Genomic DNA, 56,717 nt, shown 5'->3' on the forward strand with positions numbered 1-56,717 from the left:
GATCCAGATCGTGCGGTATTGGCGCCGCTCGACGATCGGTTCGGGAACCGCCGGGCGCGAGTGGATGAAGTCGGTGATATCGGTGATGTCGGCACCACCGATGCCAGATGGCAGAAACGTCGTGACGGCGTTCATGGCCTTACCCCGCAAATCTATCCCTTGGCGATGATCTAGCCGACTATTGTGACAGCGTAGTCGCAGTCTGGTGACGGTTCGAAGTCGATGCCCCCGGTGTACGCGAACGCGTTGACGAATCGCGGGGAAGCTGTCCCTATGCGGTGGTTTTACTGGGAGACAATATCGTGAAATTTGGTTTCAAGCGTGTTTCGGTGGCTGTTGCGGGCGCAGCGATGATGGTTGCGCCGACGATGGCTTCGGCGGCAAATCCGGCAGCGTCGTTGTCGCCCGCGCGGGCGGGCACCGCGACGTCGGGCAAGGGCAAGCTCGCCGAGGGTCCGACCGCGACTTACGTCAGCATCGGCATCCTGGCGGCGTTGGTGGTTGGCGTGCTGCTGGCGACCAGCGGTGGGGATGATGATTCGGACAGTAACTGAGGCTAGCTGTCGCATTTAGATAGAAAGCATGTTTCCCCGCGAAGGCGGGGGTCCAGACTGGGCTCCCGCCTTCGCGGGAGAACAATCTGAGGTTCGAGCATTCCTGTAAAGGTATCCCACCCCGGCGGAGGCCGGGGCCCAAGCGGCAGGGTCGCGGTAACGATGCACGTCGCGTCCTTACTCAGCGCTCCCAATTGGGCCCCGGCCTTCGCCGGGGTGGTGTTGAGCTTGGTAAGCGTTGCGTCAAAAACGGGGATACCCCAGCTTTCGCTGGGGTGACGGCGGACCGGCGGACGGGCCGAGGAAAATTCGTCTCCCCGCTCACTCCATCGTCAGCACGATCTTTCCGACGTGATCGCCCGCTTCCATCCGGGTATGAGCAGCCGGGGCATCCGCGAAGGCGAAGGTGCGGTCGATGACTGGTTTCAGCTTGCCGGCCTCGACGTGCGGCCAAACCGTCCTAGCCAACTCGTCGGCGACCAGCGACTTGAACGCGGTGTCCCGCGGGCGGAGAGTCGAGCCGGTCAGCGTCAGGCGGCGGCGCATGATTTCGAACAGGGGGACGGTCGCCGTCATGCCGCCCATGACCGCGATCGACACGTGGCGGCCGTCGTCCGCGAGGCATTGCAGGTTGCGGGGCACGTAGTCGCCGCCGACCATGTCGAGCACCGCGGCGACGCCCTTGCCGCCGGTGATCTGCTTCACGCGCTCGACGAAATCCTCGGACTTGTAGTCGATCGCGTGCGTGGCACCGAGGCTCAAGGCCGCTTCGCACTTCGCCTTGGAGCCGGCGGTGACGATGATGTCGATCCCGAAGACGTTGCACAGGCCGATCGCCATCGTGCCGATGCCGCTGGTGCCGCCGTGGACGAGGACGGTATCGCCTTCCATCGCGTAGGCGCGCTCGAAGAGGTTGGTCCAGACGGTGAACAGCGTCTCGGGCATCGCCGCCGCCTCGATCATCGTCAGCGCCTCGGGGACGGGCAGGCACTGGCCGAACGGCGCGACCGCGTATTCGGCGTACGCGCCACCCGAGATCAGCGCGCAGACGAGTTGCCCGACCTGCTCGTCGCCGACGCCTTCGCCGACCGCGACGATCGTGCCGGAAATTTCCATGCCGAGGATCGACGGCGCACCCGGCGGGGGCGGATATTTGCCCTGGCGCTGCATGACTTCGGGGCGATTGACGCCAGCCGCGGCTACTCTGACTAGCACCTCGCCCGGCCCCGGCTGCGGCACCGGACGGTCGACGAGCACCAGGACTTCGGGACCGCCGGGCTGTTCAGGATCGATCGCCTTCATGACGTCAGGTACACTTAAGTTATTCGATTTGTTTTCGGGTATCGCGGTCATCTGCTCGTCACGTCCCTTTTGAACTCCGCGCCTTATTGACATCACTCGGGTGCGGGTCAACGTTACAGACACGATGGACCTGGAAGACGCCCCCTCCCGTCCCGACGATCTGCTTGACGCACTGGTGCGGCAGGACCTCGATCCGTTGTCGGTCGCCGAGCTCGATGCACGCATCACGGTGCTGCAGGGCGAGATCGCGCGCTGCCAGGTCAAGAAGGACCGTGCCGTCAGTCACCGCGCCATCGCCGACGACCTGTTCAGGCGGTGAATGCCCTCCCCGCCACCACGAGCGCCGCATTTAAGCAGCGCAGGAACGGACGGGGCCGGGTTCAAGTGCTTGATGCGACCGATATCAGTTCCGACATAGTGGCAAAGGGCTCGCGTTCTCGCGGCCCGACAGGAGTATTGTAAATGCCATCATTTGCACCCGCCCTCGAGACCACGCTGCACAAGGCGCTCGAGGCGGCATCGTCCCGGCGCCACGAATATGCGACGCTGGAGCATCTGCTGCTCGCGCTGATCGACGACGAACATGCGTCGAAGGTCATGACCGCGTGCAACGTCGAGATCGGCGATCTGAAGAACACCGTCTCGCACTACCTCGATAGCGAACTCGATGCGCTGAAGGTCGATGCGGCTACCGATCCCTCCCCCACCAGCGGGTTCCAGCGCGTCGTCCAGCGCGCTATCCTCCACGTCCAGTCCTCGGGCCGCGACGAAGTGACCGGCGCCAACGTGCTCGTCGCCTTGTTCAGTGAGCGCGAGAGCTATGCCGTCTATTTCCTGCAGCAGCAGGACATGAGCCGCCTCGATGCAGTGAGCTTCATCAGCCACGGCGTCGGCAAGGGCGGGCAGCAGGCGACCGAAGCATCCACACCAAAGGGTGCGGACGACGAGAAGCCGGCCAAGGGACAGGAGAAGGGCAAGACGGAAAGCGCGCTCAAGCAATTCACGGTCGACCTCAACGAGAAGGCCAAGAACGGCAAGGTCGATCCCCTGATCGGGCGCGGGCCGGAGGTGGATCGCACGATTCAGATCCTGTGCCGCCGGTCGAAGAACAACCCACTCTATGTCGGTGATCCCGGCGTCGGCAAGACCGCGATCGCAGAGGGTCTCGCGCGTAAGATCGTCGAGGGCGACGTGCCCGACGTGCTGTTGCCAGCGGTGATCTACTCGCTCGACATGGGCGCGTTGCTGGCGGGGACGCGGTATCGTGGCGACTTTGAGGAGCGCTTGAAGGCGGTCGTCAACGAGCTCGAGAAGCTGCCTGATGCCGTGCTGTTCATCGACGAGATCCACACCGTCATCGGCGCTGGTGCGACGAGTGGTGGGGCGATGGATGCCTCGAACCTGCTCAAGCCTGCGCTTAGCGGCGGGACGATCCGTTGCATCGGCTCGACGACGTACAAGGAGTTCCGCAATCACTTTGAGAAGGACCGCGCGTTGCTGCGGCGCTTCCAGAAGATCGACGTGAACGAGCCGACGATCGAGGATACCATCAAAATCCTCGCCGGCCTGCGCTCGGCGTTCGAGGATCATCACAACGTCAAGTACACCCCCGATGCGATCAAGTCGGCGGTCGAGCTGTCGGCGCGGTACATCAATGACCGCAAGCTGCCGGACAAGGCGATCGACGTGATCGACGAGGTTGGCGCGATGCAGATGCTGGTGCCGCCGAACAAGCGCAAGAAGACGATTACGCCCAAGGAGATCGAACAGGTCATTGCGACGATGGCACGCATCCCGCCGAAGTCGGTCTCGACCGATGACAAGCTGGCGCTTGCCACGCTCGAGACGGATCTGAAGCGCGTGGTGTTCGGGCAGAATGCGGCGATCGAGAAGCTGTCGTCGGCGATCAAGCTGGCGCGTGCGGGTCTGCGCGAGCCGGAGAAGCCGATCGGCAACTATCTGTTCACCGGGCCTACCGGCGTCGGCAAGACCGAGGTCGCCAAGCAGCTGTCGACGATCCTCGGCATCCCGCTCCAGCGGTTCGACATGTCCGAATATATGGAGCGGCATTCGGTCAGTCGTCTGATCGGTGCGCCTCCGGGCTATGTTGGGTTCGACCAGGGTGGTTTGCTGACCGATGCGATCGATCAGAATCCGCACTGCGTGCTTCTGCTCGACGAGATCGAGAAGGCGCATCCGGACCTGTTCAACATCCTGTTGCAGGTGATGGATAACGGGCGGCTGACCGACCAGCATGGCAAGTCGGTCGATTTCCGCAACGTCATCCTTATCATGACGACCAATGCGGGTGCCAGCGACATGGCGCGCGAGACGGTCGGCTTCGGCAATTTGTCGCGCGAGGGCGAGGACGAGGTGGCGGTGACGAAGATGTTCACGCCGGAATTCCGCAACCGTCTCGATGCGGTGGTACCGTTCGGGTATCTGCCGACCGAAGTGGTGGCGCGGGTGGTGGACAAGTTCATCCTCCAGCTTGAACTCCAGCTGGCGGACCGCGGCGTGCATATCATGCTCGACGACGAGTCGAAGGCGTGGCTCACGACCAAGGGCTATGACAAGCTGTACGGCGCACGGCCGATGGGTCGCCTGATCCAGGAGAAGATCAAGCAGCCGCTTGCTGAGGAACTGCTGTTCGGCAAGCTGGTCCACGGTGGCGAGGTGACGGTGAAGATGAAGGACGGCGCGTTGTCGTTCGCGATCGAGCCGGCGGCACCGAAGAAGCCCAAGAAGAAGGGCAAGGTGGAGACCGTCGACGCGAAGTAATCGCGGGTTGCGGTTTGAGGTGAAGGGCCTGCCGTCGGAGCGATCCGGCGGCGGGCTTTTTTGTGGACGCGTTGTGGGTGGATCGGGTCGAACGTCGGGATTTTGGTTCGGAACGCTGACAACGAGAAAAGCTTGTTTCCCCGCGAGGGCGGGGACCCAGACTGGGCTCCCGCCTTCGCGGGAGAACACAGAGGCGCGGGCTGGGTCTACGTTGGCAGGCGTGCCCGGGCAATCACTCCTCCAACGTTCACCACCACCCCGGCGAAGGCCGGGGCCCAATTGGTGAGGTTGCAGTGACGACGCGCATCTCTCAGCTGGCTACGCTCCCCAGTTGGGCCCCGGCCTTCGCCGGGGTGGTGCATGGAGTCGGACGGGATTGGCTACGACTAATGCCGGGGGACAGGGAAGCAGCGTAACGGGAGGACTGCTGAGTTGGCGGTTCTGGACAGAAAGCCAGCGCGCTCAATCCTCCCCCGCAAGGGGGGGGGTGGCGCCGGAGGCGGCGGAGGGGGAGGACTTCGCAACGGACGTCGCCCTTTCCTCCCCCTCCGTCTGGCATGCGCCAGCCACCTCCCCCTGGCGGGGGAGGATCGCAGCGCCGTGATCGGCAAATCTGCGTCCGTTTACCTATAATTGGGGAAGCGTTGCTAGCGTCGTGGCATGGAACGTTTGGCATGGCTGCGATGGATGATCGGTGCGCTCGCGCTGGGCTTCGGTCTTGCCCTTGCCGCGCCTGCCATCGCGGTCACGGGGACGCCGCTGTCGGTCTGCGTGCGCCCCGCGCTGCCAAAGCAGACGGCGGCCACGCTGTTCGCCGCGCCGGGCGGTTTCGACTGCGCCACCTCGCAGACGCGGTTCGGCGGCGGTGACTTCTGGATCCTGTCGCAGCGCCTGCCCGCGATCGGTGCGGACGGCCATACCGTGCGGATCGGCAGCACCTGGGTGAACCGGGTGACGCTGTTCGTCCTCTATGCCGACGGTTCGATCCGCCAGACCGGTTTCACGTCGCGCACCGCGGGGCGGTTGATCGGGCTCGGCGCGGTAATCGTCCAGCCGATCCCGCGGCACGATGCGGCGCCGGTCCGGCTGCTCTGGCATGTCGAGGGCGCAGCGAACCTGCGCGGCCTGATCCTCGGCCCAGCCCTGGCGGATCACGACCAGCGCGACACCACCGAGATATTGCTGGCCGCCCTGTACGGCGGGTTCGGTGGCATGGCGATCGCGCTGATCGTCTACAATCTCGCTTTGTGGGGCGCGCTGCGGCAGGCGTTCCAGCCGGCCTATTGCCTGCTCGTGCTGTGCCTGCTCGCCTATGCGCTGACCTCGTCGGGGGCGCTCGGCCAGATGCTTCCGGGCCTGGACAACAATGATCGCCAGCGGCTGAACGCGCTGTTCCTCGCTGGATCCGCTGCCGCCGCGCTGCTGTTCGCGCGCACCTTTTTCGAGCGCGCGGTCTTCGCCGGGTGGCTGCGTCCGGCAAGTACGATCGTCATGGCAGGGTTGCTGGTCACCGGGCTGATGTGGGCGGCTTTCGCCCCGTGGCAGTTCCACATGCTCGATACGCTGCTGGCCAGTGCGTATCTCGCGCTGCTCGTGCTGATCCCGGTCGTCCTGTACCGGGCCTGGCGCGTGCGGAGCAATTTCCTGTGGCTGTTCGCGCTGGCGTGGAGCGTGCCGATCGCGGTGGCCGCGCTACGCGTCGCCAATGCCTTCGAACTGCTCGCGTGGAGCCGGTGGCTCGACAATTCGACGATCCTGTCGATGGCGCTCGAATCGATGCTGTCGAGCCTGGCGATCGCGTACCGGATCCGGCTGCTGAGCGTCGAACGCGATACCGCGCGCGAACAGGAGATCGCCGCGCGACTGCTGGCGGATACCGAGCCGCTAACCGGGCTGCTCAATCGTCGCGCATTCCTGCACCGCGCGATCGGCCGGCCGGGCGACCAGATGCTGCTGCTTGCCGACGTCGATCACTTCAAGCGCGTCAACGAGAAGATCGGCCATGACGGCGGCGACGAGGTGCTGCGCGTGGTGGCGCGAGCGCTGCGCAACGCGGTGCCGCCCGATGCGCTGGTGGCGCGGATCGGCGGCGAGGAGTTCGCGATCCTGCTGGACGCAGCCAACGCGATCGCGCCAGACGCGGTACTCGATCGCCTGCGCAGCCAGCGGATGCCGTTCGATATCACGGTGACCGCGAGCATCGGCGCGTGCACCGGGCCGTTGCTGCACGAGAAGGACTGGAAGCTGCTCTACAATTGCGCCGACCGCGCGCTGTTCGCAGCGAAGGCGGCGGGGCGCGACCGCGCGCGGGAAGCGCCGCCGGTGTGCATCGCCGCCTGACCGCCGTCTGACAGCCGCCTGCCCGCCGGGCGACTTGTCGGCGAAGGCGAATTGCGACATGATCGCGCGCATTGCCGGGGGGACAGGATGCGGAATCGTAAGGGAATGCTGGTGGTCGCGGGAGTGATCGCGTTGACCGCCATCGCCGTGCGCCACCCGACCGTCGACCTGCAGCTGGTCACGCATGATTCGCGCGATCCTTCGCTGCACCGGATGCAGGCGGCGGTCGACTTCGGCTTGGTCGGCGTCTCCGTGCTGTATACCTGGACGGTGAACCGGTTGCGCTGAACACGGGCGCCACGTCCTTGACCCTCGTCCGGTGCCTGCGCCATAGCGGCCGGCATGGACACGCCGATCGAAGACCTCGCGTTCGAGGATGCACTGAAGGAACTCGAGCTCATCGTCGGGAAGCTGGAAAGTGGCGATACGCCGCTGCAGCAGGCGATCGAGCTGTACGAGCGCGGCAACAAGCTGCGCCAGCGTTGTGCCGACCGGCTCGATGCGGCGCAGGCGCGGATCGAGGCGATCCGGCTCGATGGCGACGGCAAGCCCGCGGGCGTCCGTCCGTTCGCGGCAGGCTGACGCGGTGAGCGACATGCCTCCCGCGCTGTCCGCGGCGCTTGCCGAGGTTTCGGCCGAGATCGACCGGCAGTTCGACGAATTGCTGGCGATTCCCGACGATCCGCGCGGCGACCTGTACCGCGCGATGCGGCATGCGGCGATCGGCGGCGGCAAGCGGCTGCGGCCGTTGCTCGTGTTCGCGACCGCCAATCTGTTCGACGTGGCGCGCGAATGCTCCGCACGGGCGGCGACTGCGATCGAGGCGATCCACGTCTATTCGCTGATCCACGACGACTTGCCGTCGATGGATAATGACGACATGCGGCGCGGCAAGCCGACGGTGCACAAGGTATTCGACGAGGCGACGGCAATCCTGGCGGGCGATTGCCTGCATGCGCTGGCGTTCGAGATCCTGGCCGATCCGGCGACGCATGCCGATCCGTTCGTAAGGATCGAGCTGGTCATGGACCTCGCACGCGCCGCCGGGCCGAGCGGCATGGCGGGCGGGCAGAAGATGGATATCGAGGCGGAGAATACGCGCTTCGACCTGAACACCGTCACGCGGTTGCAGCAGATGAAGACGGGGGCGCTGATCTCGGCGTCGGTCGAGGCTGGGGCGATCCTGGGGCGCTTGCCGCCTGAGGGACGCGTCGGTCTGCGCGGCTATGCGCATGACCTGGGGCTCGCATTCCAGATCGCCGACGACCTGCTCGATGCCGAGGGTGACGAGGCCGTCGTCGGCAAGTCGCTGCGCAAGGACGAGGTCGCGGGCAAGGAGACGTTCCTGTCGCTGCTCGGCGCCGAGCGCGCGCGGGAGCAGGCGCGGATGCTGGTGGACCAGGCCGTGGCGCACCTGCATAGCTACGGCAAGGAAGCCGACCTGTTGCGCGATATCGCGCGCTTCGTGCTCGAACGCGACCGCTGAGCGTATAACCGGGAGTTCAACATGACCGCACGCATTGGTGTCTATCCAGGCACGTTCGATCCGGTCACGTTGGGCCATATGGACATCATCCGGCGCGGCGCGAAGCTGGTCGACCGGCTGGTGATCGGGGTGACGACCAACCCGTCGAAGTCGCCGATGTTCACGATCGAGGAGCGGATGGCGACGGTGCGCCGCGAGGTGGCGGACGTCGATGGCGATATCGAAGTGGTGGCGTTCGATTCGCTGCTGATGGACTTCGCCGAGCGGCAGGGGGCGAAGGTGATCGTCCGTGGCCTGCGCGCGGTCGCCGATTTCGAATACGAGTATCAGATGGCGGGGATGAACCAGCAGATCAATCCGCGCGTCGAGACGGTATTCCTGATGGCCGACGTCGCGTTGCAGCCGATCGCGAGCCGGCTGGTGAAGGAAATCGCGCTGTACGGCGGGAATATCGCGAAGTTCGTGCCGGGTGCGGTATGTGCGGAAGTGGTGGCGCGGGTCGAGAAGATCGGGCGCAAGGGCAGCTGAGCCTCGTGCCCCTCCCCTGTCAGCGGAGGATGTGCTCGCACCCCCACGCACGTTCAGATTGGCGCAAGCGGGGATTTGCTCTAAGTGGCGGCAGCCTGGTTGCGCCGGGCCTCTTGCGAGTGGGAATTTGATGCGCTTTTTCGCCGGTATGTTCGCGTTGCTCGGGTGCCTCGTCACGGTGCCTGCGGGTGCAGCGCAGAAGAAGGATGTGACGCCCGCCGCGGTTCGCCTGACCCCGCCCCTGACGACGGACACGCAGAACCTGCTGCTGCTTGACCTGTCGACCGGCGGGCGCGTGACGATCTGGCTGCGGCCCGACGTCGCGCCGCTGATGGTCGAGCGGATCAAGACGCTCACGCGCCAGCATTTCTATGACGGCCTCGCGTTCCACCGTGTGATCGACGGCTTCATGGCGCAGGGCGGCGACCCCAAGGGCGACGGCACCGGCGGTTCGACGCTGCCCGACGTGAGGGCGGAGTTCAATTACCTGCCGCACGTTCGTGGTGCCGTCTCGGCGGCACGCTCGGACAAGGAGGACAGCGCGAACAGCCAGTTCTTCATCGTCTTCCAGCCGCGCCTGAGCCTCGACAAGAAATACACCGTGTTCGGGCGCGTGCTCGACGGGATGCAGTATGTCGACGCGATCGAGCGCGGCGAGCCGCCCGCGAACCCGTCGCGGATCGTCCATGCGTATATCGCGGCGGACAATCCTCCGGCGTATGTCGCTGGCCCGCCTGCCCCTGCGCTGGGTGCACCGGTGACGTTGCCGGGTACGGCGTCAGGTCCGGATGCGGCCAAGCCCAAGCTCGCGCCGGCTGCCCGCAAGGCGCCGGTGAAGAAGGCTCCTGCAAAGAAGTGATTTTGCGTTGAACGTCGACCTTTTCGACTTCGACCTGCCGACCGACAACATCGCGCTCCGCCCCGCGGCGCCGCGCGATGCTGCGCGAATGCTGGTGCTCGAAGATGACCGAACGCTGGATGCGGGCGTGTCCGACCTGCCGTCACTGCTGCGGCGCGGCGACATGCTCGTGTTCAACGATACGCGGGTGATCCCGGCGCAGTTGGACGGGCGTCGCGGCGATGCGAAGATCGGCGCGACGCTGCACAAGCGCGAAGGGCCGCGGCGATGGCGCGCGTTCATCCGCAACGCGCGGCGGCTGCGTGACGGCGACGTGATCGAGTTCGGCAACGGCGTCAGCGCGGCGGCGGTCGATCGCGAGGACGACGGGAGCTACGCGCTGGTGTTCGCGGGCGACGAACCGGTCGAATTGCTGCTGGAGCGTGCAGGCCACATGCCCCTGCCCCCGTATATTGCCGGCAAGCGCCCGACCGACGAACGCGATGCGGACGATTACCAGACGATGTTCGCGTCCGAGCCGGGGGCGGTCGCAGCCCCGACCGCGGCACTGCACTTCACGCCGAAGTTGATGGCGGCGGTCGAGGCAGCGGGGATCGAGCATGCGACGCTGACGCTGCATGTCGGTGCGGGGACGTTTCTTCCCGTGAAGGCGACGGACACGACCGAGCACAAGATGCACGCCGAATGGGGCAGGATCGATGTCGCGACCGCCGATCGGCTGAACGCGGTGCGTGCGGCGGGTGGCCGGGTGATTGCGGTCGGGACGACGTCGCTGCGGCTGATCGAGAGTGCGACCGGCGAGGACGACGTCATTCGTCCGTTCGACGGCGACACCGCGATCTTCATCACGCCGGGCTATCGGTTCCGTGGGATCGACGGGCTGATGACCAATTTCCACCTGCCGCGCTCGACTTTGTTCATGCTGGTGTCGGCGCTGATGGGGCGCGAGCGGATGCAGGCGGCGTATGCGCATGCGATCGCCGAGAAGTATCGCTTCTACAGCTATGGCGACGCCTCGCTTCTGCTGCCATGACGGGCGGCATGCTGCTCGCTCTCGCTCTGCTCCAGGCTATCACGGCCGCGCCACCGCCCGCTGGCACGCCGCAGCCGCCCGCGACGATCTTCGCCGAGCCAGCCGCGCTGTTCATCGCCGCGTGCGATGCGAACGGCGATGGGCGCGTGACGCAAGGAGAGCTGACCGCGGGCGTCGCGCGGAGCTATGCCACCGCCGAGGGCGCTGCGACCGGGTCGATCGGGTACATCGCTTATGCCGACTGGGCGCAGGCGTGGCTGGGCGATCGTAACGCGCTGCCTAGCCCGTTCGAGGTCGATCGCGACGGTGACAACCGGATCACGCTCGCCGAACTCCAGGCGCGGTTCGCGCAGTTCTTCACGCGGTTCGACCGCGACAAGGACGGCGTGCTGACCCGCGCTGAACTCATCATCATCCGCGGCGCGCCGGTCGGCGATCGCTACGGCATCCGCAAGAAAAACTGAGTCCATGACTACCCGTCCCCGCTTCGACTTCACCATATCCGCCACCGACGGCAAGGCACGCACCGGCGTCATCGCGATGCAGCGCGGCGACATCCGCACGCCTGCCTTCATGCCGGTCGGTACGGCGGCGACCGTCAAGGGGATGAAGCCCGCCGACGTGGTCGGGGCGGGCGCGGATATCATCCTGGGCAACACCTATCATCTGATGCTGCGACCAGGGGCCGAGCGGGTCGCGCGGCTCGGTGGGCTGCATGCGTTTTCGGGCTGGTCGAAACCGATCCTGACCGACTCCGGCGGCTATCAGGTGATGAGTCTCGCCGACCTGACCAAGCGCTCCGAGGAAGGCGTTTCGTTCAAGTCGCACCTCGACGGGACGCGGCATCTGCTGAGCCCGGAGCGGTCGATCGAGATCCAGCGGCTGCTCGGCTCGAATATCGTCATGGCGTTCGACGAACTCGTGCCGACGACGTCGACGCGCGAAGTGCAGGCAGCGGCGATGGAGCGATCGATGCGCTGGGCGAAGCGGTCGCGCGCGGCGTTCGATGCGGGCGAAGAGCATGCCGAGAACAATGCGATCTTCGGGATCCAGCAGGGCGCGCTGAACGAGGGCTTCCGGAAGTCTTCGGCGGATGCGCTGATCGATATCGGCTTCGACGGCTATGCGGTCGGCGGCTTGGCGGTCGGCGAGGGCCAGGAGGCGATGTTCGGGTGTCTCGACTTCGCGCCGGAGCAGTTGGCGGCCGAAAAGCCGCGCTACCTGATGGGGGTCGGCAAGCCCGACGACATCGTCGGTGCGGTCGAGCGCGGGATCGACATGTTCGACTGCGTGATGCCGACTAGGTCGGGGCGGACTGGCCAGGCGTTCACGCGGACCGGGCCGATCAACATCCGCAACGCGAAGTTCGCCGAGGATATGGGGCCGCTCGATCCCGCCTGCCCCTGCCCCGTCTGCGCAACCTGGGGCCGGGCGTATCTGCATCACCTCGTCCGGTCGGGTGAAATGCTTGGCGCAATGCTCATGACGGAGCATAACATCTGGTTCTACGAAACGCTGATGGCGGATCTGCGGGCGGCGATCGCCTCGGGCACGCTGACGCAGTTCGCGAATGATTTCCGTGGCGTGTATGCCCGGAAGAGTGAAGGAGAGCCCAAGTGACCATCAAGATCGACAGCGACACCCCGAACGAGATCCTCGCCGCCGCGAAGGAGGCAAAGCTGCAGGCCGAGGCCGCCGCGCACAACGCCGCCGAGAAGGCGAAGAGCTGGCCGCTCGCGAAGATCGGTCTGGGCGTCGGCATCGGCTCGGCGGCGATCGCGGGCGCCGTGTTGTTCGCCAACCGCAACAAGTAAGGACCTCCATGCGCCTCCTCCGCTCCGCGTTGCTGCTGACCGCAGCATGTCTTCCCGTAGCGGTGGTGGCGCAAACCGCACCTGCCCCGACGCAGGTTTCGGTCAAGCCGATCGCCTATACCGAGCGCACGCTGCCGAATGGCCTGCGCGTCTATGCGATCCGTGACACGGGCACGCCGAACGTGTCGGTCCAGGTGTGGTACGACGTCGGCTCGAAGGACGACCCGAAGGGCAAGTCCGGGTTCGCGCACATGTTCGAACATCTCATGTTCAAGTCTACGCGCAATCTCGTGTCCGAGCAGATGGACCGGCTGACCGAGGATGTCGGCGGCTACAACAACGCGTCGACCAACGACGACTATACCAACTACTACGAGGTGATCCCCGCCAACCACCTCCAGCGGCTGCTGTTCGCGGAGGCCGATCGGATGGCGAGCCTCGTCGTCGAGCCCAAGAGCTTCGGGTCGGAGCGCGACGTGGTGAAGGAGGAGCTGCGCCAGAGCACGCTCGCGCGGCCGTACGGCAAGCTGTTCTCGCTCTATTACCCGGCGCTCGCTTATACCGCGCATCCCTATGCGCGCGGGACGATCGGCAGCCTCGAGAATCTCGAGGCGGCCGGGATCGACGACGTTCGGGCGTTCCATACGACTTATTACCGACCGGACAATGCGATCCTGGTGGTGTCGGGGAATTTCGATCCCGCGCAGTTGAACGGCTGGGTCGACCAGTATTTTGCCGGCATCAAGAAGCCATCGGCGGCGATCCCGCGTGTGACGGTGGCGGAGCCTGCGCGGACCAAGGCGGTAACGCGGACCGTGTACGAGCCGAACACGCCGTTGCCTGCGGTGCTGGTCAGCTATCATGTCCCTGCCGACCGCGATGCGGATAGCGCGGCGCTGACCGTGTTGAACGCCGTGCTGGCGACGGGCGAGAGCTCGCGGCTGTACGAGAGCGTCGTGTACCGCGACCAGCTCGCGCAGTCGGCGGAGGCGTTCCTCGATACCAAGCAGGCGACCGGCAATCTGGTGGTCTACGCGATCATGGCGGGCGGCAAGACGGTCGAGGCGGGCGAGGCTGCACTGAAGCGCGAGATCGCGCGGTTCAGCGATGCGCCGGTGAGCGCGGCGGAACTGGCCGAGGCGAAGAACGAGATCCTGACCCAGTCGATCCAGTCGCGCGAGACCGCCGAGGGCAAGGCGAGCACGCTGGCCGCCGCCGTGATCGTCGACGGCGATCCGCAGGCGGCGGACAAGCAACTCGCGGCGATCTCGCGGGTGACGGCGGCGGATATCCAGCGGGTGGCGCGGAAATATCTGGGCGACGCCCAGTCGGCGACGATCCGGTACATGCCGATCGCCGACAAGCCTGCGGGCGGTGTGGCGGATACGATCGCAGTCGCGCCGACGGTGCAGGTCGCGGACCTGAAGGCACCTGCGAATGTCGAGATCGTGATGCCTGCGCCGGACGGCCAGCGCGTGCAGCCACCAGCGCCGAGCGCGCCGGTATCGCCAACGATCCCACAGCCGGTCGAGGTTCGTCTCGCCAACGGCATGCGGCTGGTGACGGTGGAGCGGCACGACCTGCCGATCGTCACCGCGTATCTGGTGACCGCCGGCGGTGCGGCGACCGATCCGGCGAACCGTGCGGGCGTGAGCAGCCTGGCCGCGGAATTGCTGACCAAGGGTACGAAGACACGGTCGGCGACCCAGATCGCGCGCGCGATCGAGGGGCTGGGCGGTTCGATCGGCAGCGATGCCGCGAGCGACGGTGCGTCGGTCGACGTGACGGTGAAGTCCGACCAGCTTGCGCCGGCGATGGCGATCCTGGCGGACGTGGCGGTCAACCCCGCCTTTGCGCCCGAGGAGATCGAGCGCGCGCGAACGCAGCAGGTCGATGCCGTCACGCTCGCGCTGAAAAATCCCGCACAGGTTGCCGGGCTCGTCGCGGACCGTGCGGTGCTCGGCGCCTCGCCTTACGGGGCACCGACCGGGGGGACGCCCTTGTCGCTGAAGGCCATCACGCGACCGGACATCGCCGCGGCCTATGCGCGCAGTTTCCAGCCGGGCCAGGCAACGCTGATCATGGTCGGCGACGTCACCGCGGCGCGGGCGAAGGCGCTTGCCGAGGCACAGTTCGGCGGTTGGAGATCGGGCACCGCCGTGGCGGCCGCTGCTCCTCAGGTCACCTATCCGAAGCCTCGCGTGATCGTCGTCGATATGCCCGAAGCCGGTCAGGCCGGCGTCGTCGTGGCGCGGCCCGCGATCGCCCGGGCCGATGCACGCTATTATCCGCTGGCGGTCGGCAACACCGTGCTTGGCGGCGGCTTCTCGTCGCGGCTGAACCAGGAAATCCGGATCAAGCGTGGGCTGGCCTATGGCGCGAGCAGCGGGCTCGACGCGGGCAAGACGCAAGGAACGGTCGCGGCCAGGACGCAGACCAAGAACCCCACCGCCGCCGAAGTCGTGACGCTGATCGCAGCAGAGATGGCGCGGCTGGGGTCGGCGCCGGTGCCTGCGGCCGAACTCGATACGCGCAAGGCCGTGCTGGTCGGCAATTTCGGGCGCGGGATCGAGACGACCTCGGGAGTTGCCAATATCCTCGGCGCGTATGTCCAGAACGGCGTGCCGCTGGGCGAATTGCAGCGCTTTACGGGTGCGGTCGGCGCGGTTGATCCGGCGGCGGTGCAGGCGGCAGCGGTCGCCTTGCTCGATCCGAAGGCCGCGAGCATCGTCGTGGTTGGTGATGCCAAGCAGTTCATCGAACCGCTGCGCAAGGCGTATCCAAACGTCGAGGTGATCCCCGAAAGCGCCTTGAAGCTCGACAGCGCAACCTTGCGGTAAGCAGTTCCTGCCAAGATGGTGCTTCGTCCCACTGTGGGACGGGCGGAATCCGGGGAAGATCGCGCGGTCATAATCGGCTATGCCCGCGCTTTAAGTCCGCCGCGTCAGGCTCGTCGGGCACAAGCGAGGTAAGCGGTTGCGCGTTCGGTTGCAGACCTTTCGGCTCATGCGCCGCATCTGGCTGGCGATGGTCGCGACGCTGCTGATCATCGGCGCCGGCATTTCCGCGCAGGCGGCGTTGCGCGCGCTGACCGGATCGAACGCCGTCATCGCCAAGCCGGCACCGGCGACCGTAGCGCCGGGCGTACCCGTGCCGCCGTCGACTTTGCCCCGGGATCAGGAAAGCGCCGCGCCTGCCGCGGGCGTGACCGGGACGATCGACCTGCCGGTCCTGCCGATCCCGGTGGGCGCTGCGGCAGATGCCGGGGTCGTGGCGGCACGGCCGTTCTCGATGGCAGGCGCATCGGCGATCGACCGTGATCGCGCGATCCAGTGCCTTACCGCCGCGATCTATTACGAGGCGGCGTCCGAGTCCGATGCGGGCCAGCAGGCGGTGGCGCAGGTGATCCTCAACCGGGCCCGGCACCCGGCGTTTCCCGGCACCGTCTGCGGCGTGGTGTATCAGGGCTCCGAGCATGCCGGCTGCCAGTTCAGCTTTGCCTGCGATGGTGCGTTGGCGCGAGTCCCTGCGCGGGCGGCCTGGGTGCGTGCGGCGCGCGCAGCGGGCATGGCGCTGGCCGGATACGTCTATGCGCCGGTCGGGCTGGCGACGCATTATCACACCTATGCGGTGACGCCCGCGTGGAACCGAAGCCTGGTGATGACCGATGTGGTCGGCGCGCATTTCTTCCATCGGTGGAAGGGCTATTGGGGCACGGCGGCGGCGTTCAACCAGCATTATGCCGGGGGCGAGCCGGTGCCGGGGCCGCATAGGTCGGTCGCGCCGATCGCGCCGCCGACGCCGCAGATGATCGCAGCGGCGGGCGTGGCGGCGGCCGGCGTGCCGTTGCCGAATGCGCCGGTCGTCGTGGCTGAGGCCAAGCCGGCTTATGCCAAGCCGGTTGCACCGGTGGTGACGGACATGCTGCCGCCGGAATCGCAGATTCTCGACCGGTGGAAGGATTCGGGGAAACCGTTGAAATAAAAGTTTTGCCTTCGCCCTGCCCGTTCTTGGCGGGAGAACGAGTGCCGCCTGCTCCGACGATCATATGCGGGGGTGCATGCCGAATTAGGTCAGGCGAAGAGTTTTGCGCGCAGAGGCGCAGAGGACGCGGAGGTGATGCGCTCGGGGTGGCCTTCGCGTATCGCCGTAGCGGACGACGTTGGGCTTTGCCGCTCGAACCAGCCTGCCTTTATGCCGCGCCGGGCCCTTCCACAACTATCTGAAGAGCCTCCGTCCGACACGGACAATAGTTACAGGCTTCGCCGGGTACTCCTCACCTAATGCGGACGTGGGTACGCAGCGTCGATTTATTGGACGGGTGAGGACAGGCCGCGTGGCAACGCGATACTGAAGCTTTCGGGACCGCGATTACCAATGCCGACCCCGTCAGCGTTAGAAGACCGGCAGTCCCGCTGGAGCCTCCGCGCTCTCTGCGCCCCTGCGCGAACCCCTGTTCTCTTCGACCAGCACACGAAGCCATCCGCACGATCGCACACAAAGAAAAACCCGAGCGCATCGCGCCCGGGTTTCGTTCACTTCGCTCTGCAACCCGTGGCGCGCCTATTCGGCGGCGACCATCGACGGGGTGCCGATCATCATGCGCTCGCCACCGGGAGGGGCGGCTTCGCGGGCGGCGCGGAGGATCTGGGTACGTTCTGCGCGGCTGGCCATGTCGTCCCAGGCCTTTTCGGCGCGGCGGCAGCGATCGCGGACATTGTCAAGCAGGGCGGCATCGCCGTTGCGGCGCTCTTCTTCAGCACGGGCCCGGTAAAATTCTGGATTATCGGCCATGCTGGTGCGCTCCTGCGGAAACTGGAAAGGGGTGATGCGGCGATCCGAAGACCGCCGCATCGCAACCGAGATCAGGTTGGCGGACCGTAATCCGCCAGCGAGATCAATCGGCTGGCTGGAGGTTCACGGCCGACTGCTTGCCACGCTTGTCGGGCTCGAGCTCGTAGGTGACGCGCTGGTTCTGGTTCAGCGTCGGCATGCCGGCGCGCTCAACCGCGGTGATGTGCACGAATGCATCGTTGCCGCCGCCATCCGGCGCGATGAAGCCATAGCCCTTGTCGGCGTTGAAAAACTTGACGGTTCCGGTGATAGCCATGAAGTGGCTCCTTCTTAGTATGGGGCAACCCGACGTTCGGGCGACCCTGTGCCGCGGAGCAGGGAAAGAAGGAGAAAGGTGCCGCAAAGCGCCAAGAACCGTCGATATGCGACTGTAGCTGAGCACTATATGGGCCAAGACCGCTCGAATTGCAAATCTTGCCGGTAAAATGGGTCAAGAACTGCGTCGATTACCGCAGACAAAATTTTCACGCTCGCCGCTATCAACGGCGATGATTTAGAACGACCGACGCCGATATTTCGGCGCCGGTCGAGCGATTTAGCGGCAGCGGGTGTCGTTGCTCGAGCGATCGACCGCACGGCCGGCAAGCGCACCACCGGCGGCGCCGAGCACCGTGCCCAGCAGGCCCGAGCCGCCCGGTGCGATGACGTTGCCGAGCACGCCGCCCGCGACTCCGCCGACGATCAGGCCGGTGGTGCCGTCGTTGCGGCGGCAGTAATAGCGGCCGTCGTTGCCGCGATACACACGCTCGTTGCGCGACAGGCGGCGCTCGCGGTAGCGGCGGTCGTCGCGGTAATAGCGGCCCGCGTCGTAGCTGCCATAGGCAGGATCGGGCCGGTCATAGTCGTAAGAGCGATAGCGCGGGTCGACGCCGTAGCGGCTGCCTCCGTCGCCGACGCAGCCGGCAACAAGGGTAGAGGCGGCCAGCAGGCCCAGCATCGCAACGCGCATTTCGTGTCCTTTCAGGGGGTTGATACTGAAAGGGTAATGATCGGCGCCGGGATTTGGTTGCCGGCGCCTATCCCATATCAGTCCTTGAGATTGGCGGGCACGGTGCCGCCGTTTTTTTCCAGCTCGCGCATCACGGCCTTTTGCAGCCAGATGTTCATCTCCGCGCTGCCGTCCTTGGCACCGGTATAGCCGAGTTCGGTGGCAAGCTCCTTGCGGTTGTCGAGGCTCGAATCGAGATCGAGCAGCTTCATCAGATCGACGATCGAGGTGCGCCAGTTGAGCGCCGATCCCTTGTTCGCAGCGATACCCGAGAGCACGGCTTCGACGTCGACCGACTGTGCGGGTGCGGCGGGAGCGGCCTGCGGAGTCGGTGCGACGGGCGTCGGCGCAGGCTGGGCGGCAGTGGTCTGCGGCGCGGGTGCGGGTGCAGCCTCGGGCTTGGGCGTGCCGAAATGGCCGCTGCCGAGCGGGCCCTTTTCACCGAAGATGGCGGACTTGATCTTGCTGAAGATGCTCATGGGTGTCTCCGTTCGTGTGATGTGACGCGGCGATAACGCCCGTGCGGACTTATGGGTGCAGCGCCGGTCGCGCCGGGCGACGAGTTGGACTTCGTGTGCGGCCTTGCCGGGAGCATGCCCCGCCCCTGCCCTGCCGCGCCTGTCCGAACGCGTCAGCCGAGCGTCGAACCGCGATCCGCGGCGAACGACGGTGCCGGGCCGGTGGCGGGGCGGAGCGACTCGCGCTCGGCCTTGGTGGGGACCGCGGTGGGATCGGGGCGGAAGGCGTCCGGCGCGCGATCGGTCGCACCCGGGCGAGGCTTGCCGAGCGCGAGATCGGGCGCGGCATGCTCGGCGGGGTTGGCCTTCGACCGCAGGAACACCGCCAGCAACGCACCCCCGAGACCGATCGCCGCGGCCCCGATCGACAGCGCGTTGATGCCGAACGTCTTGGGCTTGGGCTTCGGGCGAGGCTGGTGGGGGTGGCGATGGTCGAAATTGGGCATAGGGTTCGTCCGGTGCTGTTGTCTCGGGAGACTGAACGGGCCGGGGCGCTGGGGTGTTCCGGTGGTACGGGCTTTATGGATAACGCTGGCGGGCGTGGAGGATGGCGAGGATTTCGATCGCCGTCGTCACCCGGTAGACCAGAATGTAATTCGGATGGATCACCGCTTCTCGGGTTCCGGCGACGCGACCGGGGCGGTAGAGATAGGGGTGATGCGGCAGCGTCTCTGCCGCATGCCTGATCGCGGCGATCAGCCGTTGCGAGGCCGCGAAATTGCGCAGGGCGATATAGTCGGCGATCTCCAGCAGGTTACGGGTGGCATCGTCCGTCCAGACGAGCGCCAGCATCACTGCGGCCTGTGCGTCTCGATCACCTCTTGCACCATCGCCATCACCTGATCGTGCGGAATGCCGGGGGCGGTGGACGTCATCGCCTTCTCGACCTTCGCGCGGAACCACGCGTCATAGGCGTCCGCCTCTTCGGTGGTCGCGAACTCGGACTCGGTGGGCGAAAGCTTGGCCATGCGGCGAGTATAGCAGATGGCAACGGGGGCAAAAAGCCGCCACCCGTCGGTGGCCGGCCAAGTTAAGCAAGCACCGGCCAAGATTGAAGGGGCGGATTATGCGGCGTTGCGTTTGGACTTAGCGTTATAAAGCAATTCCATAAACAGTTGATCTGTGTCCCACTAGCAGAGCGTGCAACTCCTTGACGATGTTTGCCCAATCCCGTTATCTTCCACATCGCGCAAGCGGGGGGGGCAGCCCTCACATTGTGGTGGATGTGTAGCTCAGGGATCAGATATGTCACTTCGGTCCATCCACCTTCGTAAATTGCTGAAAATATTGTACTCCGACCAAGCGCGGCGCACGTCTGCGCTTCGAAGCGACATTCGGGAGGATATAGCAAGGGAACGCGGGGAGGTTGAGGGAGGGGGAGATTTTTACGGTCCTTTTTGGCGTGACGCGAAAGACCATGTTTTTGGCTTCTCTGATTTGACCGATGCGACGAGAACTCGAATAGAGAGCAATCCTCGAAGAACTAACCTATACCCCCGTCTCCACGACGGATTCTTGTTGTGGTGGAATGAACGCAGGCGATGGACAAATGAACCATTTTATCCAGCCGCAGCTTTAAAGGCTTATTATTCTATCGCGGATCTTAATTCTACGATTAAAGTCGACAACATACTTTCGGTTCGAGACAGCCGAGATGAAGATCATTTCATATATCCGTATTTTTCACCGGATCCGATCCTACAGGGTGAAGCCGCGCGTGTAGGTTTGTGGATTTTGCAGCAGGCATTCCCCAATATATCCCCTGCGAGCTTTCGAATATTGGATGTTATCCGCGGTAATACGTTCGGCGCCGACCGGACCCTATTAGAAGGCGATGAGTACGAAACGTTGGTACGTCGCTACTCTGCCGCTCTTACCGAATCGGATCGCCTAAGACTAGAATATAGCTAGTCAATTCCGCATTTAGCGCCCTCACGGAGAAGACGTGTGAAAGTTTTTGGAATTGGCTGCATATACTTCGGATATAAGTTCGATGGTGAGCAGATACCGCCCGAAATTGAGAATTTCAATGTTTTCTGTACCGACGTGAAAGATAGGCTTGAAACTGTAGAGAGTATTTCAGGAGTAACATTTAACGATATCGATACCGAGTACGGCAATGTTGCCGTTGTAGACGAGTTTGATTATCAAGTAGCAACGCCTATCCCGCACGGGGCTCGCGCCAGAATTTCATTCGACGTTTATATACCCTTCAGAGTGCAAGAGACGACGATCAGGTTGTGTGATGTGGAGCACCTTCATGTTGACATAGTCTACGGCTATGAACTTCCTGTCGCAATCGTATCGTATGACTGGCCAGATGAAGAAGGCGACGCCACCCCCTCAATGGCAGTCGCACTTGTTCGTAAATTTCTTGACAAGAGATTATCTGACGATTCGTTCAAATGCGATTGCATAGGACCGAGCCCATTCCACGCGAATTTCACCATCAGTGAGAGCAGTCTCGACGAGGGTTATTTTCTCCGAGATCGATCGGATTCAACACGGGGATATTCCGACATTGAACTGGTGTGCCCCTCCGGCTCGTCACTAATCGGAGCGTTTTATGCCGCGAATTTGGACGATGTATTTTCCAGTTTTTACCACTTAAGCGATTTAAGAGGGCGAACAATTCGGTCGCATACTGAAATCACTGCCGATGCCACAATGTTGCTCAGCGCAAAAAATGATGAAGGGCCGCTTTCACGCTTTCGTTCAATGCGGACACAACGAAAAACTATTGATTCGATCAATAGCGCTGTTTTTAAGGAAATGTTATTTCGAATGGACATAGAAAGTGCTTTGTCAGAAGCAGCTCGATCATCGAATTTAGCACAGAGCCCGCTCAACCCATTTTTTGATGAGTACCGAACCCTATTTGCTGAAAACCGATGGGGTAAGTTTTCTGAAGTCGCGAAATTCTTCGAAGAACGAAATCAAAAAGCGCTTAGCAATATTACGGCGGTTTTTGCTGGCGTCGTTGGCGGGGTACTCGGATCTGTAATTGGATCTCTAGCGACGTATATTTTGACAAAAGCTTGATAACGCTCGCATCACTTAACGCAACCAAGCGTACTTATCACATAACTCCGACCTTGCGCCCTCACCCTTCCCACGCCTTCGGCGCGGGCCCCTTCCCGCGCCCAAAGGGAGCGGGAGTTTGGGTTACTTCTCCGCCGACCTCTTCTCCAGCAACGGCGCCAAATACTTCCCAGTAAAGCTACCCTTGGCCTTCGCCACCTTCTCCGGCGTTCCCTCCGCGACGATCTCGCCGCCCTTGACGCCGCCTTCCGGCCCAAGATCCAACACCCAGTCGGCGGTCTTGATGACGTCGAGATTGTGTTCGATCACGACGACCGTGTTGCCTTGCTCCACTAGGGCGTGGAGGACTTCGAGCAACTTGCGCACGTCCTCGAAGTGGAGCCCGGTGGTGGGTTCGTCGAGGATGTACAGCGTGTTGCCGGTGGCGCGGCGCGAGAGTTCCTTGGCGAGCTTGACGCGTTGCGCTTCGCCGCCCGAGAGTGTCGTCGCCTGCTGGCCGACCTTGACGTAGCCGAGGCCGACCTCGACCAGCATCGCCATCTTGTCGCGGATCGGGGGGACCGCCTTGAAGAACTCGGCGGCGTCCTCGACCGTCATGTCGAGCACGTCGGCGATCGAATGGCCCTTGAACTTCACCTCGAGCGTCTCGCGGTTGTAGCGCGCGCCGTGGCAGACGTCGCAGGTGACGTAGACGTCGGGGAGGAAGTGCATCTCGATCTTGAGCACGCCGTCGCCCTGGCACGCCTCGCAGCGGCCGCCCTTGACGTTGAAGCTGAAGCGGCCGGGCTTGTAGCCGCGCGCCTGCGATTCCGGCAGGCCGGCGAACCAGTCGCGGATCTGCGTGAAGCTGCCGGTGTAGGTGGCGGGGTTGCTGCGCGGGGTGCGGCCGATCGGCGACTGGTCAATGTCAATGACCTTGTCGAGATACTGGAGGCCGGTGATCTTGTCGTGCTTGCCCTGGACGATGCGCGCGCCGTTCAGCTCGCGTGCGGCGGCGGCGTAGAGCGTGTCGATCGTGAAGCTCGACTTGCCCGAGCCGGAGACGCCGGTGATGCAGGTGAAGGTGCCGAGGGGGAGGCTGGCGGTGACGCCGCGCAGGTTGTTGGCGACGGCGTTGTGGACGGTGAGCTTCTTGCCGTTGCCCTTGCGCCGCGTCGCGGGCACGGGGACTTCGCGCGTGCCGTTGAGATAGTCGGCGGTAATGCTGCCCTTCGACTTGAGGATCTGCTTCAGCGTACCCTGCGCGACGACCTGGCCGCCGCGGACGCCGGCGCCCGGGCCCATGTCGATGATGTAGTCGGCGGTGCGGATCGCATCCTCGTCATGCTCGACGACGAGCACGGTGTTACCGAGATCGCGCAGACGGCGGAGCGTCTTGAGGAGCATGTCGTTGTCGCGCTGGTGCAGGCCGATCGAAGGCTCGTCGAGGACGTAGAGCACGCCGGACAGGCCGCTGCCGATCTGCGACGCGAGGCGGATGCGCTGGCTTTCGCCGCCGCTCAGCGTGCCGCTGGTGCGGTCGAGGTTGAGATAGTCGAGGCCGACGTTGTTGAGGAAGCCGAGGCGTTCGACGATCTCTTTCAGGATGCGTTCGGCGATCGCGTTCTGCTGGTCGCCGAGGTGCTGCGGCATGTCGGTAAAGAACTGGAGCGCGTCGACCACGGAGAGATGCGTGGCGTAGGAGATGTCCTTCATCGCGATCTTGACCGCGAGCGCTTCGGGTTTCAGGCGCGCGCCGCCGCAGACTTCGCAGGGGGCGGCGGACTGGTACTTGCTCAGTTCCTCGCGCATCCAGGCGGAGTCGGTCTGGAGCATGCGGCGGTTGAGGTTGCCGATGACGCCTTCGAATGGCTTGGAGACGTCGTACTTCTTCTTGCCGTCGATGAAGGTGAGCGTGACGGGCTTGCCCTTCGAGCCGTGCAGGATGGTGCTCTGGACCTCCGGCGGGAGGTCGGACCACGGCGTCTCGATGTCGAACTTGAATTCGCGTGCGAGGCTGCCGAGGACCTGCATGTAATACGGGCTCGGAGGGTTGGATTTCGCCCAGGGGACGACCGCGCCCTTCTTGATGCTGAGCATGTGGTTGGGGACGACGAGGTCTTCGTCGAACAGCAGTTTCTCGCCAAGGCCGTCGCAGGCCGGGCATGCGCCCTGGGGGGCGTTGAACGAGAACAGGCGTGGCTCGATCTCGGAGATGGTGAAGCCGCTGACCGGGCAGGCGAATTTTTCGCTGAACACGATGCGGCCGTCGGGGGCGTTGTTGCCGAGGATTTCCGATTTCGGCGTGTGCGGTTCGACCGGGTCGGCGGGGTCGACATAGGCGAGGCCGTCGGCGAGTTTCAGCGCGGTTTCGAAGCTTTCCGCGAGGCGCGTGGCGATCTCGCCGCCTACCACCAAGCGGTCGACGACGACTTCGATGTCGTGCTTGTACTTCTTGTCGAGCGCGGGGGCTTCGTCGATGTCGTGGATCTCGCCGTCGATGCGGACGCGCGCGAAGCCGGCCTTCTGCCACTCGGCGAGTTCCTTGCGGTACTCACCCTTGCGGCCGCGGACTACCGGGGCGAGCAGGTACAGGCGCGTGCCTTCGGGGAGCGCCATGACGCGGTCGACCATCTGGCTGACGGTCTGCGCCGCAATGGGTTCGCCGGTGGCGGGCGAGTACGGGATGCCGACGCGCGCCCAGAGGAGGCGCATGTAATCGTAGATCTCGGTGACGGTGGCGACGGTCGAGCGCGGGTTGCGGCTCGTGGTCTTCTGCTCGATCGAGATCGCGGGCGACAGGCCCTCGATATGGTCGACGTCGGGCTTCTGCATCAGTTCGAGGAACTGGCGGGCATAGGCGCTGAGCGACTCGACGTAGCGGCGCTGGCCCTCGGCGTAGATCGTGTCGAAGGCTAGGCTCGATTTGCCCGAGCCGGACAGCCCGGTGATCACCGTCAGCGTGTCGCGGGGGATGTCGATGTCGACGTCCTTGAGGTTGTGCTCGCGCGCGCCGCGTACGGAAATCTTGGTCAGCATGAGGCTGGTTCTACTTCTGTTCTGATCGGGAGACTAGTGGGAGAGATAGGAATGCATGAGGCCGGGTGCCAGTTCATCCGGTGCGATCAATCGCGCGAGATCGATCGCGTGCGATGGCGCAACGGACTGTAACACCGCTTGAAACGCCGAGACGGATTGGCGACAACCGGCGGGCTGACCTGAACGTCAGGGGAGCATGATGAGGGGATTCGACCGATGCCGCTGATGTTGGCGCTGACTGCCGCCGCCGCGATCGCCGAGCCTGCCTCGACCGCGCCGATGACGCCCTCGGGCCGGTGGAACGTCGATTACGGCGATACGGCCTGCACGCTCGGGCGGACATACGGCACCGGCAAGGCGGAGACGGTGCTGGCGCTTCGCCAGCTGCCGCTGGGGTCCACGCTCGAACTGATGGTTTACGTCAACGATCGAAACGCGACGATGCGGCTGGGACAGGCCCGGATCGCCGTCACGGGCGGCGCGACCGGAGAGCGATCCGACGAGAGCCGATACGAAAGTTATCCGACGCAGGCGACGGGCAAAAGGATGACGCGCATGCCCGTCGACATCGCGCTGTTCGAGACGTTACCAAGCGACCGGGGACCGAGCGAGACGGGGCCAGGGACGACGGGGCCAGCTGGAACGCGGCCAGCCGCTGCGGTGCTGCGGGTCTCGCCGGAGAAGATGCCCGGATGGGCATTCGTGATGCCCAATGCGAAGGCGGCGTTCGAGGCGTTGGCCAAATGCAACGATGCGACGGTCAAGCTATGGGGTATCGATCCGACCGAGCGTTCGCGGATCGCCCAGTCCGCCAAGGCGACAGGATCCCAGGGAAACTGGATTGCGACCGACGACTATCCGATGACCGTGGTCAGCAAGGGCGCGCAAGGGACGTCGACGATCCTCTGGACGATCGGCCTCGACGGGCGCGCCGCCGATTGCCGCACCGTGGTGACGAGCGGCGAGGTGGAACTCGACAAGGCGGCCTGCCGGGCGATCATCGCGCGCGCGCGATACACGCCGGCGCTTGGCTTCGACGGCAAGCCGATGATCAGCCACAGCACGCGCAAGGTCACGTGGCGGCTGCCGGGGACATGGTCCGGCGGCAAGTGATCATGGTCTAGCCCTGCCCCCCCACTAGCCGGGGTTGCGCTGCCGCTTTGGTGTATTATCTTTATCGTACACACCAGATGGATCAGCACGAGGGCGACATGGGCAAGAAGAAGGACAAGCGGGAGCGCAAGGCGCACGAGCAGGCTGCGGGTAAACATGGCGGCGAGCATGGTTGCGGACATGACGAAGGGCATGCCGGGGGCTCCAAACATGGTGGTACCGCTCCGCTAGCGGGCATTGCCGCGGCGATCGCGCGCCAGATGGGCACGCCGGTCGGTCGTCAGATGATCGCGGCGGGACTGATGGCGGCGGCCGGTGCGATCTCTAAGCATGACTCCAAGCCCACGGCGGCACGGCCTAACCCGACGCCCCCTGCCCCGCCTTCCGCCCCGCCGCCGCCGGCGGACTCAGTCGCTTCCCCGAAGTCCGACGCGGACGCGCAGCCGTCGCGCGGCTCGACGGGTCCGTTTGCCGGAGACAAGCCGGAACCACCCCGCAGCGATGCGCCTGCATTGCCCCCGGAAATGGCAAAGGTGCTGGATTCGGTAACCGTCGGGCTCGAACGGTTGTTCGCCGGGTTCGGTAAGCCGACCGGCGCTGCGCCCAAGAAGGATCCATCTGCGTCCTGACGCGCGAGGCGGCTCGGTAGACGCGGGGACCGTCAGGCTGCCTTGAACAAGGCCACTGGCGTGCGGCGACGGTCGCCTTTCGCAATATACATCGCGTGATCGGCGCGGGCGATGAGGTCGGTGATTCCGCCGGTATCGCCTGCGCCGCCGGCGATGTCGCCTTCGACGACGCCGATGCTGACGCCTGGTGCCGCGTCGGCGGTGGCCTGTGCTGCCATGGCGTCAGCGAACCGGCCGGCGATGTCGGTACCGATCATGCGCGCCCGATCGATGGCCAGGTCGGGCAGCAGGCAGACGAACTCGTCGCCGCCCCAGCGGACGAGGTGCCCCTGCTTGCCGATCGCGGCATGCGCGATGTCGGCGAGCGTACGCAGAGCGGCGTCTCCGGCGGCGTGACCGTGGGAATCGTTGAGTGCCTTGAAGCGGTCGACGTCGAGCATCATCACCGAGATGCGCCTCGCAGGCGTCCGGTGTGCGGCCGCCCGGTATGCGAGTGCGGCGGCGATACGGTCGAAACCGGCGCGGTTGAGGGCGCCGGTGAGCCAGTCGCGCTCCATCTGGTCGCGCAGTGCGTTCTGGCCACGCTCCGCCTGGAGGATCAGCAGCGAGAAGGCGCGGAAGATGATGAAGGCGATCTGGCCTGCCGCGAGCCACGCGCCGAGATTGTCCTGCATGCCGATGAGGCGGGAGCCGATACGATCGTCATAGGCGAGCCAGGCGCGGCCGAGAAACAGGGGAACGGTGATCGCAAACAACGTCGCGATGATCCAGCCGGTCTGTAACCCCTCGCGGCAGGCCAGGCGGACCGCGACGGTCACGACGGCGATGTCGAAGGCGGCACGGACGACGCTGAGATAGGTGACGCGGAGATGGAAATGCGCGGCGTCCCCGCAGACCATCAAGGGTGCCGCAACGACCGCGGCGATCGCCAGCAGCCGGGTCAACCGCGCGTCGGGGCGGTCGAACTTCATCACGGCGCCGGTGATCACCGCATAGCCCATCACCGCCAGCGGATTGCCGATATTGGGGGCCCAGCCAAAGCCGATGCGATCGTTCAGGACCGCAACGAGCGCGGTCAAGCCGACGATCAGGTGACCGCTGCCCCACCAGGTCGCCCAGCGTCCGAACCGGCCGGTCGCGACCGGGATGAGGTGCACCAGTCCGGCGACCAGCATGCCGAGGCCCGCGACGACGTAGAGGGTAGTAAGATCGAGCGCCACGGGGACCTTCTTGTTGGTTCGTTATGCGATCGAGTAGTCGAGCTTTGCTAAGGATTCGTTGTGGGTATCGCACTCCCGCGGTCATCCATCATATTCCCCCATCATCCATGCTCTTACCCGTCCCCTATTCCTCCCGTCATTCCGGCGGACGTCGGAACCCATGGTGGCGGGTGGGCCATGGGAGCACGGTATCGCCGGGTCCGCCGTAGCCATGGGCCCCGGCGTTCGCCGGAATGACGGATAGTAAGGCGGGCAAGACAAAGGGGGTTGAGCGCGGGTATGGGACTTGGTGCGAACCGCGGCTACAATCGCTTCCCGCGCCATGATCTGCTCCTTCGCGCTGCGACCGGCGAACGCGAACGGCGAACGGCGAACGCGAACGCGAACGGGAACGGGAACGGGAACGGGAAAAGGCGCCGGTGGAGTACCACCGACGCCCTTGCAAAATCACATTCGGTCTTGCTTGGCCGGACAGGGGCAAAGCCCCTGTCGTCGGTCGGCGCTGGAGCGCCGCCGGCCGGGCATGCCCTTTGGATCCAGATCTAGCACTTGCTAGATGTGGATGGGCTTGCCTTGCACTGCCATCGCGGCTTCCTTGATTGCCTCGGCATGCGTCGGATGCGCATGACACGTGTAGGCGATGTCCTCACTGGTCGCGCCGAATTCCATTGCGATGGCGGCTTCGGCGATCAGCGTTCCCGCCAGCGACGAGACGATCCAGACGCCGAGAACGCGGTCGGTCTTCGCGTCGGCGATGATCTTCACGAAGCCATCGGTGTCGCGGTTAGTCTTGGCGCGGCTGTTGGCGGCGAACGGGAACTTGCCGACCTTGATCTCGGTCTTTTCCTTTGCCGCTTCTTCCGTCAGGCCGACGCCGGCGATCTCGGGCATCGTGTAGACGACGCTCGGGATGACGTCCTCGTTGACGATGCCGGTCTGGCCGGCGATGTTTTCCGCGACCGCGACGCCCTCGTCTTCGGCCTTGTGCGCGAGCATCAGGCCGGGGATGCAGTCGCCAATCGCCCAGACGCCGTCGACCTTGGTGCGGAACGAGTGGTCGGTTTCGATCTGGCCGCGCTTGTTGAGCTCAAGGCCAATGGCTTCGAGGTTGAGGCCGTCGACGTTCGCTTTCCGCCCGATCGAGACGAGCACCGCGTCGGCGGTCAGCGTCTCGGACGCGCCACCCGCGGCGGGCTCGACGGTGACGGTCGCGACGCCGTCAGCGACCGTGACGCCGGTGACCTTGGTCGAGAGCTTCAGCTCCATGCCCTGCTTCTTGAAGAGCTTGGCGGTCTCACGGCGGACTTCGCCATCGAAGCCGGGGAGGATCTGGTCGACGAACTCGACGACCGTGACCTTGGCGCCGAGACGACGCCAGACCGACCCAAGTTCGAGGCCGATCACGCCGCCGCCGATGACGACCATGTGCTCGGGCACCTTCGGCAGTGCGAGCGCGCCGGTGCTGTCGACGACGGTCGTCTGGTCGACCTCGACGCCGGGGAGGGGCATGACGCTGGAGCCCGTTGCGATGACGATGTTCTTCGCGGTGACCTTCTGGCCAGCGATCTCCACCGTGTGAGCGTCCTGGAACGCGGCCTTGCCCTTGAGCCAGGTGACCTTGTTCTTCTTGAACAGGAACTCGACGCCGCCGGTCAACTCCTTGACGGCCTTGGCCTTCTCGGCGTGCATCTGGTCGAGGTTCAGGGTGACGCCGGTGAACTCGACGCCGAACTTCGTCATGTGGCCGCCCTTGGCCTCCTCGTAGATCTCGGAGGCGTGGAGCAGTGCCTTGGACGGGATGCAGCCGACGTTGAGGCAGGTGCCGCCGAGCGTCTCGCGCGATTCAGCGCAGGCGGTGCGCAGGCCGAGCTGCGCTGCACGGATCGCCGCGACGTAACCGCCGGGGCCCGCACCGATCACGAGGACGTCATAGTCGTAGTCAGCCATGCCTCAACTCACCTTTTAACTTATTGCGCTTCGCCGCAACGAGATCGCGCGTGAACCCGAGTGCAGCTTGCAACTGTGCCCGGGTGATATGGGAATAATCCGCGAGATAGCTATCGATCGAACCACCATACTCGATGAACTCAAGGAGGTGATCGACGTACATTCGGGTGCCGGCGATGCGAGCCTTGCCGAAGCAAACATCCGAGTCGGTCACGATGATACCGTCCCATGGCGTTCGATCTGGTGCTGTCATCTCGACCTCCGATTGCCTCACGATACTTTCCGTCATCCTGGGCTCGACCCAGGATCCAGAGCAACACGCGGTTCCGCCCGTTACTCTGGATCCTGACTTTCGTCAGGATGACGGTTTAAGTCATGCGATACCTTTGGTGTACCTTCTTTTCGTTCAGATCGTACCGTCGCTCATCGACCTCAGAGGTCGATCAGGATGCGGGTCGGGTCTTCGATCGCGTTTTTGAGCGCCACCAGGAACGTCACGGCTTCGCGGCCGTCGATCAGGCGGTGGTCGTAGCTGAGCGCGAGGTACATCATCGGGCGGATGACGATCTGGCCGTTGACGACGACCGGGCGCTCCTCGATGCGGTGGAGGCCGAGGACGGCCGATTGCGGCGGGTTGATGATCGGGGTCGACATCAGCGAGCCGAACACGCCGCCGTTCGAGATCGTGAAGGTACCGCCCTTCATCTCGTCCATCTTGAGCGCGCCTTCCTTGGCGCGCTTGCCGAAGTCGCCGATCGTCTTCTCGATCGTCGCGACCGACATCTGGTCGGCATCGCGGATCACGGGAACGACGAGGCCGCCGGGCGACGAGACCGCGACCGAGATGTCGGCGTAATCGTGATAGACGATGTCGTCGCCGTCGATCGACGCGTTGACCGAGGGGATATCGCGCAGCGCCATAGTGGCGGCCTTCACGAAGAAGCCCATGAAGCCGAGGCGGACGCCGTGCTTCTTCTCGAACAGGTCCTTATACTTGGCGCGGGCCTCGATCACCGCGGTCATGTCGACGTCATTAAACGTCGTCAGCATGGCCGCCGTGTTCTGCGCTTCCTTGAGGCGCTTGGCGATCGTCTGGCGAAGGCGCGTCATGCGGACGCGCTCTTCGCCGCGACCCGAGGCGGCGGCGGGGGCTGCGGACGGGGCGGGCGCTGCGGCCGGCGCAGGCGCGGGCTTGCTCGACGCGGCGGCGGTCACGTCTTCCTTGGTGATGCGACCGTCACGGCCGGTGCCCTTGACCGTGCCGGGATCGACGCCGTGCTCGAGCACCGCGCGACGGACCGATGGGGAGAGCGCAGCGGGGGAGTCGCTGGTGCCGGCGCCGGGCTGGTCGCCGTACCCTGCGCCAGACTCGTCCTTGGCGGGCGCGGCGGGCGTTGCCGTCGCAGCGGGTGCGGGCGCAGGAGCCGACGCAGCAGCGCCGTCACCGGAGTCGATCGTGGCGAGCATCGCGCCGACCTGCACGGTGTCGCCGACCGCGACCGCGTGCTGGCCCATGACGCCGGCGACTGGCGACGGGACCTCGACCGAGACCTTGTCGGTCTCGAGGCTGGCGATCGGCTCGTCGACCGCGACGGGATCGCCGGGCTGCTTCAGCCACTCGCCGAGGGTTGCTTCGGTGATCGATTCGCCCAGGACGGGGACGGTGACTTCGGTTGCCATGGTGTCTGCCTACTTCCTTGTGTCCCCGCGAAGGCGGGGACCCAGACTGGGCCCCCGCCTTCGCGGGGGAACAGAGTTGATTACGATGCGCGGGTGCGGCGGATTTCGTCGCGGACGTTGTGGCCGAGCGCGTCGGCGACGAGCGCGCCCTGTTCGGCCTGGTGACGCTTCATCAGGCCGGTCGCGGGCGAGGCCGAGGCGTTGCGCCCGGCGTAGCGCGCACGCTTCACGCGGGAGTCGACCGTTGCCAGCGCCTCCTCGATCAGCGGCTCGACGAAGAACCAATAGCCGTTGTTCTTCGGCTCTTCCTGCGCCCAGACGATCTCTTCCAGGTTCGGCATCCGTGCGACGCGCTCGGCGATCGGGTTGCCGGGGAAGGGATAGAGCTGTTCGACGCGGACGATCTGCGTGTCGGTGTCGCCCGCCGCGTCGCGTGCCTCGATCAGGTCGTACGCGACCTTGCCGGTGCACAGGACCAGACGCTTCGTATCGACGTCGGCGGCCGGATTGGTATCCGACAACAGACGGCGGAAGTGGCTGTCGCCCTGGAAATCCTCCGCGTTCGAGACGGCCAGCTTGTGCCGCAGCAACGACTTCGGCGTCATCACGATCAACGGCTTGCGGAAGTTGCGGTGCATCTGCCGGCGGAGCAGGTGGAAATAGTTCGCCGGGCTGGTGCAGTTCGCGACCTGGATATTGTCGTCGGCGCAGGACTGCAGGAAGCGCTCCGGACGTGCCGAGCTGTGCTCCGGTCCCTGCCCTTCATAGCCGTGCGGGAGCAGCATCACGAGGCCGTTCGCGCGAAGCCACTTGGACTCGCCGCTCGTGATGAACTGATCGATCATGATCTGCGCGCCGTTGACGAAATCGCCGAACTGCGCCTCCCAGAGGACCAAGGTCTTCGGGTCGGCGAGCGCGTAGCCGTACTCGAAGCCGAGCACGCCGTACTCGCTGAGCGGGCTGTCGAGCACTTCGAAACGACCGTGTTCGATCTCCTGCAACGGCACGTACTTGTGCTCGTCGGTCTGGTCGACCCACACCGCGTGGCGCTGCGAGAAGGTGCCACGGCCCGAATCCTGGCCGGACAGACGGACGCCATACCCTTCCGAGAGCAGTCCGCCGAACGCGAGTGCCTCGCCGGTCGCCCAGTCGAAGCCCTTGCCCGACTTGAACATCTCGCGCTTGGCATCGATCACGCGGTTGAGCGTCTTGTGGATCTTCACGCTGTCCGGGACGGTCGTCAGCGTGCGGCCGAGCGAATCGAACAGCTTCTGGCTGAGCCCGGTCTCGACGTTGCGCCGTGCCGATGCGCCATCCGTGGGCGCGCTGAGGCCGGTCCAGCGACCACCGAACCAGTCGGCCTTGTTAGGCTTGTACGACGACCCGGCTTCGAACTCGCCCTCGAGACGGAGCGTAAATTCCTTCACGTTCTCGTCGATCCAGGGCTGGTCGATCACGCCTTCCTTGATCAGGCGATCGCCGTACACCGACGAGACGCCGGGGTGCTTGCGGATGATGTCGTACATCAGCGGCTGCGTGAAGGACGGTTCGTCGCCCTCGTTGTGGCCGAAGCGGCGATAGCACCACATGTCGATGACGATGTCGCGGTGGAATTTCTGGCGGAATTCCATCGCCATCTTGGTCGCGAAGGTGACCGCCTCGGGATCGTCGCCGTTGACGTGGAAGACCGGCGCCTGGACGCCCTTGGCGACATCCGACGGGTAGGGCGACGAGCGCGCGAACTGCGGCGAGGTCGTGAAGCCGACCTGGTTGTTGATGATGAAGTGGACGCAGCCGCCGGTGTTGTAGCCGCGGATGCCGGAGAAGCCGAGGCACTCCCAGACGATCCCCTGCCCCGCGAACGCCGCGTCGCCGTGGATCAGCACGGGCAGGCTCGCGACGTGATCCTTGAGATCGTTGTTGAGCGTCTGGATCGCGCGGGTCTTGCCGAGCACGACTGGGTCGGCGGCTTCGAGATGCGACGGGTTGGCGACCAGGCTCATGTGAACCTTGTGGCCGTCGAACTCGCGATCGGTGCTGGTGCCGAGGTGATACTTCACGTCGCCCGAACCGCCGATGTCGTCGGGGTTTGCCGAACCGCCGGCGAATTCGTGGAAGATCACGCGCAACGGCTTGGCCATCACGTTGGCGAGCACGTTGAGGCGACCGCGATGCGCCATGCCGATGACGAGCTCGCGCACACCCATCTGGCCGCCATACTTGATGACGCTCTCAAGCGCGGGGATCATCGATTCACCGCCGTCGAGGCCGAAGCGCTTCGTGCCGACGTATTTCTTGCCGAGGAATTTCTCCCACTGCTCGGCCTGGATCACCTTGGTGAGGATCGCCTTCTTGCCGTCGGTGGAGAATTCGATCGCCTTGTCCTGGCCCTCCATGCGCTCCTGGAGGAAGCGGCGCTCCTCGACGTCGGAGATGTGCATGTATTCGAGGCCGACATTGCCGCAATAGTTCTTGCGCAACGTGTCGACGAGTTCGCGGATCGAGACCCATTCGAAGCCCATCGTGCCGCCGAGATAGACCTTGCGGTCGATGTCGGCGTCGGAGAAGCCGTGATATTCGGTCTTCAGGTCCTCGGGCATCTCGCGCTTGGACAGGCCGAGCGGGTCGAGATTGGCGGCGAGATGACCGCGGACTCGGTAGGTACGGACGAGCAACTGCGCGCGGATCGCGTCGGCCGCGGCCTTAGCGATCTCTTCCTTCGAGACGGGAGCAGGTGCCGCTGCGGCGGGGGCTGGTTTCCCCTTCGACGGCTTGGGCGCGGGCTCCATCTGGGTCGGATCGAGCGCTGCGGTCAGGTCATCCGTGGTGGTGAGCGGCCAGCGCGCGCTCTCCCAACTCGGGCCCTGCGCGGAGCCTTCGAGACCCTCGAAGAACGCGCGCCAACCGGATTCGACCGAGGCCGGGTCCGCGTTGAACTTGGCGTAGAGCGTCTCCACGAACGCCGGGCTGACGCCGGCTGCGATATCGCTGAAATCCTGGCCTTCGTAGCCCATCGTTCTCGTCCTCAGTGTCCCTCTCCCCGCGGGGGAGAAGGAGGGGCCCGCCCGCACTTGCGGGTGGGAGGGTGAGGGCACGGGCGGTCACGTGCCCTCACCCTTCCGCCGCTAAGAAGCGGCTCCTTCCCTCTCCCCGAACGGGAGAGGGGTAGTCAGTTCAACCCTTCAGCACGCTCAGCAGCGTCTCGCCGAGCAGGCTGGGGCTTTCCGAAACGCGGATCCCGGCAGCTTCCATCGCCGCGATCTTGCTTTCTGCATCGCCCTTGCCGCCCGACACGATCGCGCCGGCATGGCCCATGCGACGGCCCGGAGGTGCCGTACGGCCCGCGATGAAGCCTGCCATCGGCTTCGACCGACCGCGCTTGGCTTCGTCGCGGAGGAACTGTGCCGCCTGCTCCTCGGCGTCGCCGCCGATTTCGCCGATCATGATGATCGACTGGGTCTCGTCGTCGGCGAGGAACAGCTCGAGCACGTCGATGAAGTTCGTGCCGTTGACCGGATCGCCACCGATACCGACTGCGGTCGTCTGACCAAGGCCTGCATTCGACGTCTGGAACACGGCCTCATAGGTGAGCGTGCCTGAACGGCTGACAACGCCGACCGAGCCCTTCTTGAAGATCGAGCCGGGCATGATGCCGATCTTGCACTCGCCGGGGGTCAGCACGCCGGGGCAGTTCGGGCCGATGAGGCGCGACTTTGAGCCCGACAGCGCGCGCTTGACCTTGACCATGTCGAGCACCGGAATGCCCTCGGTGATCGCGACGATCAGCTCGATCTCGGCGTCGATCGCCTCGAGGATCGAATCGGCGGCGAAGGGAGGCGGCACGTAGATGACCGACGCGGTCGCGCCGGTCATCGCCTTGGCTTCGGCGACGGTGTTGTAGACGGGGAGGTCGAGGTGGGTCGTACCGCCCTTGCCGGGGGTAACGCCGCCAACCATCTGCGTGCCGTATTCCAGCGCCGCCTTGGTATGGAAGCTGCCGGTTTCGCCGGTCATGCCTTGGGTGATGACCTTGGTGTTCTTGTCGACGAGGATGCTCATCTTGTCTCGTTCCTTACCACCCCGGCGAAAGCCGGGGCCCAATTGGGAAAGCGGTCATGGTAGTGCGATGCAATCGTAAAGGTCGTCCCAAGCGGGATTGAAACCGTTGATCTCACGCAGTTTCCAGTCTCGCTTCCACTCCTTCATGTGCAGCTCGCGCTGCCGGGCGGCTTCCCAACTACCGGCTAACTCATACCAGACGAGCAGCTTGCAGTCGTATTTCTTCGTGAACCCGGCGACGACGGCGTTGCGGTGTTCCCACACGCGCTTCGCCAGGTTCAGCGTCGAGCCGAGGTAGATCGTACCGTTAAACCCACTTGCCATGATGTAGACGAACGCCTGTTCTTCCATCAGCGGGGCCTTCCCAATTGGGCCCCGGCCTTCGCCGGGGTGGTGCGATCCTTACCTCACCTCAAATAACCTCGAATCAGTTCAGCGAACCATCGATACCTTTGCAAGCCACGATCAGCTCCTTCACCGCATCGACCGACACGGCGAGGTTCTGCTTGGCTTCGTCATCCAGCTTGATCTCGACGATCTTCTCGACGCCGCCAGCCCCGATCACCACCGGCACGCCGACGTACAGATCGGTAAGGCCGTACTCGCCCGACACATACGCCGCCGCCGGCAGCACGCGCTTCTGGTCGTACAGATACGCCTCGGCCATCGCGATGCCGCTGGTCGCCGGCGCGTAGTACGCCGAGCCGGTCTTCAGCAGCGCGACGATCTCGCCGCCGCCGCCGCGCGTACGCTTGACGATCGCGTCGATCTTTTCCTGGCTCGACATGCCCATCGCGATGAGGTCGGGAACCGGAATGCCCGACACCGTCGAGTAGCTGATGACCGGGACCATCGTGTCGCCGTGGCCGCCGAGCACGAAGCTGGTGACGTCCTTGACCGAGACCTTGAACTCGTCGGCGAGGAAATGGCTGAAGCGCGCGCTATCGAGCACACCGGCCATGCCGACGACCATGTGGCGCGGGAGCCCTGAGAACTCGCGGAGCGCCCACACCATCGCGTCGAGCGGGTTGGTGATGCAGATCACGAACGCGTCGGGTGCGTTGGCCTTGATGCCCTCGCCGACGGCCTTCATGACCTTCAGGTTGATGCCGAGCAGGTCGTCGCGGCTCATGCCGGGCTTGCGGGCTACACCGGCGGTGACGATGATGACGTCCGCGCCGGCGATGTCGGCATAGTCGTTCGAGCCAGTGATCTGCGAATCGAAGCCTTCGACCGGGCCGCACTGCGAAAGGTCGAGTGCCTTGCCCTGGGGGATGCCCTCGGCGACGTCGAACAGGACGATATCGCCAAGGCCCTTGAGTGCTGCGAGGTGCGCGAGCGTACCGCCGATGTTACCGGCGCCGATCAGCGCGATCTTCTTGCGAGCCATTCCAATCCGTCTCCGTCTGATGTGCGGGGTGATTGGTGACGCCGGTTACGCGCATTATCCCGCTACGGCAACCGCTAAAGCGGAAAAAGCACCTTGTTATTGCAACTCGTTCGCATGAGCAATAAGCTTAGAGGTGGCCTTCGGCGAGATAGTCCTCGGAGCGCATCTCCTCGAGACGGCTGATCGTGCGGTCGAACTCGAACCTGCCGTCGCCGCTTTCGTAGAGGTCGCCGGGTTGCGCATCTGCCGCCGCGAGGAGCTTGACCTTATGCTCGTACAGCGCGTCGATCAGCGCGACGAAACGCGCCGCCTCGTTGCGGTTCTCGGGGCCGAGCTTGGGGATGCCGACGAGGATGACGGTGTGGAATTTGCGCGCGATGGCGAGGTAGTCGGCCACCCCCCTCGCCTCTCCGCACAGCTTCTTGAAGCTGAACACCGCGACGCCCTTGAGCGACTTGGGCACCCGGAGCGTGCGGCCCTGGACGATCAGGTCTTCGGCCGGGACGTGCTCGCTGTCGTCGGTCGAGAAGTCGGTGAGGCGGAAGAACGCGGCCGAGAGCTGCGCGGTGGCCTCGGGGCCGTTGGGGACGAGCCAAGTGTCCTGGCTGCCGAGGCGGTCGCGGCGATAGTCGACCGGGCCGTTGAGCGGGAGCACGTCGAGGCGCTGTTCGATGGTCGCGATGAAGGGCAGGAAATGCTCGCGGTTGAGGCCGTTTTTGTAGAGATCGGCGGGCGGGCGGTTCGAGGTGGTCACGATCGTCACGCCGGAATCGAGCAACGAAGTCACCAGCCGCGACAGGATCATCGCGTCGGGGCTGTTGGTGACCATCATCTCGTCGAATGCGAGCAGCCGCGTCTCGTCGGCGATCGCGGTGGCGACGGGGACGATCGGGTCGCCGACTTCCTTGCGGCGTTCGGCGGCGATGCGCGCGTGGACCTCGAGCATGAACTCGCCGAAATGGACGCGGCGCTTTTTGTCGATGGGGGCGTTGGCGAAGAAGAGGTCCATCAGCATCGACTTGCCGCGACCGACTCCGCCCCAGAGGTAGACACCGCGGGGGTCTGGTTTCTTGGAGAAGCGGGCGAAGAAGCCGGTGGTTTTGGGGATGGCGAGTTCGGTGGCAAGGGTGTTCAGGCGTGCGGCGGCGGCGGCTTGTTCCGGGTCGGGGCGGAGTTCGCCTGACGCCACGAGCGCCTCATAGGCTTTGAGTACCGTCACGCCGCCACCCTCGCCCCACCCCGGCGGAGGCCGGGGCCCAATTGGAAAGGTTTCGATAACGGAGCGGGGCGCTTCAACAATGATCGTGTCCCAATTGGGCCCCGGCCTTCGCCGGGGTGGTGTTAGGCGGCGGGGTCAGCCTTTGGAGGCTTGCCGGACGGCTTGCGGATCGTGGCCGAGAAGGCGGCGATCTTGGTTTCGTCGTCGCCTTGCACCACCAAGCCCCGCAGGAACAAGAGGCGGCCGGTTTCCTTGAGCACCTCGACCTGCGCCTCGATCGGCTCGCCGACGCGACCGCCGCCGATGAATTGGGTGTTGAGATCGAGCGTCACCGCGGTGCCGGCGGTGATCAGGCCGAAGCCTCTGGCGGCGGCGAACAGCGCGACATCGATGAACGCGAGGAGCGCGCCGCCGTGGACGTTGTTCTGGAGGTTCGAGTGACGATGCTCGGGGGTGATGCGGACGCGGACGATGGGGCCGTCGACGCGGTAGAGCATGGGGCCGAGCAGGGTATTGAAGCGGGTCGGGTCGGAGAGCGACCAACTACGCCAGCCTGGGTTGGCTGGGTCTTCGGCTTCGACGAAATGGGGTTTGTCAGTCATGATTTCCGTTCGTCCCGAGTAGACATCGAGCTTGTCGAGATGGCGTATCGAAGGACATGTACCTCGATACGAGCTCTCGACTACGCTCGATCTCTACTCGGCACGAACGGGGGGTGGGGAAAGGTAGGACCCTCCTCCAACCGAACGGATCAGACGATCCGTTCGGCTTCCATCTTCTTGATCTCAGCGATCGCCTTGGCGGGGTTGAGACCCTTGGGGCACGCGTTCGCGCAGTTCATGATGGTGTGGCAGCGGTACAGGCGGAACGGGTCCTCGAGTTCGTCGAGGCGCTCGCCGGTCATCTCGTCGCGGCTGTCGGCGAGCCAGCGATAGGCCTGCAACAGGATTGCGGGGCCGAGGAACTTGTCGGCGTTCCACCAGTAGCTCGGGCAAGAGGTCGAGCAGCACGCGCACAGGATGCACTCGTACAGGCCGTCGAGCTTCGAGCGGTCTTCCGGCGACTGGAGGCGCTCCTTGCCCGAGGGCGGCGGGGTGACGGTCTGCAGCCACGGCTTGATCGACGAGTACTGCGCGTAGAAATGCGTAAAGTCGGGGACCAGATCCTTGATCACGTCCATGTGCGGCAGCGGCGTGATCTGGACCTCGCCCTTGCAATCCTCGATCGCGGTCGTGCAGGCGAGGCCGTTCTTGCCGTTGATGTTCATCGAGCACGAGCCGCAGATGCCCTCGCGGCACGACCGGCGGAAGGTGAGCGAGGAGTCATGCTCGCTCTTCATCTTGATCAGCGCGTCGAGCACCATCGGGCCGGTGTCGTCGAGGTCGAGCGCGAACGTGTCGTAGCGCGGGTTCTCGCCGCTGTCGGGATCGTAGCGGTAGACCTTGAACGATTTGAGACGCTTACCCCCGCTGGTCGAGGCGTGCTTGACGCCCTTCTTGACGACGCTGTTTTTCGGGAGCGAGAATTCGGCCATTGCGAGCGGTCCGTCCGTGGTGTGATTATTGGTTATGGGAGCCGATACATGACAGCGGCCCTCCCCGCAAATGCTTAGCTTCGCGGGTGCAACATGGGTCACCACCGCTGTCGCGTTGCGTAGTCCCTAGCGCTTAGATGATATCGAGGATGAGGCCGAGGTCGCGGGCTTCCTCGGCCTCGATGTACCAGTTGGACGGGGCCTTCTTCTTCAGTTCCTCGAGCGACACTTTCGAGCCCTCGACGATCGCGCGGAAGCCTTCCTCCTGGATGTTGATCGAGTCCTCGATCTCGTGGAGCTTGGCCTTAAGCGTGTAGGACAGCGTGTTGAGCGGACCGTTGAGTTCGATGGTGCTCTGCATCTGACGCTCGTGGATCATAATGCGGCTGTTGCGGGTGAGGAAACGGCTGTCGACCGGGAAGGCGGACATGAACGTCGCACCGGCGGAATAGACCGCGACCTTGCCGAGGAAGAGCGTCTCGCGGCCCGTGTATTCGCGGAGCAGGCGGATGTTGTCGCCCATCGCACGCGCGACCTCGGGGTCGCCGCCGAGCGTGGTGATCGAGACGACGAGCGGGCCTTCGGTGGGCGCGGCGACGAGCTGCGACTTGAAGGTGTCGTACATCGCGTCGTCGACCGGGCCGTGGAGGTGGACGTGGGGGGCAGCCAGCAGAGGGTAGTTGCGGGCGTTCGATGCGGGGGATGTGTCGGTCATGCCGCGGCTAACTTTTGCGGGGGGAGTGGGTTCCGAGGGACAGGACAAAAGCACTCGGCTCTACAGCTTCGTGGCTAGCCCCGCTTGTTTCAGGATAGCGTTGGCCGTGTGGCGGGACAGGATGGTGCCATCGACGACGACCGGGCGTGACGCGTGCGGACTGCGCCAGATTTCGTGATCGCCCTTCCCGCTTCGCACGAAGGTGCATCCGTTGGCCATGAGGATATCGCGAACCTGCGCGGTGTATCCCCGGACCATGGTGCCTTAGGCCGCGATCTCGAAATCGCGTTCGTGGTGCGCGATGATCCGGATGCGGTGCGGGCCGGTGAGACGCGCGCGATCGGCGATATCGTCCGCGTGGATGTCGAGCAGGTCGGGCAGCATGGCCGCGGCTTTTTCCACCAGTGCTTCGAGCGTGGCTGCGTCGGCAGCGAATCCGGGGATGTCGCCGTCTACCGAATACCAGACGCTGGCTTCGGGGTCGTAGTCTGCACGGATCGTCCAGTGCGCCATGTCCAACCTCGCCTTTCCGCAGGGGGTGAGAGAGGGTTTACGCTGAATTGCGGCTTGGCGCCACCGTCGGGTGTTGCTGTATCAGATGCAGACGAGCGATCGGGGGGCTGCCGATCAACCGGTTGGGCAACCTCAAGCTTGTTTCCCCGCGAAGGCGGGGATCCAGACTGGGCTCCCGCCTTCGCGGGAGAACAAGGAGGGGCGGACGGTGTTACGCGTCTCGCGTCAGGCGCTTGTACTGGAGGATCCAGCCTACCAGTCCGCCGGGGACCCCGCCTACCAGCGAGAACAGCGCGTAGAAGGTTATAGCGATCTTTTGGGGTTCTTCGCCGACGCCCCGGGTTTCTATGCCGTAGACGTAGATCGTGGTCAGCAACGCGACGACCGCCGGCCACAGAAACCCGGCGATCATCGGTTGGAAGCGCGTCAGGAGCCCCACCGCGACCGGCACAAAGAACCCGATCGCGATGATGGCCCAGATCATCAATATACCCGCTTCTTGGGCTTGATGTAGTCGATGTCGTCGGTGAGCGTGTAGTCGTGGACCGGGCGGAAATCGATCTTGGTCTCGCCGCCCTTGCCGCCCCAGCCGTTGAAGGTGGTGATGGTGTGCTTCATCCAGTTCGCGTCGTCGCGCACGGGGAAATCCTCGTGCATGTGCGCGCCGCGCGACTCGGTGCGATTGGCCGCCGAGTTCATCGTCACGACCGCCTGGCCGATCAGATTGTCGAGCTCCATCGTCTCGACCAGATCGGTGTTCCAGATCATGCTGCGATCCTTCACGGCGACGTCGGTCATCCGGTTGTAGATCCCGGCCATCTTCTCGACGCCCTGGTTCAGCAACTCGGTGTCGCGGAACACCGCGCAATGCTTCTGCATGGTCTGCTGCATATCGAGACGGATCTGCGCGGTCGGCGACCCGCCGCTTGCGTTGCGGAAGTGGTCGAGACGCGTAAGTGCGAGGTCTTCCGAACCCTTGGGCAGCGGCGCGTGCGCCGTGCCGGGCTTCAGCGTGTCCTTGATCCGCAGGCCGGTCGCGCGGCCGAACACCACCAGATCGATCAGGCTGTTCGAACCGAGGCGGTTGGCGCCGTGGACCGACACGCATGCCGCCTCGCCGACCGCGAACAGGCCGGGTACGACCGCGTCGGGGTTGCCGTCGACGAGGTTGACGACCTCACCGTGGAAGTTGGTCGGGATGCCGCCCATGTTGTAGTGCACTGTCGGCGTGACGGGCAGCGGCTGGCGCGTGAGATCGACGCCGGCGAAGACCTTGCCCGTCTCGGTGATGCCCGGCAGGCGCTCGGCGAGCACCTTCGGATCGATGTGGTCGAGGTGCAGGAAGATGTGGTCGCCGTTCTTGCCGACGCCGCGGCCTTCACGCATTTCTAGCGCCATCGAGCGGCTGACGACGTCGCGCGAAGCGAGGTCCTTCGCCGACGGGGCATAGCGCTCCATGAAGCGCTCGCCTTCGGAGTTGGTCAGGTAGCCGCCCTCACCGCGTGCGCCCTCGGTGATGAGCACGCCCGCGCCGTAGATGCCGGTCGGGTGGAACTGGACGAACTCCATGTCCTGGAGCGGAAGCCCGGCGCGGAGCACCATCGCGTTGCCGTCGCCGGTGCAGGTGTGCGCCGAGGTCGCTGAGAAATAGACGCGGCCGTACCCGCCGGTGGCGAGCACGGTCTGATGGCTGCGGAAGCGGTGAATCGAGGCGTCTTCCATGCACAAAGCGATGACGCCGCGGCAGACGCCGTTTTCCATGATCAGGTCGAGCGCGAAATACTCGACGAAGAAGTCCGTGTTGTACTTCAGGCTCTGCTGATAGAGCGCGTGGAGCATCGCGTGACCGGTGCGGTCGGCGGCGGCGGCGGTGCGCTGGACCGGAGGGCCCTCGCCCATGTTCTGCATGTGACCGCCGAACGGACGCTGATAGATCGTGCCGTTCTCGTTACGGCTGAACGGCATGCCGGCATGTTCGAGCTCGTAGACCGCCTGCGGGGCCTCGCGGCACAGATACTCGATCGCGTCCTGGTCGCCGAGCCAGTCGGAACCCTTGACCGTGTCGAACATGTGCCAGGTCCAATGATCCGGCGAGTTGTTGCCGAGCGACGCGGCGATGCCGCCCTGTGCGGCAACGGTGTGCGAGCGGGTCGGGAAGACCTTGGTGATGCACGCGGTCTTCAGGCCGCTCTCGGCGATGCCCATCGTGGCGCGCAGGCCGGACCCGCCGGCACCGACGACGACCGCATCATAGGTATGATCGATGATCTTGTAGGCAGACATCAGGCGGGGGCTCCGGAGAAGGCGACCTTCAGGATCGCGAACAGGGCGATACCGCCCAGCGTGAAGGTGAACAGGTTGAGGAGGATCATCGTCACGACACGGCTTTCGTCGTGCATGTAATCCTCGATCACGACCTGCAGACCGAGACGGAAGTGATAGAAGACCGACAGGATCAACAGCGCCATCGGCACCGCGACCCACGCCGATTGCAGCCACAGGTGGACCGCGGCGTAATCATAGCCGGGCATGCGCGCGACCGAGATCATCAGCCACAGCATGAGGAACAGGTTGGCGCCCGCCGTCAGGCGTTGCTGCCACCAGTGATGCGCGCCGTGTTTCGCACTGCCGAGGCCGCGGACGCGACCGATTGCCGTTCCCGAACCCATTACTTGATCCCCATGTAGAGCCAGAACACGACCGTCAGCGCGACCGAAGCGACCATCGTCGCGAGCGCACCCATCTTGTTGCGCTTCAGTTCGTAGCCCGCGCCGGTGTCGAGCACGAAGTGGCGGATGCCGGTCATCATGTGCTGGAACAGTGACAACGTCAGCCCGACCGCGACGATGTAGCCGAGGATGTTGAGACGGCCAGCATCGGTCGTGAACACGTCGACGAAGGTCGCATAGGCCTGATCGCCCGACGCGATCGCGGCGAGCCACCAGACGAGCAGCAGGCTGCCGACGGTCGCCATCCCGCTGCCGGTCACGCGGTGCAGGATCGAGACCAGCATGTGCGGGCCCCATTTATAGACCTGCAGATGGGGAGAAAGCGGGCGTGCCGGGTTGCGCGATGCCAAGGGCGGAGTCCTCGAACCAGAAGATGACGAACCAAAAAGATCTTGGTCCACAATATATAGATCGGGCGACCTATTAGCCACCGCGTGCTGCGATGCAACCCATTGGGCGCGGTGCGATAACCCATGACACCGCGAACCATGCGGATGCAGGGACCGCGATACCGGGCGGAAATACCAGACGGGCCGGATGCGAAATGATTTCGCGCGGATGCCGCAGCGCGACCGATCCCTAACCCGGCCTTAAGACATACGCTGTAGCGCCGGATGCGTATACCCGATCCGGAGTCCATCGTCTTGACCACCACCGACCTGCCGGTTCCCGGCGCGATTGCGGCCTCTGTCGACCTCGCGGCACGGCTGCGGGTTTTCGACTTCGACGGGACGCTGAGCGGCGCAAGCCGCGAAGTCTGGGCGGCGCTGGCCCCCGAGATCACGCATGTCTCGAAGGCGTATTGGGAGCAGTGGCTGCGATGCTTTTCCGACGAGCGGATCTGGGCGCCGCACGAGACCGACCAGATGATCGAGGTCGGCTGCACGTTCCTGCGCAACCGCTTCCTCGATACGAGCGGGCGGGCCTGGGTCGAGTCGGTTGAACGCTCGGTCGCGGCCGCCTATGTCGCCGGCGTGTCGCCGATGGCATTGCTGTCGATGATCAGCGCGAGCGACCGTGCCGCGCTCGAGGTGCTGATGCGGCGGGTCGACCGGTCGGACGCCAAGCTGCCGGTCTACATCGACACGCTGATGCGGCTGTCCGCGCTGGAAGGCGAGATCACCGTCGCGATCTATAATGCGTACAGCACGCATTCGGCGCGGGTCGCGCGCGATACGCTGGCGGCGGAATTTCGCGACGGGATCGCGGCGATGGTCGAGACGGCGACCGACGAAGGCCATATGCTCCGCGAACAGGCGATGCGCAGTTCGGCGTCGACGCGCGCGGTGCTGGGCAAGGCGAGCGAAGTCGCTGCAGCCGCCGAGCAATCCGCGGTGGCGATGCGCGAGGCGGCACAGACCGCCGCCGGGCTGATCCGCGCGATCGAGGATGCACGCACCGAAGTGGAGGCAGCAGCCGAGATCGCCACCCGCGCGTCCGCGCAGGCGGGCCAGGCGGTCGGCATGTCCGAGACGCTGAGCGATCATGCGAAGTCGATCGAATCGATCCTCGGGCTGATTCGCGACATTGCCGGGCAGACCAACCTGCTCGCGTTGAACGCGACGATCGAGGCGGCGCGGGCGGGCGATGCCGGGCGCGGCTTCGCGGTGGTGGCGCAGGAGGTGAAGAGCCTTGCCAACCAGACCGCACGCGCGACCGACGACATCGCCGCGAAGATCGCCGCGATCCAGTCGGCGACGCGCTCGACGGTCGAGACCAACGCGTCGATCAAGTCGACCGTGGCCGAGGTGCAGGAGAGCGCCGACCGGATCCGCTATGCGATGGAGGCACAGGCACAGACGGTGACCGCGATCACCGCCGCGGTCGACGAGACGGCCTTGGCGGCGGATTCGATGTCGACCACGATCGCCGCGATCCGCGAGGATACCGAGACCGTCGCGACCGAGATCGACGGTGTCGGCCGCGGCTTCGACGTGCTGGACACGCGCCTCGGCAATCTCAAGAACAGCGCGGGCGATTTCGTCGCGAAGGTCGCTGCATAACGGACCTTCGGGAGGGGGCGATGATCGAGCACCAGGAGAGAATGTTTCGCCAACCCGGCCAAGACGGGGGGCGACCTACCAGTCCCGAAGGGACACGTGACGGCGCGCATCCCGAAGGGAAGCGTGACGGCGCGCGGGGGCCTGCGCGGAACTGGGGCGGCGACCAGCGCCCGCTGCGCGAACGTGTTCGTGACTATGACTGGGACGGTTTGATCGAGCCGGCCTGCGCGACGCTCAGCGCGCTGCTCGAACCCGACGATCACCGCAAGATCGCCGAGACCTTCTGGCGCCACTATCTCTCGCTGGAATCGGCGCAGCATATCCGGCGTCATTTCACGCCCGACCTGCTCGAACAGCGGATCGCGGCGAGCAGCAACTATGTCCGGCTGCAATATAGCGCACCGACCGACGATGCGTGGAAGGCGATGGCGATCAGCCATGCGGAGGATTCGCATCGCTCGGGCATCCCCCTGCCCGCGCTGCTATCGGCACTAGCGTTTGCGCACAGCGTCACGCTGAACCTGATCGCCGACCGGCTGGGTGCGGACATGTCGGCGATGCGCACGCTCAGCGACGTCGTGCAGCGGCTGGCGCTGATCGAGGCGGACATCATGGCGTCGCATCTCGGTGCGAGCGATGCGGAGGCGGCGCGGGTCGAACGGCAGACCAGGGCAACCGACTTTCGCGGCAGCATCGCCGCGTCGATCGAGCATACCGCGGCGCTGGGCGCGCGGATCCGGGTGCAGGCGGCGGGCGCGTCGGCCTCGACCCGCGGCATGCTGGGCAAGGCAAGCGAAGTCGCGGCGGCGGCGGAACAGTCGGCAATGGCGATGCGCGAGGCGGCCCAGACCACCGCCGGCCTGATCCGCGCGATCGAGGATGCGCGCACCGAAGTCGAGGCGGCAGCAGCCATCGCCGACCGCGCCTGTACGCAGACCGGCGAGGCGGTCGGCGTGTCGGAGGCGCTGAGCGAGCATGCGAAATCGATCGAATCGATCCTCGGGCTGATCCGCAGCATCGCCGGGCAGACGAACCTGCTGGCGTTGAACGCGACGATCGAGGCGGCGCGGGCGGGCGATGCCGGGCGCGGCTTCGCGGTGGTGGCGCAGGAGGTGAAATCGCTCGCCAGCCAGACCGCGCGGGCGACCGACGACATCGCCGCCAAGATCGCCGCGATCCAGTCGGCGACGGCGGCAACGGTCGCGACGAATGCGGGGATCAAGGCGACGGTGACCGAGGTGCAGCACAGCGCCGACCGGATCCGTCATGCGATGGAGGCGCAGGCGCACACCGTCACCGCAATCACCGCGGCGGTCGACGAGACGGCGCTGGCGGCGGATTCGATGTCGACGACGATCGCGACGATTCGCGCGGATACCGAGGCGGTGGCGGCGGAGATCGACCAACTCGGCCACGCGTTCGGTGACGTCGACGACCAGCTCGGCGTGCTGCGCGGCGCGGCGGATGGGTTCTCGGCTAGCGTGGCCTGAGGGGGCGTCCTTTAATCTGGAGGGCGTGCGAGAAGATTTTTCGCGCAGAGGCGCAGAGGACGCAGAGACCATAGCGGAACCGCAGGTTCCTCAGAATTGCCGTGTTCGCACGCCTTCGCCTGAACGAGCCCGCACTCTGCGTCCTCTGCGCCTCTGCGCGAACCCATTTCTCACTTGAGCTTAGGTGACGGCCATAGCCTGCGGCGCTAGAGCGCGGGAATGACTATTCTTCTCACTGGCTCCAGTCGCGGTATCGGCGCGGCTATTCATGGGGCGCTGACCGACGCGGGCGCTTCCGTTATCGGGCATGGGACCGTCAGCGGTATTCCGGCCGATTTCGCCGATCCTGCGGCGCCCACTGCATTGTGGAACGCTGCGCTGGAGCAGGCGGGCGGCGCGATCGACGTGCTGATCAACAATGCGGGGGTGTTCGAGGCCAGCCCGCTTGGGAACGACGACTGGACCGTGCAGTGGGAACGGACGATGCGGATCAACCTTACCGCGTCGGCCGAGCTTTGCCGATTGGCGGTGCTGCATTGGCAGGCTCGGGGTGTCGGCGGGCGGATCGTCAATATCGCCAGCCGGGCGGCGTATCGCGGGGATTCGCCGGCGCATTGGCATTACGCCGCGTCGAAGGCGGGCATGGTGGCTATGACCAAGACGATTGCTCGCGGGTACGCTCGGCAGGGCATCCTGGCGTTTGCGGTGTGCCCTGGGTTCACGATGACCGGGATGGCGGAGGATTATCTGTCGAGCCGCGGTGGCGATGCGTTGCTGGCGGATATTCCGCTCGGGCGGGTCGCGGCGCCTGAAGAGGTTGCGGCGGCGGCGAAGTTTCTCGCGCTTGAGGCGCCGGCTTCGATGACGGGGTCGGTGATCGATGTGAATGGGGCGAGCTATGTCCGATAGTTGGAAGCTGACCCTGCCCTGCACGCGCGCGGAGGCGGAGGCGATCGACGCTTCCGATGACCTGACGATCGATGGCGTGCTCATGACGACCGAGGAGATCGAGGACGACGTCGAGTCGTGGCGGCTCGATGCGTATTTCGAGCATGAGCCGGCGGCGGAAACGGTCGCGGCGGTGCGCGCGCTGGTGCCGAGTGCGGCGAAGGCGGCGATCGCGGTCGAGCGGTTGGGCGATGCGGACTGGGTGACGATGAGCCAGGCTGGGCTGGAGCCTTTGTCGGTCGGGCGGTTCTTCGTGCATACCGGGGCGCATTCGGGGGCGGTGCCGGCGGACAAGCGGGCGTTTTTGATCGAGGCTAGCCGGGCGTTCGGGACGGGGCATCATGAGACGACCAGCGGGTGTCTGGCTATGCTCGATGGGTTGGCTGATGCTTCGTTTGCCAACGTGATCGATATCGGGACGGGGACGGGGTTGCTCGCGTTTGCGGCGGCGCATCTTTGGCCTGAGGCTGCGGTGATGGGGACGGATATCGATCCGGTTTCTATCGACGTTACGGCTGAGAATGCTGAGCTGAACGGGGTCGAGGGGATCGATCTGGTGGTCGCGGATGGGACGCTGGACGAGGCGATCGTGGTTCGTGCGCCGTACGATCTGGTGATCGCGAATATTCTGGCGGGACCGCTGGTGTCGATGGCGCCAGAGATCGCTTCGATTTCGGATGTGGGGGCGACGATTGTTCTAGCCGGGTTGCTGGAGACGCAGCGGGCTGGGGTCGTGGCGGCGTATGAGGCTTGTGGGTGTTCGCTGGAGGCGGTCGACCGGCGGGGGGATTGGAGTGTGCTTCGGTTGCGCGCTGGGGCGGAGAGGTTCGTGGCAGAGGGGCCGTTCGATCCTAAGGGGCGCGATGGGTGGGCGCTGGATATCTAGAGTACCCTCTTCCCTGCAGAAGCTTGTTCCCCCGCGAAGGCGGGGGTCCAGTCTGGGGCCCCGCCTTCGCGGGGGAACAGGTTGGGAAGGGTTGCACTTACCCCGCACCTGCCGCCACCCCGGCGGAGGCCGGGGCCCAGCTGGGTGAAGCTTTGAGATAGAACCGCACCGCTATCCCAACTGGGCCCCGGCCTTCGCCGGGGTGGTGGCCTCCCCTGGGTGGTGGCCTCTGTGAGCGAAGCTTATGCGGTCTTGGCTGACGCCTTCGACGTCGCGTAATCCTGCGTGCCCTCGGTTATCACCACATCGCCTGGCTCGATCCGCGCGACCGGGATATCCGGGAGCGCCTTCAGCTCCTCGTACAACGGTGCGAAATCCGTCTCGACCGTCAGCCGGAGCAACTCTTCGAAGCTCGGAATCACGAAGTAGTTCTGCTGGAAATCGTCGATCCGGTACTCGGTCCGCATCACCCGGGCGAGGTCGAGCGCAATGCGGTTCGGGCTCGGATCGTCGAGCGCGAAGCGGGTTTCGGCGTAGCTGGAGACGATTCCCGAGCCGTAGATCCGCAGGCCTTCCGGCTCCCCGATCAGGCCGAACTCGACCGTGTACCAGTAGAGCCGGCCGAGATACTTCAGCGCGTCGAGCCCGAGCGCGCGCTGGCCGCCGCGGCCGTAGGCGGCGAGATAGTCGGCGAAGACAGGATCCGCCAACATCGGGACGTGGCCGAACACGTCGTGGAAGACGTCCGGTTCCTGGAGGTAGTCGAGCTGGTCGGGGCGGCGGATGAAGTTTCCAGCGACGAACCGCCGGTTCGCCATGTGGTCGAAGAACACATCGTCGGGGACGAGGCCCGGCACCGCGACGACCGACCAGCCGGTAAGCTTCATGAGGCGCTCGGACAGTTCCTCGAAATCGGGGATGCCGGGCTTCGAGAGCTTCAGCACGTCGAGCCCGCGCAGCCAGGCGTTCGAAGCGCGGCCGGGGAGCAGCTTCGATTGGCGCGCGAACAGCGTGTCCCAGGTCGCGTGGTCCTCCCCGGTATAGGCCGCCCAGTTCTGCGGAATCGTCCAGTCGGGCGCGCCTTCGGGCGGAGTGCTCAGTACGTGTGTGTCATTGGCCATGCGGCTGGTCTAGCATGACGGAATGAAGACGGAAACGCGTTGGGTTACGTGGATTTTACGGGCGATCGCCGCGGTGTTCGGGGTGGTTGCGAGCTATGCGGTGGCGGGGCTGATCGGCGGGTCGATCCCGAGCAATCGCGACTGGCGAGCGCCTGCCGAGGGCGTGCATATCTTCGTCGAGAGCAACGGCGTGCATACCGGGATCATCGTGCCGAAGGTGGCCGCTGGGGTGGATTGGCGCGGGGTGGCTCGGGCGGAGGATCTGCGCGATCCGCGGTATGGCGCGTTCGATCATGTGTCGTTCGGGTGGGGGGAGAAGAGCTTCTATCTGGAGACGCCGACCTGGGCGGACGTGAAGCTGCGGACCGTGGTTGCTTCGGCGGTCGGAAGTGATCGAACGTTGATGCATGTCGATCATTTGCCGAGGCCGCGCGCGGGGGATGGAGCTCGGGAGATCGTGGTGACCCCTGCGCAGTATCGGCGGCTGGCGGCGTACATCCGGGCGAGCTTTCGCGACGGGGGTGCGCGGTATCCGGGGTATGCCGGGTATGATGCGTTTTATGAGGCTAACGGGCGGTATAGCGCGGTGCGGACGTGTAACAGCTGGACCGGTAATGCGCTGCGGTTTGCGGGTGTGAAGGTTGGGGCTTGGACGCCGTTTCCGGTTACGGTGAGGGGGTGGTTTTGAGCCAAGCTTGTTCTCCCGCGAAGGCGGGAGTCCAGACTGGGCTCCCGCCTTCGCGGGAGAACAAGGAAGTCAGGGAACATTGGCTTGGGGAACCACCCCGGCGGAGGCCGGGGTCCAGTTGGGGGACGTTGCTGACTGAGCGCAGCGCTACGTTACTTCTGTTTCCCAACTGGGCCCCGGCCTTCGCCGGGGTGGTAGAAGGGAGGTCAGTTCCCTGCGCGGTAGCCCTGGTATTGGGCGCATTCGGAGCGCTGGGGGTCCTTGTTGCAGCGCTTGGCGAGTTCCTTGCGCTGCTTGCCCTCTTCGGCTTCCTGCTTCCGCATCTTCTTGCCGTAGTTGCGGTCCGATTCTTCCTGGCTGGTCGTCGTCCAGTCGACCGCCTTGCCGGCGACCTGGAAGGGCGCCTTAACGATCGAGGTTGCCGTGCTGATGCAGCCACTTACGAGAAATGGCAGGACCGCCAGTACGGGGAGGACTTTACGCATTTACTTCACTCCTGCGCGCAACCGATCACGCGCCTGAGCCCCGTATAGCGGAAAGTCGGTGAAGAAACCGTCGATACCTTGTGCAAGGCCTGCGTCGATCTCCGCGGCGATGTCGCCGTGGGCGGCGGGGTCGGTGCCGCGGCGGAAGCGGGTCGGTTCGAAGTAGTTTTCGGCGCGGTAGGTCCAGGGGTGGACTCGCAGCCCCGCGGCGTGGGCTTCGGCGACCAGCTTCATTGGCGTCGCGGCGGACCAGAGCATGCTCTTGTTCGGGCCGATGCCGTAGGCGTAGGCCGCGACCGCCTTCAGGCCTTCGGGCGTGATCATCGCCGTGTAGCTCGGTTGCGCGCCGTCGGCGGGACCGCCCTCCCCGTCCATCAACTGGATCAGGCGGATCTTGGTCATCTTGTGGAGCCGTTGCAGGTTGGCGACTTCGAACGACTGGATGAACACGGGCGCCTTCGCCGAATCCCAGCCGGCCTCGCGGAGTTCGGCGACCAGTTTCGCGTCGGTCGGATGGCCGATCTTCGCGAAATAGGTCGGATGCTTGGTCTCGGGATAGATGCCGATCGTGCGGCCCGTCTCGGTGTTGCGGCGCTTGGCGAGTGCGATGATCTCGGCGAGCGTCGGGATCTGGAACTGACCGTCATAGGCGGTGTTGGCGGGGCGCAGCTTGGGCAGACGTTCCTTCGCGCGCAGCGTCTTCAGTTCGGCGAGCGTGAAGTCCTCGACGAACCAGCCAGTCATCGTCTGGCCGTCGATCGTCTTGGTTGTTTTTCGGCCCGCGAACTCGAAATGATCGGCGACGTTGGTCGTCTCGGCTATGTTGTTCTCGTGGCGCGCGACGAGGACGTCGTCCTTGGTCGGCACCAGATCGGGCTCGATGAAGTCCGCGCCCTGGTCGATCGCGAGCGAATAGGCTGCCAGCGTATGCTCGGGTCGGAGCCCGCTCGCGCCGCGGTGTGCAATCACGATCGGCGGCGACAATCGGGGAGAAGCTGGCGTCATCGCAGCAGCTTGCCCGCTCAGCGCTATGAACGCCAGCGTACCAACACGTGAGAGCTTGTCGCAATAGGAAACGATCGGGCGCATCGGCGTTAAGTCCTCGAAATCCGTACATTCCCGGCACATTCAACCAGGGGCAATCCCATGCATTTCACGATCAATGGTCAATCATATGACGCCGAGCCCGATATTCGTACGTCGGTGCTCGATCTGTGCCGCGAGCATCTCGGGCTGACGGGGTCGAAGAAGGGCTGCGATCATGGCCAGTGCGGCGCGTGCACGGTGCTGATCAACGGGCGTCGCGTCAATTCCTGCCTGACGCTCGCGGTGATGCATCAGGACGACGAGATCACGACGATCGAAGGGATCGGCCAGCCGGGCAACCTGCACGCGTTGCAGGACGCGTTCGTGCGGCATGACGGGTATCAGTGCGGGTATTGCACGCCGGGGCAGATCTGTTCGGCGGTCGGCATGCTCGACGAGGTCAAGAAGGGCTGGGCCAGCCATGCGTCGGGCGACCTGACCGATCCGAAGTTCGACGATGCCGAAATTTCCGAGCGGATGAGCGGCAATCTGTGTCGGTGCGCCGCGTACCCGAACATCGTCGATGCGATCCGCGAAGTCGGTGGCGCCGAGCCCGCGGGCCGGACCGCGGACGAGAAGGACGCCGCGATGGAAGCCAACGCGCGCGGGGAGCTGGTGGCATGAAGACCTTCACGTACGAGAAGCCCGCTACGCCCGAGGCCGCGGTCAAGGATATCGATACCGTTGGCGCCAAGTTCATCGCGGGCGGCACCAACCTGCTCGATCTGATGAAGTTGCAGGTCGAGACGCCGGACAAGCTGGTCGACATCTCGCGGCTCGATCTCGCGAAGATCGAGGAGCGCGAGGATGGCGGGCTGACGATCGGTGCGCTGGTGCCGAACAGCGATCTCGCTGCCGATCGCCGCGTCGTCGCCAAGTACGAGGTGCTGAGCCGGGCATTGCTGGCGGGTGCGTCGGGGCAGCTGCGTAACAAGGCGTCGACCGGGGGCAATCTGCTCCAGCGGACGCGGTGCTATTATTTCTACGACACGGCCGCCGCGTGCAACAAGCGCGAGCCGGGCAGCGGGTGTTCGGCGATCGGCGGCTTCAACCGCATCCTTGCCGTGCTAGGGACGAGCGAGCACTGCATCGCGACGCATCCGAGCGACATGGCGGTGGCGATGCGCGCTTTGGACGCGACGATCGTGACGCTGAAGGCGGACGGCGATCGTCGGCGAATCTCGATCCACGACTTCTATCGCCTGCCGGGTGATACGCCGCAGATCGAGACTGTGCTCGAAGCCGGTGAGTTGATCACGCACATCGAGCTGCCCGCCCCGCCGAAGGGCAAGCAGGAGTATCGCAAGGTTCGCGATCGTGCGTCGTATGCGTTCGCGCTCGTCTCGGTGGCGGCAATCGTCGACGTGCAGGACGGCGTGATCGCGTCGGCCTCGCTCGCATTCGGCGGGCTTGGGCCGATGCCGTGGCGCAATCCGGCGGTCGAGGCGGCGCTGGTCGGCAAGGCGCCGTCCGATGCCGTGTTCGAGGCTGCGGCGACCGCGCTGCTGGCCGATGCCAAGGGTTACGGCTCGAACGACTTCAAGATCCCCCTCGCCCGTCGCACGCTGATCGCGACGCTGCGCAACGTCACGGGAGCATAAGCATGTTCGGTTTTGGCACCACGAATAGCCTGACGATGGACAAGCCGCATCCGGACAGTCTTCTGGATACGGGCGTCCAGGGCGTCATCGGCAAGCCGCTCGACCGGATCGACGGCCCGCTGAAGGTCACCGGTACGGCGACCTATGCGGCCGAATATCAGTTCGACAACATGGCGTATGGCGTACTGGTCGGCACCAAGATTTCCGCCGGCAAGGTCGTGTCAATCGACGTCGACGCGGTCAAGGCGATCCCCGGCGTGATCGACGTCGTCACCGACTTCGACCAGTTCATCCGCGTCTCGGCGCAGGGCGGCGCGACCGATGCACCGACGCAGGGCGTGAAGGACATCGCGTTCTTCGGCCAGATCGTCGCGATCGTACTTGCCGAGAGCTTCGAGGTCGCGCGCGATGCCGCGGCTCGCCTGCCGATCGAGTATGACGAGGCCGAGGGCCAGTACGACTTCGCCGCGCACCGCGACGAGACGCGGACGCCGCCGGATGACGCGACGCCCGCGCATTTCAAGCAGGGCGACGTCGACAAGGCGATGGCCGAGGCGGCGGTGACGATCGATTCGACCTATGTCACGCCGAGCCAGAATTCGGCGGCGATGGAGCCGCATGCCTCGACCGCGGTGTGGGAAGAGGACGGCTCGCTGTCGCTGTACGGCGCGTACCAGATGCCGACGTCGGATGCGCAGCAGCTGGCTAAGTCGCTGGGGCTGTCGGAGAAGAAGGTGCGGATCATCGCGCGCTATATCGGCGGCGGGTTCGGATCGAAGCTCGGCATCGCCCCCGAGAGCGTCGCGGCGGCGATCGCGGCGAAGCAGCTTGGCCGTCCGGTCAAGGCGGTGATGTCGCGGCCGCAGGTGTTCGAGGCGACCGTGCGGCGGTCAAATACCGAGCAGCACGTGCGGCTGGCAGCGGACGCCGACGGCAAGTTATTGGCGATCGGTCACGAGACGCTGACGTCGAACCAGCCGACCGAGGATTATTTCGAGCCGGCAGGTATCGGCACGCATCTGTTGTACGGTGGCGAGAACCGGCTGATCACGCATGAGGTGGTCGATGTGAACTTCGTGCTGTCGGGCTCGATGCGCGCGCCGGGCGAGGCTGTCGGGATGCTCGCGCTCGAAGGCGCGATGGACGAGCTGGCCGAGAAGCTCGACATGGATCCGATCGAGCTGCGCAAGCGCAACGATCCGAAGATCGACCCCGAGAAGGACGTGCCCTATTCGTCGCGCAATTTGACGCGTGCGCTCGACGAGGGTGCGAAGAAGTTCGGCTGGGACAAGCGCCAGAAGGCCGGCACGCGGCGCGAGGGCGAGTGGCTGATCGGCATGGGCGTCGCCTCGGCGGTGCGCGGCAACATGATGATGGAATCGTCCGCCAAGGTCGAAATCCACCCGGACGGCTCGGCGACGGTGTCGTCGGCGATGACCGATATCGGCACGGGCAGCTACACGATCCTGGCGCAGATCGCGTCCGAGATCCTGGGGATTCCGGTGGCGAACATCACGATGGCGCTGGGAGATACCAACGATCCCCCGGCGGCGGGTTCGGGCGGGTCGTGGGGTGCGGCGTCTTCGGGTACTGCCGTGTATCTGGCTTGCGAGATGCTGCGCGGGAAGCTGGCCAAGGCGGCTGGCGTCGACGAGGATGGCCTGACGCTGAAGGACGGCAACGCGATCGGCGATAACCGCTCGACCCCGATCGGTGAGCTGGTCGGGAAGGGTCTCGAGGCTACCGGGCACATCAAGCCGGGCAAGCAGGAGAAGGAGACGTCGCAGGCCGGGTTCGGCGCGCATTTCGCCGAGGTCGCGGTCAACGTGATCACCGGCGAGACGCGGGTGCGGCGGATGCTCGGGTCGTTCGCGGCGGGGCGCGTGCTCAACGCAAAGACCGCGCGGTCGCAGTGCCTCGGCGGGATGACCTTCGGGATCGGCACCGCGCTGACCGAGGACCTCGTCCACGATACGCGGACCGGCAAGCTGGTGAACCACGATCTCGGCGAATATCACGTGCCGGCCAATGCGGACGTGCCGCAGATGGACGTCCACTTCGTCGACGAGCGTGACATCCATGCGAACCCGATCCACGCGAAGGGGATCGGCGAGCTGGGGATTTCGGGCGCTGGTGCTGCGGTGGCGAACGCGGTGTATAATGCGACGGGGATCAGGGTGCGCGAGTTCCCGATCACGCTGGATAAGCTGCTGGATCAGTTGCCGGCGGTTTGAGTCGTTAGCTGAGCCGTCTCCTTCTGGTTCCCCCGCAAAAGCGGGGGCCCAGGAGCCACGCAGAATAACGCCCGTAACCCTCGATCCCCGCCTTCGCGGGGAAACGGGAAATGTTGCGGGCGTTTTCTTTCAGGCGTGGAGGGACGGTCCGTCTCGTCAAACGCCCAAGCCCTACCCATATCCTCCACTCCACCCGAGGACCCACGAATGAACGAACACGTGATGGATGCGGCGTTTCGGCCGGGTGGTCTCGACCGCGCGAAACAGGGCGTTCTTGGACTCGGCCTCGACCGGATCGAGGGGCCGGCGA

At 65.0% G+C, this 56,717-nt stretch carries 58 protein-coding genes (2 of these 58 running past the window's edge); 27 read left to right on the top strand and 31 right to left on the bottom strand.

The window, feature by feature from the left end; translation table 11 throughout:
* Positions 1–135 carry the beginning of a UDP-2,3-diacylglucosamine diphosphatase gene (locus VH567_RS03740; protein WP_423323250.1) on the bottom strand. It extends 750 nt beyond the left edge of the window, so only the first 135 of its 885 coding nucleotides appear in the window; it begins with the start codon at positions 133–135; its stop codon lies off the left edge, out of view.
* A gap of 167 nt (positions 136–302) precedes the next feature.
* Here VH567_RS03740 and VH567_RS03745 point away from each other — a divergent pair, with 167 nt between their 5' ends.
* A complete protein-coding gene (locus VH567_RS03745) occupies positions 303–554 on the top strand; it encodes a hypothetical protein (protein WP_423323252.1) in 252 nt (83 codons plus the stop codon).
* 321 nt (positions 555–875) lie between these two features.
* Here the strand turns inward: VH567_RS03745 and VH567_RS03750 are convergent, their stop codons facing one another.
* On the bottom strand, positions 876–1,856 hold the full coding sequence (locus VH567_RS03750; protein WP_423323254.1) for an NAD(P)H-quinone oxidoreductase: 981 nt from the start codon (positions 1,854–1,856) through the stop codon (positions 876–878).
* Positions 1,857–1,980: 124 nt separating this feature from the next.
* Here VH567_RS03750 and VH567_RS03755 point away from each other — a divergent pair, with 124 nt between their 5' ends.
* The 14 genes from VH567_RS03755 to VH567_RS03820 all read left to right on the top strand — a co-directional run bounded on the left by VH567_RS03755 (position 1,981) and on the right by VH567_RS03820 (position 16,681).
* Complete coding sequence (locus VH567_RS03755; RefSeq protein ID WP_176501302.1) at positions 1,981–2,175, top strand: DUF1192 domain-containing protein; 195 nt, start codon at positions 1,981–1,983, stop codon at positions 2,173–2,175.
* Positions 2,176–2,318: 143 nt separating this feature from the next.
* Positions 2,319–4,637: an ATP-dependent Clp protease ATP-binding subunit ClpA gene (gene clpA / locus VH567_RS03760; protein ID WP_423323258.1), complete on the top strand. Its 2,319-nt coding sequence runs from the start codon at positions 2,319–2,321 to the stop codon at positions 4,635–4,637.
* A 660-nt stretch (positions 4,638–5,297) separates the two neighbouring features.
* Entirely contained in the window at positions 5,298–6,977 is a 1,680-nt protein-coding gene (locus VH567_RS03765; protein ID WP_423323260.1) for a diguanylate cyclase domain-containing protein, read from the top strand.
* Between the two features lie 132 nt (positions 6,978–7,109).
* Complete coding sequence (locus VH567_RS03770; protein ID WP_423323735.1) at positions 7,110–7,265, top strand: hypothetical protein; 156 nt, start codon at positions 7,110–7,112, stop codon at positions 7,263–7,265.
* A gap of 54 nt (positions 7,266–7,319) precedes the next feature.
* Complete coding sequence (locus VH567_RS03775; RefSeq protein WP_056060585.1) at positions 7,320–7,559, top strand: exodeoxyribonuclease VII small subunit; 240 nt, start codon at positions 7,320–7,322, stop codon at positions 7,557–7,559.
* Between the two features lie 13 nt (positions 7,560–7,572).
* Positions 7,573–8,463, top strand: a complete 891-nt coding sequence (locus VH567_RS03780) for a polyprenyl synthetase family protein (protein WP_423323714.1) — start codon at positions 7,573–7,575, stop codon at positions 8,461–8,463.
* 21 nt (positions 8,464–8,484) lie between these two features.
* The gene (coaD, locus tag VH567_RS03785; RefSeq protein ID WP_423323262.1) at positions 8,485–8,991 is read left to right on the top strand and encodes a pantetheine-phosphate adenylyltransferase; all 507 of its coding nucleotides are present in this window, start codon (positions 8,485–8,487) and stop codon (positions 8,989–8,991) included.
* Positions 8,992–9,121: 130 nt separating this feature from the next.
* Positions 9,122–9,850 (top strand): peptidylprolyl isomerase, encoded by a 729-nt coding sequence (locus tag VH567_RS03790; protein WP_423323264.1) that lies wholly within the window; start codon positions 9,122–9,124, stop codon positions 9,848–9,850.
* A 7-nt stretch (positions 9,851–9,857) separates the two neighbouring features.
* Positions 9,858–10,883: a tRNA preQ1(34) S-adenosylmethionine ribosyltransferase-isomerase QueA gene (gene queA / locus VH567_RS03795; RefSeq protein WP_423323266.1), complete on the top strand. Its 1,026-nt coding sequence runs from the start codon at positions 9,858–9,860 to the stop codon at positions 10,881–10,883.
* 8 nt (positions 10,884–10,891) lie between these two features.
* Positions 10,892–11,347, top strand: a complete 456-nt coding sequence (locus tag VH567_RS03800; RefSeq protein ID WP_423323268.1) for an EF-hand domain-containing protein — start codon at positions 10,892–10,894, stop codon at positions 11,345–11,347.
* A gap of 4 nt (positions 11,348–11,351) precedes the next feature.
* Positions 11,352–12,503, top strand: a complete 1,152-nt coding sequence (gene tgt / locus VH567_RS03805) for a tRNA guanosine(34) transglycosylase Tgt (RefSeq protein ID WP_423323270.1) — start codon at positions 11,352–11,354, stop codon at positions 12,501–12,503.
* Positions 12,500–12,697, top strand: a complete 198-nt coding sequence (locus tag VH567_RS03810; protein ID WP_197978314.1) for a hypothetical protein — start codon at positions 12,500–12,502, stop codon at positions 12,695–12,697. Before tgt ends, VH567_RS03810 begins: the two co-directional genes overlap by 4 nt.
* A gap of 8 nt (positions 12,698–12,705) precedes the next feature.
* Positions 12,706–15,537 (top strand): M16 family metallopeptidase, encoded by a 2,832-nt coding sequence (locus tag VH567_RS03815; RefSeq protein WP_423323274.1) that lies wholly within the window; start codon positions 12,706–12,708, stop codon positions 15,535–15,537.
* Between the two features lie 166 nt (positions 15,538–15,703).
* Complete coding sequence (locus VH567_RS03820) at positions 15,704–16,681, top strand: cell wall hydrolase (RefSeq protein ID WP_423323276.1); 978 nt, start codon at positions 15,704–15,706, stop codon at positions 16,679–16,681.
* Between the two features lie 579 nt (positions 16,682–17,260).
* Here the strand turns inward: VH567_RS03820 and VH567_RS03825 are convergent.
* The 7 genes from VH567_RS03825 to VH567_RS03855 all read right to left on the bottom strand — a co-directional run bounded on the left by VH567_RS03825 (position 17,261) and on the right by VH567_RS03855 (position 20,025).
* A complete protein-coding gene (locus VH567_RS03825; protein ID WP_423323278.1) occupies positions 17,261–17,491 on the bottom strand; it encodes a hypothetical protein in 231 nt (76 codons plus the stop codon).
* 103 nt (positions 17,492–17,594) lie between these two features.
* Positions 17,595–17,807 (bottom strand): cold-shock protein, encoded by a 213-nt coding sequence (locus VH567_RS03830; protein WP_031394996.1) that lies wholly within the window; start codon positions 17,805–17,807, stop codon positions 17,595–17,597.
* 279 nt (positions 17,808–18,086) lie between these two features.
* A complete protein-coding gene (locus VH567_RS03835; protein WP_423323281.1) occupies positions 18,087–18,500 on the bottom strand; it encodes a glycine zipper 2TM domain-containing protein in 414 nt (137 codons plus the stop codon).
* A gap of 77 nt (positions 18,501–18,577) precedes the next feature.
* A complete protein-coding gene (locus VH567_RS03840) occupies positions 18,578–19,018 on the bottom strand; it encodes a DUF3597 domain-containing protein (protein WP_423323283.1) in 441 nt (146 codons plus the stop codon).
* A gap of 152 nt (positions 19,019–19,170) precedes the next feature.
* Positions 19,171–19,503 (bottom strand): hypothetical protein, encoded by a 333-nt coding sequence (locus VH567_RS03845; RefSeq protein WP_423323285.1) that lies wholly within the window; start codon positions 19,501–19,503, stop codon positions 19,171–19,173.
* A 73-nt stretch (positions 19,504–19,576) separates the two neighbouring features.
* Entirely contained in the window at positions 19,577–19,849 is a 273-nt protein-coding gene (locus tag VH567_RS03850) for a type II toxin-antitoxin system RelE/ParE family toxin (RefSeq protein WP_423323287.1), read from the bottom strand.
* Positions 19,849–20,025 (bottom strand): stability determinant, encoded by a 177-nt coding sequence (locus tag VH567_RS03855; RefSeq protein ID WP_423323289.1) that lies wholly within the window; start codon positions 20,023–20,025, stop codon positions 19,849–19,851. The genes VH567_RS03850 and VH567_RS03855 overlap by 1 nt, the downstream gene beginning before the upstream one ends.
* Positions 20,026–21,004: 979 nt before the next feature.
* Between VH567_RS03855 and VH567_RS03860 the strand changes: the two genes are divergently transcribed.
* On the top strand, positions 21,005–22,099 hold the full coding sequence (locus VH567_RS03860) for a hypothetical protein (protein ID WP_423323291.1): 1,095 nt from the start codon (positions 21,005–21,007) through the stop codon (positions 22,097–22,099).
* A 123-nt stretch (positions 22,100–22,222) separates the two neighbouring features.
* Here the strand turns inward: VH567_RS03860 and uvrA are convergent, their stop codons facing one another.
* Entirely contained in the window at positions 22,223–25,117 is a 2,895-nt protein-coding gene (uvrA, locus tag VH567_RS03865) for an excinuclease ABC subunit UvrA (protein WP_423323293.1), read from the bottom strand.
* Positions 25,118–25,333: 216 nt separating this feature from the next.
* On the opposite strand from uvrA, the gene VH567_RS03870 reads away from it, so the two are divergent.
* On the top strand, positions 25,334–26,230 hold the full coding sequence (locus VH567_RS03870; RefSeq protein ID WP_423323295.1) for an energy transducer TonB: 897 nt from the start codon (positions 25,334–25,336) through the stop codon (positions 26,228–26,230).
* Between the two features lie 77 nt (positions 26,231–26,307).
* Positions 26,308–26,859 (top strand): hypothetical protein, encoded by a 552-nt coding sequence (locus VH567_RS03875; protein ID WP_423323297.1) that lies wholly within the window; start codon positions 26,308–26,310, stop codon positions 26,857–26,859.
* Positions 26,860–26,891: 32 nt separating this feature from the next.
* On the opposite strand, the gene VH567_RS03880 is transcribed toward VH567_RS03875, so the two are convergent.
* The 18 genes from VH567_RS03880 to sdhC form a co-directional block, all read right to left on the bottom strand.
* Positions 26,892–28,079 (bottom strand): GGDEF domain-containing protein, encoded by a 1,188-nt coding sequence (locus tag VH567_RS03880; protein WP_423323299.1) that lies wholly within the window; start codon positions 28,077–28,079, stop codon positions 26,892–26,894.
* A gap of 552 nt (positions 28,080–28,631) precedes the next feature.
* On the bottom strand, positions 28,632–30,026 hold the full coding sequence (gene lpdA / locus VH567_RS03885) for a dihydrolipoyl dehydrogenase (protein ID WP_423323301.1): 1,395 nt from the start codon (positions 30,024–30,026) through the stop codon (positions 28,632–28,634).
* Positions 30,019–30,279, bottom strand: coding sequence for a DUF433 domain-containing protein (locus tag VH567_RS03890; RefSeq protein ID WP_423323303.1), 261 nt, complete (start codon positions 30,277–30,279; stop codon positions 30,019–30,021). The genes lpdA and VH567_RS03890 overlap by 8 nt, the downstream gene beginning before the upstream one ends.
* Positions 30,280–30,458: 179 nt before the next feature.
* Positions 30,459–31,706, bottom strand: a complete 1,248-nt coding sequence (gene odhB, locus VH567_RS03895) for a 2-oxoglutarate dehydrogenase complex dihydrolipoyllysine-residue succinyltransferase (RefSeq protein WP_423323305.1) — start codon at positions 31,704–31,706, stop codon at positions 30,459–30,461.
* Positions 31,707–31,786: 80 nt separating this feature from the next.
* Entirely contained in the window at positions 31,787–34,720 is a 2,934-nt protein-coding gene (locus tag VH567_RS03900; protein WP_423323308.1) for a 2-oxoglutarate dehydrogenase E1 component, read from the bottom strand.
* A gap of 160 nt (positions 34,721–34,880) precedes the next feature.
* Positions 34,881–35,765, bottom strand: coding sequence for a succinate--CoA ligase subunit alpha (gene sucD / locus VH567_RS03905; RefSeq protein ID WP_093396778.1), 885 nt, complete (start codon positions 35,763–35,765; stop codon positions 34,881–34,883).
* A gap of 54 nt (positions 35,766–35,819) precedes the next feature.
* Positions 35,820–36,116, bottom strand: coding sequence for a GIY-YIG nuclease family protein (locus VH567_RS03910; RefSeq protein WP_423323310.1), 297 nt, complete (start codon positions 36,114–36,116; stop codon positions 35,820–35,822).
* A gap of 76 nt (positions 36,117–36,192) precedes the next feature.
* Positions 36,193–37,155 (bottom strand): malate dehydrogenase, encoded by a 963-nt coding sequence (gene mdh, locus VH567_RS03915; protein ID WP_423323312.1) that lies wholly within the window; start codon positions 37,153–37,155, stop codon positions 36,193–36,195.
* Between the two features lie 127 nt (positions 37,156–37,282).
* Positions 37,283–38,374, bottom strand: a complete 1,092-nt coding sequence (zapE, locus tag VH567_RS03920; protein ID WP_423323314.1) for a cell division protein ZapE — start codon at positions 38,372–38,374, stop codon at positions 37,283–37,285.
* A gap of 122 nt (positions 38,375–38,496) precedes the next feature.
* On the bottom strand, positions 38,497–38,976 hold the full coding sequence (locus VH567_RS03925; RefSeq protein ID WP_423323316.1) for a PaaI family thioesterase: 480 nt from the start codon (positions 38,974–38,976) through the stop codon (positions 38,497–38,499).
* A 149-nt stretch (positions 38,977–39,125) separates the two neighbouring features.
* Positions 39,126–39,908, bottom strand: coding sequence for a succinate dehydrogenase iron-sulfur subunit (locus tag VH567_RS03930; protein ID WP_423323318.1), 783 nt, complete (start codon positions 39,906–39,908; stop codon positions 39,126–39,128).
* A gap of 133 nt (positions 39,909–40,041) precedes the next feature.
* Positions 40,042–40,623, bottom strand: a complete 582-nt coding sequence (locus VH567_RS03935) for a ClpP family protease (protein WP_423323320.1) — start codon at positions 40,621–40,623, stop codon at positions 40,042–40,044.
* 60 nt (positions 40,624–40,683) lie between these two features.
* A complete protein-coding gene (locus VH567_RS03940) occupies positions 40,684–40,881 on the bottom strand; it encodes a type II toxin-antitoxin system HicA family toxin (protein ID WP_423323322.1) in 198 nt (65 codons plus the stop codon).
* Positions 40,882–40,887: 6 nt separating this feature from the next.
* The gene (locus VH567_RS03945; protein ID WP_423323324.1) at positions 40,888–41,136 is read right to left on the bottom strand and encodes a DUF1902 domain-containing protein; all 249 of its coding nucleotides are present in this window, start codon (positions 41,134–41,136) and stop codon (positions 40,888–40,890) included.
* 211 nt (positions 41,137–41,347) lie between these two features.
* Positions 41,348–41,620, bottom strand: a complete 273-nt coding sequence (locus VH567_RS03950; RefSeq protein WP_423323326.1) for a hypothetical protein — start codon at positions 41,618–41,620, stop codon at positions 41,348–41,350.
* Positions 41,620–43,422, bottom strand: a complete 1,803-nt coding sequence (gene sdhA / locus VH567_RS03955; protein WP_423323716.1) for a succinate dehydrogenase flavoprotein subunit — start codon at positions 43,420–43,422, stop codon at positions 41,620–41,622. Before sdhA ends, VH567_RS03950 begins: the two co-directional genes overlap by 1 nt.
* Entirely contained in the window at positions 43,419–43,805 is a 387-nt protein-coding gene (gene sdhD / locus VH567_RS03960) for a succinate dehydrogenase, hydrophobic membrane anchor protein (RefSeq protein ID WP_060524023.1), read from the bottom strand. The genes sdhA and sdhD overlap by 4 nt, the downstream gene beginning before the upstream one ends.
* Positions 43,805–44,215 (bottom strand): succinate dehydrogenase, cytochrome b556 subunit, encoded by a 411-nt coding sequence (gene sdhC, locus VH567_RS03965; protein ID WP_423323328.1) that lies wholly within the window; start codon positions 44,213–44,215, stop codon positions 43,805–43,807. The genes sdhD and sdhC overlap by 1 nt, the downstream gene beginning before the upstream one ends.
* A gap of 309 nt (positions 44,216–44,524) precedes the next feature.
* Between sdhC and VH567_RS03970 the strand changes: the two genes are divergently transcribed.
* From VH567_RS03970 to VH567_RS03985, 4 genes are all read left to right on the top strand, one after another.
* Entirely contained in the window at positions 44,525–45,868 is a 1,344-nt protein-coding gene (locus VH567_RS03970) for a methyl-accepting chemotaxis protein (RefSeq protein WP_423323718.1), read from the top strand.
* Positions 45,869–45,909: 41 nt separating this feature from the next.
* Positions 45,910–47,358, top strand: coding sequence for a methyl-accepting chemotaxis protein (locus VH567_RS03975; RefSeq protein ID WP_423323330.1), 1,449 nt, complete (start codon positions 45,910–45,912; stop codon positions 47,356–47,358).
* A 219-nt stretch (positions 47,359–47,577) separates the two neighbouring features.
* Positions 47,578–48,267: an SDR family NAD(P)-dependent oxidoreductase gene (locus tag VH567_RS03980; protein ID WP_423323332.1), complete on the top strand. Its 690-nt coding sequence runs from the start codon at positions 47,578–47,580 to the stop codon at positions 48,265–48,267.
* Positions 48,257–49,192: a 50S ribosomal protein L11 methyltransferase gene (locus VH567_RS03985; RefSeq protein WP_423323334.1), complete on the top strand. Its 936-nt coding sequence runs from the start codon at positions 48,257–48,259 to the stop codon at positions 49,190–49,192. Before VH567_RS03980 ends, VH567_RS03985 begins: the two co-directional genes overlap by 11 nt.
* A gap of 242 nt (positions 49,193–49,434) precedes the next feature.
* Here the strand turns inward: VH567_RS03985 and phhA are convergent, their stop codons facing one another.
* Positions 49,435–50,313: a phenylalanine 4-monooxygenase gene (gene phhA, locus VH567_RS03990; protein WP_423323336.1), complete on the bottom strand. Its 879-nt coding sequence runs from the start codon at positions 50,311–50,313 to the stop codon at positions 49,435–49,437.
* 22 nt (positions 50,314–50,335) lie between these two features.
* Between phhA and VH567_RS03995 the strand changes: the two genes are divergently transcribed.
* Positions 50,336–51,001 (top strand): TIGR02117 family protein, encoded by a 666-nt coding sequence (locus VH567_RS03995; protein WP_423323338.1) that lies wholly within the window; start codon positions 50,336–50,338, stop codon positions 50,999–51,001.
* Between the two features lie 206 nt (positions 51,002–51,207).
* Here the strand turns inward: VH567_RS03995 and VH567_RS04000 are convergent, their stop codons facing one another.
* Positions 51,208–51,486 (bottom strand): hypothetical protein, encoded by a 279-nt coding sequence (locus VH567_RS04000; RefSeq protein WP_423323340.1) that lies wholly within the window; start codon positions 51,484–51,486, stop codon positions 51,208–51,210.
* Positions 51,487–52,491 (bottom strand): glycerophosphodiester phosphodiesterase, encoded by a 1,005-nt coding sequence (locus tag VH567_RS04005; protein ID WP_423323720.1) that lies wholly within the window; start codon positions 52,489–52,491, stop codon positions 51,487–51,489.
* 141 nt (positions 52,492–52,632) lie between these two features.
* Here VH567_RS04005 and VH567_RS04010 point away from each other — a divergent pair, with 141 nt between their 5' ends.
* The 4 genes from VH567_RS04010 to VH567_RS04025 all read left to right on the top strand — a co-directional run.
* Positions 52,633–53,196: a 2Fe-2S iron-sulfur cluster-binding protein gene (locus VH567_RS04010; RefSeq protein WP_082441359.1), complete on the top strand. Its 564-nt coding sequence runs from the start codon at positions 52,633–52,635 to the stop codon at positions 53,194–53,196.
* Positions 53,193–54,173 (top strand): FAD binding domain-containing protein, encoded by a 981-nt coding sequence (locus tag VH567_RS04015; protein ID WP_423323342.1) that lies wholly within the window; start codon positions 53,193–53,195, stop codon positions 54,171–54,173. The genes VH567_RS04010 and VH567_RS04015 overlap by 4 nt, the downstream gene beginning before the upstream one ends.
* 2 nt (positions 54,174–54,175) lie before the next feature.
* Positions 54,176–56,407 carry a xanthine dehydrogenase family protein molybdopterin-binding subunit gene (locus VH567_RS04020; protein WP_423323344.1) on the top strand — a complete coding sequence of 744 codons (2,232 nt, stop codon included), beginning with the start codon at positions 54,176–54,178 and terminating at the stop codon, positions 56,405–56,407.
* A 207-nt stretch (positions 56,408–56,614) separates the two neighbouring features.
* Positions 56,615–56,717: the 5' portion of a molybdopterin cofactor-binding domain-containing protein gene (locus VH567_RS04025; RefSeq protein ID WP_423323346.1), read on the top strand. It continues 2,102 nt past the right edge of the window; only the first 103 of its 2,205 coding nucleotides appear in the window; its start codon is at positions 56,615–56,617; the stop codon falls past the right edge of the window.

The organism is Sphingomonas sp. 4RDLI-65, from assembly GCF_049472435.1.
Taxonomy (GTDB): Bacteria; Pseudomonadota; Alphaproteobacteria; order Sphingomonadales; family Sphingomonadaceae; genus Sphingomonas.

Bases quoted from the DNA above. Each gene is read 5' to 3' on its own strand.
- VH567_RS04000 (WP_423323340.1), bottom strand. From the start codon at position 51,486: ATGCGTAAAGTCCTCCCCGTACTGGCGGTCCTGCCATTTCTCGTAAGT.
- VH567_RS03925 (WP_423323316.1), bottom strand. From the start codon at position 38,976: ATGACTGACAAACCCCATTTCGTCGAAGCCGAAGACCCAGCCAACCCA.
- VH567_RS03815 (WP_423323274.1), top strand. From the start codon at position 12,706: ATGCGCCTCCTCCGCTCCGCGTTGCTGCTGACCGCAGCATGTCTTCCC.
- mdh (WP_423323312.1), bottom strand. From the start codon at position 37,155: ATGGCTCGCAAGAAGATCGCGCTGATCGGCGCCGGTAACATCGGCGGT.
- VH567_RS03945 (WP_423323324.1), bottom strand. From the start codon at position 41,136: ATGGCGCACTGGACGATCCGTGCAGACTACGACCCCGAAGCCAGCGTC.
- sdhD (WP_060524023.1), bottom strand. From the start codon at position 43,805: ATGGGTTCGGGAACGGCAATCGGTCGCGTCCGCGGCCTCGGCAGTGCG.
- VH567_RS03840 (WP_423323283.1), bottom strand. From the start codon at position 19,018: ATGAGCATCTTCAGCAAGATCAAGTCCGCCATCTTCGGTGAAAAGGGC.
- sucD (WP_093396778.1), bottom strand. From the start codon at position 35,765: ATGAGCATCCTCGTCGACAAGAACACCAAGGTCATCACCCAAGGCATG.
- VH567_RS03890 (WP_423323303.1), bottom strand. From the start codon at position 30,279: ATGACAGCACCAGATCGAACGCCATGGGACGGTATCATCGTGACCGAC.
- VH567_RS03850 (WP_423323287.1), bottom strand. From the start codon at position 19,849: ATGCTGGCGCTCGTCTGGACGGACGATGCCACCCGTAACCTGCTGGAG.
- VH567_RS03800 (WP_423323268.1), top strand. From the start codon at position 10,892: ATGCTGCTCGCTCTCGCTCTGCTCCAGGCTATCACGGCCGCGCCACCG.
- VH567_RS03820 (WP_423323276.1), top strand. From the start codon at position 15,704: ATGCGCCGCATCTGGCTGGCGATGGTCGCGACGCTGCTGATCATCGGC.
- VH567_RS03930 (WP_423323318.1), bottom strand. From the start codon at position 39,908: ATGGCCGAATTCTCGCTCCCGAAAAACAGCGTCGTCAAGAAGGGCGTC.
- VH567_RS04010 (WP_082441359.1), top strand. From the start codon at position 52,633: ATGCATTTCACGATCAATGGTCAATCATATGACGCCGAGCCCGATATT.
- VH567_RS03825 (WP_423323278.1), bottom strand. From the start codon at position 17,491: ATGGCCGATAATCCAGAATTTTACCGGGCCCGTGCTGAAGAAGAGCGC.
- VH567_RS03980 (WP_423323332.1), top strand. From the start codon at position 47,578: ATGACTATTCTTCTCACTGGCTCCAGTCGCGGTATCGGCGCGGCTATT.
- VH567_RS03830 (WP_031394996.1), bottom strand. From the start codon at position 17,807: ATGGCTATCACCGGAACCGTCAAGTTTTTCAACGCCGACAAGGGCTAT.
- VH567_RS03950 (WP_423323326.1), bottom strand. From the start codon at position 41,620: ATGATCTGGGCCATCATCGCGATCGGGTTCTTTGTGCCGGTCGCGGTG.
- VH567_RS03755 (WP_176501302.1), top strand. From the start codon at position 1,981: ATGGACCTGGAAGACGCCCCCTCCCGTCCCGACGATCTGCTTGACGCA.
- VH567_RS03940 (WP_423323322.1), bottom strand. From the start codon at position 40,881: ATGGTCCGGGGATACACCGCGCAGGTTCGCGATATCCTCATGGCCAAC.
- VH567_RS04005 (WP_423323720.1), bottom strand. From the start codon at position 52,491: ATGACGCCAGCTTCTCCCCGATTGTCGCCGCCGATCGTGATTGCACAC.
- VH567_RS03780 (WP_423323714.1), top strand. From the start codon at position 7,573: ATGCCTCCCGCGCTGTCCGCGGCGCTTGCCGAGGTTTCGGCCGAGATC.
- VH567_RS03935 (WP_423323320.1), bottom strand. From the start codon at position 40,623: ATGACCGACACATCCCCCGCATCGAACGCCCGCAACTACCCTCTGCTG.
- VH567_RS03975 (WP_423323330.1), top strand. From the start codon at position 45,910: ATGTTTCGCCAACCCGGCCAAGACGGGGGGCGACCTACCAGTCCCGAA.
- VH567_RS03835 (WP_423323281.1), bottom strand. From the start codon at position 18,500: ATGCGCGTTGCGATGCTGGGCCTGCTGGCCGCCTCTACCCTTGTTGCC.
- VH567_RS03855 (WP_423323289.1), bottom strand. From the start codon at position 20,025: ATGGCCAAGCTTTCGCCCACCGAGTCCGAGTTCGCGACCACCGAAGAG.
- VH567_RS03790 (WP_423323264.1), top strand. From the start codon at position 9,122: ATGCGCTTTTTCGCCGGTATGTTCGCGTTGCTCGGGTGCCTCGTCACG.
- uvrA (WP_423323293.1), bottom strand. From the start codon at position 25,117: ATGCTGACCAAGATTTCCGTACGCGGCGCGCGCGAGCACAACCTCAAG.
- VH567_RS03870 (WP_423323295.1), top strand. From the start codon at position 25,334: ATGCCGCTGATGTTGGCGCTGACTGCCGCCGCCGCGATCGCCGAGCCT.
- phhA (WP_423323336.1), bottom strand. From the start codon at position 50,313: ATGGCCAATGACACACACGTACTGAGCACTCCGCCCGAAGGCGCGCCC.
- VH567_RS03910 (WP_423323310.1), bottom strand. From the start codon at position 36,116: ATGGAAGAACAGGCGTTCGTCTACATCATGGCAAGTGGGTTTAACGGT.
- VH567_RS04015 (WP_423323342.1), top strand. From the start codon at position 53,193: ATGAAGACCTTCACGTACGAGAAGCCCGCTACGCCCGAGGCCGCGGTC.
- lpdA (WP_423323301.1), bottom strand. From the start codon at position 30,026: ATGGCTGACTACGACTATGACGTCCTCGTGATCGGTGCGGGCCCCGGC.
- VH567_RS03900 (WP_423323308.1), bottom strand. From the start codon at position 34,720: ATGGGCTACGAAGGCCAGGATTTCAGCGATATCGCAGCCGGCGTCAGC.
- VH567_RS03985 (WP_423323334.1), top strand. From the start codon at position 48,257: ATGTCCGATAGTTGGAAGCTGACCCTGCCCTGCACGCGCGCGGAGGCG.
- coaD (WP_423323262.1), top strand. From the start codon at position 8,485: ATGACCGCACGCATTGGTGTCTATCCAGGCACGTTCGATCCGGTCACG.
- VH567_RS03765 (WP_423323260.1), top strand. From the start codon at position 5,298: ATGGAACGTTTGGCATGGCTGCGATGGATGATCGGTGCGCTCGCGCTG.
- VH567_RS03845 (WP_423323285.1), bottom strand. From the start codon at position 19,503: ATGCCCAATTTCGACCATCGCCACCCCCACCAGCCTCGCCCGAAGCCC.
- tgt (WP_423323270.1), top strand. From the start codon at position 11,352: ATGACTACCCGTCCCCGCTTCGACTTCACCATATCCGCCACCGACGGC.
- clpA (WP_423323258.1), top strand. From the start codon at position 2,319: ATGCCATCATTTGCACCCGCCCTCGAGACCACGCTGCACAAGGCGCTC.
- odhB (WP_423323305.1), bottom strand. From the start codon at position 31,706: ATGGCAACCGAAGTCACCGTCCCCGTCCTGGGCGAATCGATCACCGAA.
- VH567_RS03875 (WP_423323297.1), top strand. From the start codon at position 26,308: ATGGATCAGCACGAGGGCGACATGGGCAAGAAGAAGGACAAGCGGGAG.
- VH567_RS03995 (WP_423323338.1), top strand. From the start codon at position 50,336: ATGAAGACGGAAACGCGTTGGGTTACGTGGATTTTACGGGCGATCGCC.
- VH567_RS04020 (WP_423323344.1), top strand. From the start codon at position 54,176: ATGTTCGGTTTTGGCACCACGAATAGCCTGACGATGGACAAGCCGCAT.
- VH567_RS03775 (WP_056060585.1), top strand. From the start codon at position 7,320: ATGGACACGCCGATCGAAGACCTCGCGTTCGAGGATGCACTGAAGGAA.
- VH567_RS03750 (WP_423323254.1), bottom strand. From the start codon at position 1,856: ATGAAGGCGATCGATCCTGAACAGCCCGGCGGTCCCGAAGTCCTGGTG.